Below are 57,671 nucleotides of genomic sequence, written 5' to 3' on the forward strand. Positions count from 1 at the left end.
GTAGCCCTCGGCGGGGCGCAGCAGACGGTTGCTGCCCTTCTCCAGGTAGGTCAGCCAGGCCTGCACGGACGGCCAGGCCTCCTCCAGGACCCGGCGGTCGCCGTATGCCTGGTAGAGCGCCCAGGGCACGGTGACACCGGCGTCGCCCCAGCCGGCGGCGCCGTTGCCGACGTTGCCGACCAGCGGGGCCGTGTCCGTGAACGAGCCCGCCGCGGTCTGGGAGTCCCGCATGTCGACGAGCCACTTGGAGAGGAAACGGGCCGACTCCATGGTGCGGGCGGCGGTGGGCGCGAAGACGTTGATGTCTCCGGCCCATCCGAGGCGCTCGTCGCGCGCGGGGGTGTCGGTCGGTATGGAGAGGAAGTTGCCGCGCTGCCCCCAGGTGATGTTGTGGTGCAGCTGGTTGAGCATCGGTACGTCGGTCTCGAAGTCGAGGGTGAACGGGGCGGACGTATGCATGACCCGCCCGGTGACGGCCTTCGCCGAGGGAGCGCGCGTGCCGGGGAATCCGGTTACCTCGACGTAGCGGAACCCGTGGAAGGTGAAGCGCGGCTCGTAGACCTCCTCCCCGTGCCCCTTGAGGGTGTACGTGTCCGTCGCCGCCGCGCTCCGCAGGTTCGCGGTGTAGACGGTTCCGTCGGGATTGAGCACCTCGGCGTGTCTGAGCCGGACTGTTGTCCCCGCCTTGCCCGACACCCGCAGTCGTACTGAGCCGACCATGTTCTGGCCGAGGTCGAACACGTAGACACCGGGCCTGGGCTGGGTCACCGTCTTCGGTGTCAGCTCCTGCTCCACCCGGACCGGACCGTCCACCTGCGCGACGATGAGGTCCGGGCCGACATCGCCCGCGGCGCGCACGCCGAGCCAGCTCCCGTCGTCGAAGCCGGGTGAGGTCCAGCCGGGGGTCTCCTTGCGCGCGTCGTACGTCTCGCCGTTCAGGAGGTCGGCGGCGACGATCGGCCCGGACGCGGCCCGCCAGTCGGTTCCCGAGGTGATGCGCTCGCTCGTGCCGTCCGCGTAGTCCACTTCCAACTGGGCCAGCAGCGCCGGGGTCTGACCGTACTGGCCGGGCCCGAACGGGCCCACGTTGCCCGCGTACCAGCCGGGTGCCAGATAAGCCCCGATGGCGTTGACGCCGGGCCTCAGCAGGGCGGTGACGTCGTACGTCTGGTACTGGACGCGGGTGCGGTAGTCGGTCCAGCCGGGGGCGAGCTGGTCGCGGCCCACGCGGCTGCCGTTGACGTGGGGTTCGTACAGGCCGAGCGCCGTGGCGTACAGGCGCGCCCGTGCCACCTTGCGGCGCTGGAGCCGGAATTCGTGTCGCAGCTGGGTGACGGCGTATGACACCGGGACGAGCCGTCCCCATGGGCCGCCGCCCCATGCGGCCGCCACCATCGCCGCGGGCCAGGCCGCGTCGTCGAATCCGGGCTCTCGCCAGCCGGCCGGGGGCTCCTGGTTCACCGTCTTCCAGGAGCCGTCGGTGACGATCCGCTGTTCGCCGTCGGCGGTACGGACCATGAGGACGGCGATGACTCCCGCCGGGCCCTGGGTGGCGTTGGTGGCGGAGACGGTGACAACGTTTTCCCCGGTGCGTGTCCAGTCCAGCACGTCGATCACGGCGGGTCGGCGCCAGTTCTCGTTGTCGTTGTCCAGGTCGGTGCGGGCCACCTCGACTCCGTTGACGGAGACGGTGTACACGTTGTCCACGGTGATGGCGAGCGTCGCCGCCGTGACCCCGGCGGGCAGGTCCGCGGCGCGGCGGAACCAGCGCGTGCCTGCCGGAACGCTGCTGGTCGCCTCCCCCTCGGGGAACCAGATCCAGGAACTGCCCGCGAGGGACGGTGCGTCCGTGAGGCTCGCCGGAGCCGAGATCCAGTCGGCCGCCCACTGTCCGGCGTCCATGAGGCCGGTCTCCCACCACTCGGGCGCGCTCCATCCGGAGACCCGCCCGTCGCCGTCCCACACGCGCACGGCCCAGTGGTAGCGGGTCCGGGGCCTGAGTGCGGGGCCACCGTAGGGCACGAGCACGGAGTCCCCCGAGGCCACCTTCCCGCTGTCCCAGACGTCCGGGCGGGACAGTCGCGACGGGGTCGTGGCCACCCGGACCTGGTAGGCGCTCTGCCGCACACCCGTCTGCTCGGCGAGCAACGGCCAGCTCAGCCGGGGCCGTTGCACGTCGAGCCCCAGCGGACGCCGGACGTACTCCACAGTGGGCTCCGCGACCCGCACCCCACTGCGCGCCGGTGCGGACGCCGGCGCGGCCGCCGCCGGTACGCCGTCGAGGGTCACAGCCGCTGCGGTGGCTGCTGCTCCGGCGAGAACGTTCCTCCTGCTGATCACTACGACTCCTCACTCACACGGAAGGGGTGAATCGATTCAAAAACAGAAGAGATGCGGGTAACCTAAAGCCGCGTGAGGTGAGGGTCAATCACCGTGCACCGATCCACTGTTGGGGCTGCGGGCGCTATTGAACGGATTCAATGCGGGCGAGTCCCGGAATCAGGTCCGCCGCGCCGGTGCCGGTTCATGCGGCGCGGTAGCGCGTCGCCAGCTCGGGGCTCTGCGCTTCGATGGCGGCGAGGTCGGACTGGAAGACCGCGTCGAGGAGGCCCGCGTCCTCCATGCCCGGGCGCAGACGGTCTCGCACAGTTCCAGCGCGTAGACACCTCACGGTTCTAAGCCGTCAAGTCGTCGGCTGGGGGACCTTCGAGCACCGCTTGGTCGCGGAGTCACTGATGTCCGGCACGGAACTCCTGAAGTTGGCTTCGACAACCTGCATCAAGGCGGAACGCGGTGCCCGCGTCATATCACCGGCCACATCTATGCGTCTGTCAGCTGCGCGCAGAGGGCGTCGACCGTGTTGGTGGCACGGGCGAGCCCGAGGTGATCGATGTAGTCTCGCGACTCGACGATCAGCCCGTCGCGGATCCGGAAGACGATGATGCCCGGCGCGGCCCAGCCCCCGTCGCCGCGGTAGGTGAACTCGCCGATGGCCACCTCGGGGTCAGCGGTCTGGTGGACGCGTACGTCCTCGACCCGGACGCCTGCCAGGCCGGCCAACACTGCCGTGGCGAAGTGCTGCCGGAGTGCTTCGCGGCTGAGCAGCGGGGTGTCGCCGAGCGGGGCCATCGGATGTCGCACGTAGGTTTCCTCGGCGTAGAACTCGGCCAGCTTGTCGACCTGGCTGCGGTCGCCGTTGTTCAGCCGGCAGGCGCCGTCGAGCATGGCGCGGAACGTCTCTTCGGGGGTTCGCATGATGGTCGCCCTTCTAATCGGAGTCTTCACTCCGGAATGGACGGAGTGAAGACTCCGGTTGCAAGCGGATCGCGGATCCCCACCGGAGCGAGGGGACCATCCGGGAAGGGAGAATGGCCGGATGCGAAGCGACGCGCAGGCGAATCGGGACCGGGTGCTGGCCGCAGCCGAAGAGGTCTTCGGCGAGTTCGGCAAAGCCGGCTCGACCGAGGAGGTCGCACGCCGGGCCGGCGTCGGAATCGGCACCGTGTTCCGGCACTTCCCGACCAAGCAGCTGCTGATCGAGGCCACAATCGTGCGGCACCTCACCCTGCTCACCGACACGGCGCGTGCGCGAGGCGAGGACAGCGAGGCAGGAGCTGCCTTCCGGACGACGTTCCGGGAGATGGTCTCAGGCGCACCGGCCAAGCTCGCGCTCCTCGCGCTGCTGGAGGAGTCCGCCGCTCCGGCGGGCGCCCCCGATGAGGTGCAAGCTGCAGCCTCCGCGTTGCAGGACGCCGTCGAGGTGTTGCTGTCCCGGGGCCAGAAAGCCGGCGAGGTGCGCGCGGACGCAACGGTGGACGAGATCTACGTGCTGATCAGGGCGCTGGCCAACGCCCGGGGCGACCGGGCTGTCGTAGACAGGGCGGTCGACATGGTGCTGGACGGACTGTCGCCGCGGCGTTGCGTGTAGCCACCTTTCGGGGATCGCCCTACCGACCCACCTTGACGGCCCCGACAATCCCCCGGAAGCAACCCAGCTCCGGCGTGACGCTCCTCGACGACGAGCCGCCCGCGCCCACTCTCCGCGCCTCCTGACGCGGCGAGGCCGTCGAGCCCTGCACGGCTCGACGGCCTCGAATCCCCAACGCTCCATGAAGAGAGGAACGTTGCTCCAACAGGCTACTCAACCGTGGACCCCGGTCGAGGCCCCTTCGGATGACCTCGCGTACGGCGTGCGGATGACGATGTCCCGCACGACGGACGGGTGGAAGGTGAGCGCGGTCGACGCACTCTGGGAAACGATGCCGGCATCGCGGCCATCGGCGCCACCCTTCGCATGGAGCTCGACATCCAGGCCGTGCAGGGCGAGCAGCTGCCGCCCGGCGCCTGACAGGGCGGGCCCCGCACACAGTGTCCGCCGCGCCCGGGAGATCCGGGCGCGGCGGACACTGTCATAGCCCCTGGCTCGGCGACCCGGCCACCGCCATGCCCGCCATCATCCTGATGTCGGCGTGGCAGGGCGTCGGCTTCCGAATGATCATCTGGCTGCCGTCGCACCACAGCGACCCTCGTTCAGCCGGGGTGGGAAGGGGGATCGCGTCCCCGTCCGGGAGTGGCATCTTCGCCGAGGCCGAGCTGGGTCAGGCGTGGCGTGGGCGCGGGGGTTCCCATTCCAACAGGGCGAGTCCGGCGGCCATGCCTCCGCCGAAGCCGGCCAGGAGAACGAGGTCGCCCGGGGCCAGACGGCTCGCCGTGTGGTCAAGGGTCACGGGCACCGACGCCGCTCCGGTGTTGCCGTACTCGCGTACCGTCGTATGGGCTCGTTCCGGCGGGAAGCCGAGGTCGGCCACGAGTTTCTCGAGCATGCGGCCGTTGGCCTGGTGCGGCACGAAGTGGACTCGGGGTGTGCGCTCGCCGGACGCCGGAGCACCGTGCTCGTGGAGGAAGCCGTCGATCATCGGTCCGACGTGGTCCTCGACGAAGGCACGGACGGCCCGGCCGTCCATCGTGAAGTAGTGCAGACCGTCCGCGAGGGACTCCGGCGTGGCCGGAATGCGGCTGCCGCCGGCTGGGACGCGGATCAGGTCACGGTGGTCGGGGAACGAGGCCAGGCGGGTGGCGATCACGCCCCTTCCGCGGACGGGGCCCAGGACGACGGCGCCCGCGCCGTCACCGAACAGGACCGCGGTGCGGCGGTCGGCCGGGTCGAGGATGCGGGAGTAGATGTCTGCGCCGACGACCAGGGCGTGTCCCGCGGTGCCGTGCAGCATCCGCTCAGCCGTGGTCAGGGCGAACACGAAGCCGCTGCACACGGCGTTGAGGTCGTAGGCGGGCGTGCCGGGCGGGGCGCCGAGTTCGGCGGCGACCGCGGCGGCGGTGGGGGGTTGCGGCGAGTCCGGGGTGGAGGTCGCCACGACGATCAGGGAGAGGTCACCGACGCCGATGCCGGCGTCGGTGAGTGCGCTGCGGGCGGCGGTCGCGGCGAGACCGGAGGTGACGTCGTCGGGCTTGGCCCAGCGGCGTGCCCGGATGCCGGTCCGCTCCACGATCCACTCCGGCGTCACCCCGGCCGGCGCTCCCACCTCCTCGTTGGTGACGACGTTGCCGGGCAGGCAGGAACCGGTGCCGAGCACTCCGATGGCTCCCGCGGTGGGGACAGCGGCTGAGGGACGTGTCATGTCGACTCGTTTCCGATCGGGTCCGGATGGGTGGGGGACGGGCTGTGCCGCGGCGCGTCACACGTCCGGTGCCGGTCCCGGAGCCCGCGCCGCCAGTGCCGGAGAGCCGCTGCCGTCAGGCGGCCTCGTAGATGCGCTGGTGGTCGCGGAGGGCCGCCAGCCGGAACGGGCCGCGGGTCTGGTGCGGCAGTTCGTACCAGCTGCCGTCGGTGGGCAGGCTCTGCTGGCGCAGCCCGCGGTAGGTCTCGTAGTCGATGGCCTGCCGGGCGCCGACGGCCTCCCGGTGCGCGTCGGCACGCAGATGCGACCGATAGCCGGGGCGCACCCGGGTGGCGAAGAACTCGGCGACGCTGCCGGAGCCGTAGCTGAACAGGCCCAGTGCCCGGCCCTCCAGGTCGGGGCAGTTCTCCAGGGCGGCGGTGAGGGCCAGGTACACGGAGGCGGTGTAGCTGTTGCCCACGGTCTCGTTGTAGACGGTGGTGGGGGCCACGGTGGCGTGGAGGGTCTCCTCGTCCGTGCGCGCTCCGCACGTCTCCAGCAGCGCCCGGTGCGCCTTGAAGGCCAGCCTTGTGTAGGGCTGGTGGTAGCAGAAGGCCCGGAACTCCTCCAGCGGCAGGCCGCCGCGGTCGCGGTAGTCGCGCCAGGCGCCCTCGACCGCGTCGAGGTAGGCCGTGACCGACTCCTTGCCGTTGACCAGTGCGGTGGCGCGGTAGTTGGGGCGCCAGAAGTCCATCACGTCCGCGGTGAACAGGCCTGAGGAGCCGGTAAGTTCGAGCAGGGCGGGGTCGGCCGAGACGAGCATGGCGGCGGCCGCCGCGCCCTGGGTGGCCTCGCCGGGGCTGTCGAGGTCGTAGCGGGAGATGTCACTGGCGATGACGAGGACCTGCTGATCGGGGTCCCGCTGGACCAGGCCGGCCGCGAACTGCAGTGCGGCGGTGGCGCCGTAGCAGGCCTGCTTGACCTCGACGACGCGGACGTGCGGCGGCAGGGCCAGCAGGGAGTGGACGTACACGCCCGCCGCCTTGGACTGGTCGATGGAACTCTCGGTGGCGAGGACGACGGTGCGGATGCGGTCGGGGCCGTGCCGTTGCACCAGTGGCAGCGCGGCGGCTGCGGCCATGGTGACGATGTCCTCGTCGGCGGTGGGAACGCTCATCGCGTGCTGGCCGAGTCCCTTGTGGTACTTGGCGACGTCGGTGCCGTTGGCGCGGGCCAGTTCGGTGTGGTTCAGGACGAGGCTGGTGGTGCGGAAGGACAGGTCGTGGATGCCGATGGCGGTATCAGCGGACATGGGCGTCTCCCGTGGCGCGTTCGAATCGGTTGTGGGCCTTCATCAGTTCGCCGGGGTTGGTCTGGGCGGCGAGGAGGGACAGTTCGCCGCACAGGACGGTGGCGGCGGCGAGTACGGCGAGCTGTCGCGCGTTCTCGCCGGCGGGCCGGTCCTCGCGGCAGCCGAGCCGGGTGAGGTGGGCGTCGACGAAGCCGAGGCCCTTGCCGTTGCCGACCGTGCCGAGGATCAGGTTGGGAAGGGTGCAGGAGAAGTAGAGATCCCCGTCGCGGTCCTGGGTGTAGGTGACGCCCTGAGAGCCCTCCACGATGTTCGCCGCGTCCTGACCGGTGGCCAGGTAGAAGGCGAGGAGCATGTTGGCGTAGTGGGCGTTGGCCGAGCGGATGCCGCCGGCCAGCAGGGTGCCGACGAGGTTCTTGTTGATGTTGAGGGCGGTGATCCGGTCGGCGGTGGTGTGCAGGCGCGCCTGCACGACGTGCCGGGGCACGAGGATCTCGGCGACTACGTTCTTTCCGCGGCCGAGGATGCCGTTGATGGCGGTGGCCTTCTTGTCGGTGCAGTAGTTCGCGGAGATGGAGCCGTAGCGGATGCCTGGGACGGTGGCGAGGAGATGCGCCAGCAGGGCGTCGGAGGCGAGGGTGGCCATGTTGTGGCCGGAAGCGTCGCCCGTGGCGAACTCGAAGCGGATGAACAGCAGCGGCCCGGTGATCTCATGGCGAACGTCGAGGAGCCGGGCGAAGCGGCTGCTTGAGCGGGTGATCTCCTGCAGCCGCGGAAGGTCGTCCTGGACGGCGCGGGCGGCGGCGTACGCGGCGGCCGCGTCGTCGGCCTCCACCAGGACCGACCGCGTCATCCGCTCGTCGACGAGAGTGGTGCGGATGCCGCCCTCGACCAGCCGGGAGATCTTCGCGCCACGGCCGACGGACGGCCACAGCGGCGATTCGTAGGTGGCCAGGGGCACCTCGGCCTCGGTGACGGTGACGTTGCCGGAGATGCGCAGGGGGCCGACCCAGCGCAGGGGGACGCCCGCCGCCGTGAGGTCGGTGGACGGTTCTGCCGTGAGGGTCATGAGGTGACTCCTTTCTCCGCGGTCGTCAGGCCGCGGTCGAGGCTGAAGGTGCGCAGCGATCCGGTCAGCAGCACGTCGCAGTCGGCGAGGGCGTCCGGGCTGTGCGCGCCGAGCAGGGTCATGAGGGCGGTGAGGTGGTCCAGCCAGGTGGTGATGTGCCGCACGAGGGCGTCCACACCACCGTCGAGGAGTGTGGTGAGGAAGGGACCGGAGGCACCGACCGCGCGTGCGCCCAGAGCGAGTGCCCGGGCGATGTCCAGGGGGTTGCGTACGCCTCCGGAGGCGAGCAGTGGCAGGCCACAGTCACGGGCGTCGAGGAGCGCAGCCGGGGTGCTCAGGCCCCAGCCCTCCAGATAGGCGTAGTCGGGCCGGTCCCGGCGGCCGTTCTCGATGCGGGCGAAGTCGGTTCCGCCACTGCCGGCCACGTCGGCGGCACGCACTCCGAGCGAAGCCAGTTCGCGCACGGTGCGCCCGCTCAGCCCGAAGCCGACCTCCTTGACGACGACGGGCACGTCGACGGCGGCAGCGATGCGTTGGATACCGGTGGCCCAGTGCGCGAAGGACCGGTCGCCCTCGGGCATGACGGTCTCCTGCACCGGGTTGATGTGTATCTGCAAGGCGTCGGCGTCCAGCAGGCCGACGGCCCGGCGGGCCTGCTCGGGGGTGGCCTCGGCGTTGAGGTTGGCCAGGACGAAGCCGTCGGGGTGTTCGCGACGCACGGGGGTGAAGGTGGACGCCGTGCCGGGGTCCTTGAGGTAGGGGCTCATGGAGCCGGTGGCGATGGGCAGTCCGGTCTCGCGGGCGGCGATGGCCAGATCGCGGTTGATCTCACCGGTGCGCGGGCTGCCGCCGGTCATGGCGTTGATGTACAGCGGTACCGGCCAGCCCACTCCGGCGAAGTGGGTCGCCAGTGAGACCTTCTCGCGGTCGGTGCCGGCGAGAGCGTGGTGGACGAAGCACACCTCGTCGAACTGGTTCGGCCTCGGTGGCCCGCCGGGTGGCGGCTCGCCCTCGCTGGTGTGCTGGGCGTGGGCGAGCCGTACGTGGTCATCCTTGCGGTGGTGTGCGGTCATCGGGTGTGTCCTCGTGGGGAAGGGGGGACGTCTGGGGCGGTGCGTGCTTCGCGACCGGCGTCGTCGGCGGCGTCTGCGGTCACCCGCAGCGGCAGGGGGGTGATGCCGGCCGCCGTCCAGCGCCGTCGCAGCAGTTCGGCGGAGCGGCCGGCGGGAAGCAGGGCGATGCCGCAGTCGCCGCCGCCCGCGCCGGAGGGCTTGGCGGCGGCGCCGCAGGATTCGGCCACCTCGCAGAGGCGGTGCAGGGGTGCGGTGACGATGCCGAGGGAGGTCTCCGCGTCGAGCCGGGTCAGCAGACTCCGGGCGGTGCGCACGGCGTCGAGGAGCGCTTCCGTCTCTTCGCCTCGCAGAGCCCGCTCGGCGGCCGAGACACACTGCTCGCTGTCGTCGAGGAAGCGGGTACGGGGAGCGCCGTGCCACTCCGGCCGGGTGGCGAGGTCGGCGACGAGGGCGGTGGTGGACGCCGGGCTGCCGCTCCAGCCCACGTGCAGGGCGAGTTCGGTGGGAGGCGGCAGCGGCCGGACGGCGACGTGCGCCCAGGGCCGCCCCAGGGTGTGGGTGACGCCGTGCCGGTGCAGGTCGTTCAGCAGGGCCTGCCGGTCGGGTGACCGGTAGGACACCCACCCCTGCCAGGTCGAGGCCGCGAGATCGGCGCCGGAAGGTCCCGCGTCGACCCGGACGCCGGCCAGCAGCGCGAGCCGGAAGCGGTCGTCGGTGGACAGCCGCAGGCCGTAGTGGTCCGCCAGGGCCCGGATGGACGCGACGGTGACCGCCGCGCTGGATCCCAGGCCGGTCTTGACGCCTGCGCGGTGCAGGTCGCTGCGCACCGAGAGCCGTACCGGCGCGAGGCCGAGCCCTCGTTCGGTCCGCAGTTGCTCGATCGTCTCCACGGCCGACACGACGTGGACCAGCACGCCGCGCACGGGGGCCGGATCCTGTCCCGGGAGCGCCTCGAGCCCTTGTGGGCCGCGGCGGAGCCGCACCTCGTGCTCGAGCAGGTCCGAGCCGATCACGACGTCCGCTTCCTCGGCGGCTGTCGAGGCGGTGACGGTGACGTACCGGTCCATCGCGGCGACGATGGCGGGCCGTCCCGGTTCGAGGACCGCGTATTCCCCCGCCACCATGAGCTTTCCGGGTGCGCGGCGAGTGGTCGGGGCCGCCATCAGGCCGTCACCTGCCGGAGCCGGGCACCGGGGCCGCGGTGCGCCACGACCACCCGGGCGTCGGTGACCTCGCGCATCCGGTCGGCGATCCGTTGCGCGTCGGCGGGAGCGCACAGAACTTTGACGTTGGGCCCGGCGTCCATCGTCGCCCAGGCGCCGATGCCTTCCGCGCGCAGACGGCGGACGTGGCCGAGGACCGCGTCCGTGGCGGTGGTGCGGTAGCGGACGGCGGGTCGCGCGGCCTCCATGGTGGCGTGCATGGCGAGGGCGTTGCGCTCGGTGATCGTACCGACGGCTGTCATGTCGCCGTCGTGCAGCGCCGTGTACATGCGGGCGAGGTCGGCGCGGCTGTCCGTCACCCAGTCTCGGTACAGCGGCGAGGTGGCGACCGTGCGCCGCATGGCCTCCCTGCTTGACACGGGTTTCGGGCCCTCCTCCAGGACGACGGCGACCAGCGCGGCGTCCAGGCGGGCGTCCGCGACCGGTTCCGCGTAGGAGGCACGGTCGGGATCGGGTGCGTCGGGATCGCCGGCGTGCCAGACGACGAAGCCGCCGAAGACGGATCGTGCGGCCGATCCGGATCCGCGGCGCGCCAGCCGGGACAGCTGCTCGGTGTCGCCGGGCAGGCCGTAGGCTCGTGCGGCTGCCAGGGCCAGCGCGGCGAATCCGCCGGCGGAGGAGGCGAGTCCGGCTCCCACCGGCACTGTGTTGCGGGTGTCGACGACGGCCCGTTCCCGGCGCCCGGCACGCTCGCGCACCAGGTCCAGGAAGGTGGTGGCGCGGCGCAGTACCTCGCCTTCGGCGGGCGCGCCGTCCATGACGACGTGATCCGTCGCCGCGTCCGGGGCGAGCCGGACCGCGGTCGTCGTGGGGAACACGTCCAGCGTCATCGACAGACTGTCAGTGAAGGGCAGGACCAGGCGTTCGTCACGTTTGCCCCAGTACTTGATCAGGGCGATGTTGGGATGCGCCACAGCCACCGCTGTCTCACGGGCTGTCATGTCCCTCTCCCTTCCCGATGGCGGTGGTCCACGTACGGGCGCCCGTACGGTCGGCGAGTGCGGTGGACACCGACCCGGCGTGCTCGACGGTCGTGGTCAGGGCCACGATGCAGCCGCCGAGTCCGCCGCCGCTCATCTTGGCTCCGAGCGCGCCCGCGTCGAGGGCGGCACGGACCAGCGCGTCGGTACGGCCGGTGGTCAGACCGAGGTCGGCGAGGAGCCGGTGACAGTCGGTGAGATGCCGGCCCAGCGCGGGGAGGCGACCGGCCGCCAGGTCGTCGAGCGCGGCTCGGGTGAACCCGGTCGACCGGTGGACGAACCGCGTCCGGTGGTCAGGGTTCCGCGCGAAGGCTTCCCGCAGCATCCTGACGGCTTTCCCGGTGCCTCCGCCGCTGCCGCTGTCAGCCACGACGACGTGGAATCCGGCGCCGACCGACGGGGTACGGGGCCGCCCGTCCTCGAGGAGTACGGGCCGCTCGCGGCCGGTGGCCAGCGCGTCGATGCCGCTGGCCAGACCGTGCGTCGACCGCTCGGACAGCTGCACGAGGTCGAAGGTCTCCTGTTCGTCCAGGCCGGTCCCGAAGAAGGCGTCGAGCGCGCGCACCAGCGCGCGGGCGTTCGCGGCGCTGGATCCCAGGCCGCGGGACGGCGGGACGCGGCTGTGGAGGCGTATCTCCAGCGCAGGGGGTGCGGCCAGGCCCGCCCGTTCGGCGAAGGCGTCGAGGAGCAGCCGGAGGTCCTTGGGTCCTTCCGCCTCCTGGGGGGTGCCGTGCGGGCCGGGTGCGACGAGTCGCAGGCGGGAGACACCGGTGCCGGGTCCTGGCGTACGGCGCAGGGTGGCCCGGCATGTCAGCGCCGGCAGCGGGAGTGCCAGTGCCGGGGCGCCGTAGACCACCGCGTGCTCGCCGAGCAGGATGGCCTTGCCGTGCGCCTCGCCCGTCGCGACCCGCTGAACGCCGGTCGTGGACGTGCAGTGCGTGGACATGATCCGCATTCCTTTCTTCCGGCAGGCGACTGGTCGGGGCGGCGGTCCCTCACACCGTGTGGTCGGCCGGTGTTGTCGCTTCGGCCGCCCATGGACGAGGCCTGCGACGCGCTTCTCCCGCTCGCCCGTGGTCGACGGGCGAGCCCTAAGGGCGGCCGGCGGCGACCGCGCCCCTCGTGACGACCTCGCTCACCCGCTCGGCAGCGCGTTCGCCCGTGACGAGGCTGGAGTTGGTCGCGCTGAAGGCGAGGTAGTCCCCGGCGAGCTGAATGCGCGAGCGGGAGTCGAGGCCACGGTTGAAGTCACGCAGCCGTGCGTAGTCACCGGGCTTGCGCAGGATGACCGCGTTCTTCCACCGCTGCACGTACGCCATGTCCTGGTGGTCCTCGATGTGCCGGGCCATCTCCGGCCACGCCTGCCGGTGCACCTCGTGGGTGCGCGCCTCGATCTCCTCGTCGTCGGCCTCCCAGTGCCGCATCGCCCACGGATAGCGGTAGTAGCTGGTCAGCAGCGCGTGGCCCTGCGGGGCGCGGCCGGGGGCGAAGTTGTGGTTGAAGGTGATGACCCCCAGGTCGGGGTGCTCGCGTTGCGGGAAGAGCACGCAGGTGGCCGTCTCGTCCGGGACGCGGTCGACACCGAAGTACACGTGGATGTCCGGTACGTACGGCACGTTCGCCAGGTAGTCCCGTGTCGTCGGGGCCAGTCCCGGGCACAGCCGGGCGGCGACCGGCCCCGGCAGGGCTACCACCGCGGCGGCGGCCTCCTCGGTGTGCTCGGGTTCGCCCTCCCGCTGCCAGTGCACCCGGACGCCGTCCGAGGTCTCCTCCACCTGGGTGACCTCGGCGCGGGTTTCCACGTCCAGCCGGGAGGCGAGTGTCGTGGTGAGGGTGTCCACCCGGTCGTGGAAGTTGAACCAGGTGGAGTTCACGGCGGGCATCGAGAACAGGAAGTTGACCACCGACAGGTCGGGGGGCGAGTTGAAGAACATGGCGCTCATCGGGTCCACGACCCAGTCACGGAACTGGGTGTCGAGCCGGCGTTCCGCGTAGGCGGCGGCCGTCTCGGTGTCGAGGGCGGCCGCCTCGCCCATGTCGCTGTCCCAGCGCAACCGGCTCGCGTACTTGTTGAGGTCTGACTGCAGCCGCACCATGGCGGGCAGCGAGGTCCAGGGGAGCAGGCCCGAGCGCTTGAGATCGGTGGGCCGGTTCGCCCGCAACCGGTGGACGCGGCCCTCGCGGCGGATCCCGACGACGTTGTTGGTACGCAGGGTGGTGTCCTCGATGCCGAGGTCGCGGACGAGGTCGCGCATCTGCGTGTAGTTCTCGATCAGCAGGATCGCGGCCAGGTCCATGTGGTACCCACGGCGTTCCACCGTGCGCATCCGGCCGCCGGCACGGTCCTCGGCCTCCAGGACGCGCACCGGGTGCCCGGCCTGCTGGAGGCGGAAGGCCGCGGTCATACCGGCGATGCCGGCCCCCACAACGATGATCGGTTCCTTGATGCCCGTGGCGTTCACTGTGTTCCTTTCGTCCGAGCGGAGACGGGTACGCGGAGGTGGGACGGGGCCGGCGGGGGTACTGCCTCCAGCCGCTCCCACAGCTGGCGGGACGCCCGCACCGCCGAGCAGATGCTGTGATGCGTGCTGGACTGGGTGAAGAAGTCACCGCCGGCCAGCCGCACCCGGGAGGTGGCCGGCCATGCCGAGCTGAGGCGTGCGATCTCCCGGTAGTCGCCTGGCCGGCGGAAGACCACGCAGTGACCGGGACGCATGACGTGCGTCATGACGGTGTGGTTCTCGGTCTCGGGCGTCAGCCCCACGGTCCGCAGAGCCGACCGCGCGTGATCGACGAGCTGCTCCTCGGACTGGTCGCGATGGCGGTCCGACCAGGAGCCTCGGAAGTGCGCCATCACCAGCCCCCGTCCCTCCGGCACCCGGCCGGGAGCGGTGTTGTGCGGCAGGATCACGCCCACCAGCGCGGGGTGCTCGGACCGCGGGACGTTGACCATCACGGCCTGTTCAGCGGTGGGCCGGTCCAGGCCGAAGGCCACGTGGACGCTGCCGGTGTACTCGACGCGCCGGAAGAACTCGCTGAACGGCCCCTGCATCTGGCCGTAGAGATCCGGTGCCCGGGACGCGGGCACGGCCAGCACGCAGCCGTCGGCCCGCTCGGTGTGCTCTCCCGTGCCGTCCTGTGCCTGCCAGGTGACCGCGACCCCGCCGGCGCTCTCCTCTACCTGGCGCACCGTGGCGTGGTAGGTGACGGGCAGTTGGGCGGCGAGGAGCCGGGGCAGCACCCCGACCCCGTCACGGAAGGTGAACAGGCCGCCGCCGCCCAGCAGGGAGTTGAGCAGCATGAACGGTGCGACGGACGAGGTGCGTTCGACGTCCTGGAGTGAGGCGAGCATGCACAGGGGGTCCAGCAGGTGGTCGACCGTGCCCGGCCTCAGTCCGCGGCGGACCGCGTAGCCGGCGACGGACTCGCCGTCGTGGCGGGCCGCCGCGGACATGTCGTACCAGTCCAGCGAGCGCCGGACGCGCAGGTGGTCCAGCATCAGCTTGGGCAGGTCGGACGGGAACGGCGCGAACCGCAGCAGCCCGGCCGCCATACGCGGCAGGGAGCCGACCCGTACGTGGTGCACCCGGCGCTCGCGCATGAGTCCGATGACGTCGGAGGACGGCAGCAGCCGGTCGCCGACGCCGGCCAGCTCCGCGAGCCGCAGCATCGCGTGGTAGCGCCGCGACAGCAGGGAGGCACCGGTGTCGATGAAGAACCCGCCGCGCCGCACCGAACCCATCCGGCCGCCGACGTACTCGGGTCCGGAGCTTTCCAGCACGGTGACCCGGCAGCCGCGCCGCTGCAGGAGGAATGCGCTGGTGAGTCCGGCGATGCCCGCGCCGACCACGACGACGTGGGGGCGTCCGGGGAGCTGGGGCCCGGCCTTTGGGGACGCCGCGGAGGACGGACTGTTCGGTGCGGGCCGGCCGCCGGTCACGCGGGGACCTCCGAGCGGGGCTCGTCCCGGTCGTAGCGGCTGTGCCGCAGATACCACTCGACGTGGTTCTGGAAGCTGAGCAGTCCGTCGGCCCAGGTCTCCAGTGCCACCTTCTCGCCGGCGGTGTAGGGGCCACCTGTTCCGGCGGGGCCGCCGGCCTGCTTGAGCGCCCGTTTCAGTGACCTCACCCGCTGCTTGATGCGGTCCAGGGTCTCGGCGGCGGCGTCCTGCAGCGACATGTTCTCCAGGCGGTGCAGCAGGACCACGAGGTTGTAGGCATCCGGCCGGTCCAGTTCCTTCGACACCGAGCACAGGTCGTTGATCCAGGAGGCGATGTCGGCCGCGCAGCCGATCATCTCGGTGTACTCGGGGGTGCCGTAGAAGCGCGCCGGCAGCCGTACCGACTCTGCCTGCTCCACGAAGTCCAGCAAGGGCAGCACCGGTCCGGTGTCACGGCGCAGGGCGATGTAGGAGTCGACACCGGGCAGGACACCGCGTGCCCGGTAGTCGGACTCCACGACGAGGGAGGTGAAGTAGTCGTCCAGGTGCGCGAGGAGTTCCCCGAACTGCACCGGCGCCATGTGCTGCGCGGTCCGCTCCAGCAGGTCCGCCAGCGCGCGCTGGAGGGCGTCCTCGGGGACGGGCAGCGGCTCGCGGCGCCTGGCGGCGTCCACCAGGCGCCTGAGCGGGGCCGCCGCCCGGTCGGCTGCGGCGGCGCCGGCGCCGGCGGCTCCGTCCTCGAAGTGGTCGTCGAGGTTGAAGTACCACATCGTCCACTGGGTGATCAGTACGCGGATACCGGTGTCCGCCCGCGGATAGCCGTGGCTGACCAGCTCACCCGCGCACAGGCGGCGCAGCGGATGCCGGGGGTCGCCGGAGTCGATCAGCCCCAGGCGCCTGGCCCATTCCGCGCCGCCGGTCTCGACGGCGGCGATGTCGCCGGGTTCGCGGGTGGGTGCGGCAGGGAAGGGCCAGCGGGGCAGGACGGTGTCGAGGACCGGATCGGAGACCGGGCTGTGCACGATGTCTCTCCTTTCCCGGCCGTCGGCCGGGCGGGGCGCCGGCCCGCGAGCGGGCGCGGCAGGGGACTGGGAGAACGGTCGGGATGTCGACCAGACCGTGGTGGACGACCGGGGCCGGTCCTGTCGGGCGGAGGGACGCACGGCGCACCGCCGAGTGGCCGTGCGGTGATACGCGTCCGCGTGTGCCCAGCTGAGGTGGTGCGGTGCAAAGGTCCGCCGAAGCGGCCAGGCACCCGGGCATCCGTGTCAGTGATCTCGGAGGGCCAGCCACGCGGCGAGCGTGCGCAGCGGCCGGGTGTCGCCGGCGGGCAAGCGGATGGCGTCGAGATGGTCCAGCGCTTCGGTCAGGTGTCGGTGCGCGAGGCCGCTGGTCCGCTGCCGTCCTCCCGCGCGCTCGACGAGAGAAGCGGCACGCCGGAGGGTGTCGGCGTCGTCCAGGGCGGGGTCGCGGGCGTAGAGCTCGGCCAGCTCGGCGGTCTCGGGAGCGTCCGAGCCGAGGGCGGCCACCACGGGCAGGCTCTTCTTGCGTGCGTGGAGGTCGGCGCCGGCCGGTTTGCCCGTCGCGCGGGGGTCGCCCCAGATGCCGAGCAGGTCGTCCACGTGCTGGAAGGCCACGCCGAGGGAGCGGCCGAAGGCGTCCAGTTCCGCCGCCTGCCCCTCGTCCGCCCCGCCGGCCAGGGCGCCCAGACGGCACGCGGCGCCCATGAGCGCGCCGGTCTTCCGCGTTGCCATGGTGGTGCACTCGGCGAGGGAGACGTCGGCCCGTTCCTCGAACCCGATGTCCTCGAACTGTCCGCCGATGAACTGCTGCACGGCCTCGTTCAGCGCCGTGGTGGCCGATGCGCCCCGGCCGTCGTGCTGGACCAGGGAGATCGCCAGGGCGAGCATGGCGTCCCCGGCCAGCAGTGCGCCGGCGACGCCGAAGGCACGCCAGGCGGCGGGCCGGTGCCGGCGCGTGTCGTCTCCGTCGATGATGTCGTCGTGCACCAGCGAGGAGTCGTGGGCGAGTTGCACGGCCGCGGCGCAGTGCGCGCCGGTTCCGGGAAGGGCGCCGAGGGCCCGTGCGGAGAGCAGGGCGAGAGCGGGGCGTACCGCCTTGCCCCAGCCGTCGGTGACGGGCCGGCCGTGCGCGTCCCACCATCCCAGGTGGTAGCCGACGACGATCCGTGCCTGCGGGTGCAGGGAGTCGACCGCTTCGCGCAGCAGCGGGTCGGTCACCTCCCTGGCGTGGTGGAGCCATGCCTCGGGACCGGCATCCCCGACGGGGGCGGTGCGGGTGCTCGTGTCTGTGGCCTCAGCCGCGTTCACAGGGCTGCTCCCTTCGGGGCGGGGGCGGTCGGGACCCGGGTGGTCCACTGTTCGTGGCGGGCCAGCACGTGACGGAACAGGGCGGACAGGGTGTCGACAGGGCCGGCTTCTCCTCCCGCCCGGCTCAGCGTGTGCAGGGCCTGGTCGAGGTAGCGGCGGGCGGTCCGCTCGGCCGCCGCGCGCCCACCCGCCTCCTCGACGAGGCGGGCCAGAGCGGCCAGTTCGGCCTCCGCGGGGGTCTCGGTGGCGCTCAGCCGAGCGGCAAGCCGGGATCCGGCTGCGGTTTCGGAGCGCAGCGCAGCAATGACGGGGTAGGTCCTCTTGCCCCTGCGCAGGTCGCCGTAGGCGTCCTTGCCGCTGGCGGCGGGATCACCCCACAGACTCTCGATGTCGTCGGCGATCTGCCACGCCACGCCCAGGTCCCAGGCGGCGGAGCGGAGCATGCGGGCCGCCGTCGCGGGGGCGTGGGCGAGAACCGCTCCTACTTCGAGGCAGCCGCTGAGGAGACCGCTGGTCTTGGCGCACGCGGCCAGATAGTCATCGGTGTCCACTGCGTCCACCGGGCCGCCGTCCAGTTCCAGGTCGGCGGCCTGTCCCTGGATGATGGCGTCCACCGCCGACGTCATCACCCCGGTCGCCGGCTGCCCTGCGGTCCCCCGGACTTCGGTGACGACCCGCAGCGCCTGGCCCAGCAGCGCGTCGCCGGCCAGTACGGCGGGCCCCCGCCCGAAGACCACCCAGGCGGTGGGGCGGCCCCGCCGTAGTTCGTCGGCGTCCATCAGGTCGTCGTGCAACAGGGAGAAGTTGTGCACCAGTTCGGCGGCGACCGCGCCGGGCACCGCGGAAGCGGTGCTCCCGCCGAACGCCCGCGCCGCGAGCACGGCCAGGGCGGCGCGCAGCATCTTGCCCGTGTGGCCGTCGGTGGGTGTGCCGTCGGGACGGCACCATCCCAGGTGATAGGCGCTGATGCGAGCCAGCTGGGGATGCAGGCCCCCCACGACGGTGCGCAGGGCGGGAAGCGTGGCAGCCCTGCATTCGGCCAGCGTCTTCCCGACGGTGTCCGCAGCCGGGGCGCTGAGGACCTCTGTCTGGTTCATGGACGTCGTCTCCACTCCCACTGGTCAGGTCATGACGGTGCGCCGCGAGGCCCGCGGACTCGCCGGGCCGATCGAGGGGGCGCGTCGTGCGATGACCGCAGGCGCCGACGCGCTCAGGACCGGCTCGCGCGGTCGCACGGCGCGCTCGGCCCGGCTCCGGTGCCGGCGGCGCACCCGGTCCTCGCGGGCGCCGCGTTCTTCTCTGTGCTTGTCTGTGCCGGTGGTCCGAGAGGCGCACCGCGCGATCCTGACCGAGAAACGGCGCGCAATTCGGGAACCGAATTCACTGATCTGCCGACACCTGAAGTCAAGCAGCGGCTCCTGCCCAATTCCAAGGGATTCCCGACATGCCGGTGTCCCACGGGTCGCCTACTTGTGAAGTTGTGAACTCGTGATCGAACGTATTGTCCGCCACCGCTCCGGCGGCCGCCGTCACCCACGGGAAGTGGCCAGAAACACCCGTTACACATTCGGTTGACGCGGTCAACCGATAAAGGTGTTCTGATCGCGAGACGGGACCAGCGGGCAGTCACAGCGTGACGGCAGCCACCGGCACGGCGGGTTTCCGTTTCTGTCACAGAAATACGCTCAAGGAGTTTTCGTGGCACGCAGCCATCCGAATCAGCAGCTGAAGCGGCTCATAGGGGAGGCGGGATTGTCGGGCGAGGCTCTTGCCCGGGCCGTCAATCTCGCCGCCGCTGAGAACAAGCGGGTGCTTCAGTACAACCGCAAGGCGGTGGCCGGCTGGCTGGCCGGCTCCCGCCCCCCTGCCCCGGTACCCGTACTGGTGGCCGAGATCCTGACCCGGCGGCTCGGCCGGCACATCAGCGTCCAGGAGACCGGACTGGCGCGGGTGCCGGACGAACCGACGGACGCATTACGCGCGACCGGCGGCAGCGGCCGGGAAGCACTGGCGATGCTGACCACGGCCGACACGGGTTCGGAAACCCGGGCGACGTTTCGCGCCCTTCCCTTTCGGCTGGGCAGCACTCCGCCGGCCTGGACCGAGACCGAGCCACGTCCCACCGTGGGCGACTGGCGATTGGGGCCGGGCGACCTGGCAGCCTTGACGCACACCATCACGCACTACGCGGAGACCATCGACACCTACGGCGGCGCCCACGGCCGCACCGCGCTGGCCACCTATCTGGCCACGGACGGTGCCGCCTTCCTCGCTGCCCGAACCGACCGGCGGACCCACTCGCTGCTCCTCGGAAAGCTGTCCCGGCTGACCCACCTGCTGGCCCGTATGTGCGCGGACTGCCGTCAGAGCGGGGTGGCCCAGCAGTATTTCCACGTGGCCGCGCAGCTGGCGATCGAGGCCGGGGACCGCACCCAGTACGCCGTGACCCTGCGGGCGATAAGTGCGCTGTCGAGTCAGCTCGGGCATCGGGACACGGTGCTCGCCGGCTCGGCGTGGTCGGCCGCGCCCGAGGACGCCCCGCCGCCCATCCGGGCGTACCTGATGAGTCATCTCGCCGTGGTGCACGCGACGGCGGGGGAAGAACACCGGTCGCTTTCGGAGCTCTCGGACGCGATGACGCTGCACGGCGGGCAGGACGACCCCTCCTCCCCCTTCAGCGGCTATCCCGTGGCCGCCCTGCACTACCAGCGGGGCCATGTGCACCAGAGCCTCGGCGACTACGGCCGGGCCGCTCAGGCGCTCGCCGCGTCCCTGCGGCACCGGCCGCCGCGCGCACACCGCGCCCGCGCGCTGACGCTCGCCAGGCTCGGAGAGATCCATCTGCTGGAGGGACGGCTGGACCAGGCCTGCGCCGTCACCGACCAGCTGCTCGACCACTACGGGCGGATCCGCTGCCCGCGCACCGCCGACCGGCTCGAGGATCTGCGCGCACGGTTGCTGCCCTACGCACGGCGGCCGTCGGTACGGTCGATCCTCGGCCGCTTGAGCGACTACACCACCTACCAGAGCTCCCCTGAGCGCCTCGCGGCATGAACGGCGCCCCGACGACCCAGTGACGGACGGGCACGTGCGGCACCGTCGCCATCTGTCCCGACCGCGTCACGGCACACAAGGTCACAAGCGTGAGCCGCGGAGGACACCTACGAGCCGGGCACCCCTGCCGGACGACGAGCGGTCCGCATGCAATGGAAGGAGAGGTCGGCGGGCCGACGCCCCGCGGGGCCAGGCCGGTCGCCGCCTGCCACGCCGAATCACGGAAAGGGATGCCAGGGATGGAGACGAACCCGGCCGAGGTGCCCACTGTCGGCGGACTGCCCCTTCTGGGCTCTCTGCTGGACCTGCGGCGAGACCCGTTGGGCACGTACGAGCGGGCCCGCGGGGAGCACGGTGACGTGGTGCGGATCGTGTCCGGGCCACCCGGGCTGCGTACGACGATCCACTTCGTCTTCTCTGCCGCCGGCGCCCAGCAGGTGCTGGCGGGCCAGTCGGCCAACTTCCGCAAGGACGACCGCTTCTCGCAGGAGATGCGGCAGACCTTCGGGAACGGCCTGCTCAGCAGCCTCGACGACGACCACATCAGGCAACGCCGACTTCTCTCCCCACTGTTCACCAAGAAGCGGGTGGCGGACTACGCCACGGCCGTGTGCGACGAGGCCGACATCCTGTGCGCGGAGTGGGAGGCCGATCACAGCGGGCGTCCCGATCTGAACGAGGACATGAGCCGACTCACCGTAAGGATGATCACCCGCATCCTGTTCGGCTCGGATGCCGAGCAGGCGGCGGAGGTGGTGCGGCGCTGCATGCCCGTCCTCAGCACGTACACCCTCCGGCGCGGCCTCATGCCCGTGAACCTGCCCCGGTCCTGCCCCACACCCGCCAACCGCCGGGCACGTGCGGCTCAGGGGGATCTGCACGCACTGTGTGACCGCCTGATCGAACAACGTCGGCGCAGCGGAACCTCGGGCAACGCGGCGGGGACCGATCTGCTGACCCTGCTCATCAACGCGCGCAGCGCGGAGGACACTCCGCTCACCGACGAGGAGCTGCGCGACCAGGTGCTGGTCTTCCTGCTGGCAGGTTCGGACACGACGGCCACGTCACTCACGTTCACCATGTACCTGCTGGCGCAGCACCAGGACGTCCAGGACTCCGTCCGCAACGAGGTGCGTTCCGTCCTCGGCGGGCGTCGGCCCGCCCCGGCCGACCTGGACGCCCTGCCCTCCGTGGAGCGGGTAGTCAAGGAGGCCATGCGTCTCTATCCGGCGGCACCGGTCCTCATCCGCCGGGCGGTGCGGTCGACGGTCATCGACGGGTACGCGATACCGGCCGGCGCCTACGTGTACGTGTCGCCCTGGGTGACGCACCGCCATCCCTCTTACTGGCCGGACCCCGAGCGTTTCGCCCCCGACCGCTTCCACCCGGAGGAGGAGAGCAGCAGGCCGCGCTACGCGTGGTTCCCGCTCGGCGGCGGCCCGCGCTCCTGCATCGGCAACCACTTCGCCATGCTGCAGATGAAACTCGCCGTGGCGACGCTGCTTCAGCGGTACCGCTTCACCGAGGCACCGCCGCACGTCCCCCTGGAGGTGGGTGTCACCATCCGGGCGGCGCGGGCCGTGAACTGCAGTCTGTCCCCGGTCGGCCGCGTTACGGCGGACACGCCTTCCCGGTCCCGCTGAGTCCGGCCAGGCCCGCCGTGGCCCGTGGCCGCCGGAGCCGGCGAGCGGTGCGGATGTCCACTGTGCGGGCACCGCCCGCGGCTCCTGCGCTGCACCCCGACACCAGGCGGAGTGGATATCGCCGTCGGTGACCCGCCAGGAGCCGAAACGGACCTGAACCGGTCCGCCACATCACCCCAAACGGGCACCCCGGTACCCCAGGGAGGAGTGACCGTCCGAACAGACAGCACCACAAACCGGCGAATACCCTGCGTCTTCAACCTGCGGGCAATGCACGGAAAGATGCCCGGCAGCGGTCACTGGAACTCGACCGATTCTGGTCAATCATTCCTCTCCTGCAGCTGTCACTTGTCTCGACCTAGAGGCTGCCTTAACCTGTTCATTACTGCTAAATGATTTATCGAGCCGAATCCGGCACGGCGAGGTGGCGCGAAGTCAGCCCACTGAAATGCGTGGCGCATACCTTCGTTCGGACCCTCGATGGGAGACAGGAATGGGCGGTGAATCGCCTTTGTTCAAGAGATCCGAACAGGGCGCGCAGAAAATCAACGATGCCTTGGCGATGCCGCAGGCAATCGTCACTACCTCACGCCGCATCACGTCCGGACGTGACCTGTCCGGACCGCTCGCCACCGACGATCCCTTTACCTGGCTGCCGTGGCGGCCTGACGAGGACACGGGCGAGGGCGAGGAGAATGAGCCTTCCCCTCAGGAATTCCAGCAATCAGCACCCTCGGCGAGCCGTGTGCCCGAGGACGTTGCGATCGCCGTGGAGGTGGCCGGCCCGAGGCGTATGGGGATGCGCTGGATGACCGGTGGTTCTGCGAGACGACCGGCCCGGTCGGCACGCCGGATGAACAACGACTCGTGCAACAAGGACGCCGACGTCACCGACGAGGCCGCCGTGCTGTCGAACCTCGGCGCCAGGACCCCCGCCAACCACCTCGTGCGGCTCATCACCGATCAGGGTGCACATGGACTACGTCATCGCGCTGGAATCCCTGATGGCCAGCCCCGACGACAAGCACGAGGGCGTCACTGAAAGGCTCCGGTCCCGCGCATCCGCCCTGTTCCTCACCCCGTCCCCGCGCGCGAGCGTCGGGACAATCGTGCTCCGGTGGTGACCGAGGCTCCCACGTCACCGCTCTGGTAGGTGGCCACCACCAGCGCGCCGGGCAAGAGTCTGGTGTGAGGGGTGAGCGGGACACTCATGCCGGTCGTCGGCGGGTGTCCACGGTGAAGGTCGTCTCGACCGGGGCCGACGGCTCTGGGTCTTGGCGGCCCGGCCCCGGACGCACCTCGGAGATCACTGGCTGCCGCTCGCGGTCTGAGCGATGACCAGCGCCGCAGACCTTGGCCTGCCATTACGGCCACACAGGCTCCGCCCTGACGCCGAGGGCGGAGCCTCTGCGTGCGGGAAGGGGAATCCGCTGCGGACAGGTTCGAGACCCGCTCGTGAGCTGGAGCGACCGCCCGCCCTTGCCCTCGCTCCGGGCGACAGGGGCCTCATTGAGGCCGCGTTGAGGCCACAAGGACAGGAACAGACTGGCAAGGGCTGCGAAGCATCAGCAGAGGTTCACAACGCTGACCTGCCAAAACGTCAAGAACGAGCGAAGAAGCGCAAGGACCGCCAAGATCCCCAACAGACTCATGATCCGTCGGCCGTGGGTTCAAGTCCCACCCGCCCCACTTCAGCAGGTCTCTGACCTGCGGAAACGTTCATTTTGTCCTGTCGGATCGTCAACTTTGCCTGAACGAGGACTGAATTCGCTGCGCGTGAGTTCGGCTCCGCTGCGGTCGGTGTTGGTTCACATCGCTTTGACCTGCGCAGATGTTGTGTTCCGGTGCTGGTGCAGGTTTCTGCGGGTGGCGTGTACGAGGCCTTGGCGCCGGATTCTGGACGCTGGCTGGACACGAGGATTCGGACGTGCTGCCCGGGGACCTTCGGGTTGGCGGCTCTGCCGGGCCCGGCGGGTGGGCACGGAGGCAGCCCGAACGGGGTGCGGTCCGAGTTGGGACGCGAAAACGGCCCGTACTGGAAACGGCCCGGAAACGACCGACAGACATGGCGGGGCGGGCCGGACCGGGCGGGTCCCGCCCCACTTCAGCCGCACCGGTGTTCCTGCTCATCCCGGCCATCGAGAGGCATCGATGGCCACTGCTCAAGCGTGACGTGACCCGGTGTGCAGGCGCGGGCGGGCTTGGTTCTTACCGACGGGACCTGGCACCCGAACCGGCAGGGCTCGGCGGCGGCCGCACACCCCTCAACAGAGGTATGCCCGCCCGCCGCCGGGCCCTGCCCTTTCAGGGTTGTGATCTTGAGCAGCAGTCACTTCCGGTGTACGGACTTTCCGGGGTGCCCGCCCGAGGCTCAGCGGACGCGGTTCGCCAGTTTGGTGGTGGTGTTGAGGAGGTACTCCAGCGGTCCGCGGTGGAAGAAGCGGGACCAGATCGCCGCGAACAGGGTCGCTGCGACGACGAAGCAGAGCAGCAGCTCGAAGGAGGCGGACTGCGGTGGGGTCACCGCTTCGCCGGGCAGGGCGAGGATCACCAGGATGTGGCTCACGTACAGGGTCAGGGACATGGTTCCGACGGCGATGACTGGCGCTGCCAGTCGGCGCAGCACCGGCAGCCGGTCCACGGCCACCGTCAGGCACAGGATCACGGTGATCGCGACACCCAGGCAGCCGACGAGGTCGAACGTGGAACCGCTGTGCGGCTCCGCCGCCAGCAGCCCCCAAGCGTCGGGGCCCCACAGCCCACTGCCGACCGGCAGGTCGAAGCCTCCCTCCGCCATGCCGGGATCCTGCATGGCACTGCGGTCCTTGAGGACGTCGAAGTCCTTCATGCCAGGCATCCCGGCCATGATCTCCTTGGCGCCGCCGGTCAACCGGAGCGCCAACCACGAGACGCCGTATCCGAACGCGATCAGCGCGGGCCCTACCACGGCCAGCCGCCGCCGCACCGCGCCTGAGGACAGATCAAGCCGGCCCAGCGCCATGCCGGTGACCACGAACGTCATCCAGGTGATCGCCGGGTAGAAGCCGGTGAGCAGGAAGTCGAGCACGCCCACGCCGGAGAGGCGCGCGATCGGGTCGTAGGAGTCGATGGTGTTCACGATCGATTCGCTGAGCAGCGCCCGCAGGCAGTACGCCACCTGCGGCGCGATGACCGCGAGTGCCACAGCGATGGTCGCGAGCGTCCTGGCCCGCAGCCGCAGCAGGGGCAGGGCCAGCAGGAAGTACACCGCGTAGAAGTTGATGATGACGCCGCCGCCGAAGTCGGTCATCGCCAGCGCGGTGCCCACCACGAGCAGGATCACGGCCCGGATCACGATCCTGGCCTTCGCCTGCCGGCCGGCCAGTCCGGTCTTCGGCTCCATGCGGCCGGCGATCAGCACCAGCGAGAATCCGGCGAGGGTGGCGAACAGAGCCGAGGCCCGGCCGCTCGCCAGCCAGACGAACCAGGTGCCCGCGCCGTCGCCGGAGGTGGGGAAGGGATTGAAGGGGCCGACGTGCACGGCGAACATTCCGAACACGGCCACGGCACGGGCGAGGTCCACTCCGACCAGCCGTGCGGTCGACGAAGGGCGTTTCGTCGCCGTGGCGGACTCGGGTGCGGGTAAGGGCTGGGCAGGCGCCTTCTTGGCGCTTTCGATCTCGGTCACCGGGACAACCTTGCCGAGGCGGGGGCGGTCGACCATCCGCCGGGCTTCAGGAGGCCCCCCGCCGGTCGGCCGGCCGGGCCCCCTCCGATCGGCGGGGTCCCGGTCTCGGTCGTACAGGCACGCCTGTGGTGATCAAGCTGGTCGCCGCGATGCCGCGGGTCGGCAGGCTCACCACGAGGCGGCAGTTCTTCCGCTCCGCCTGAAGGCCGAGCGGCGTCACTTCTCATCGATATTGATCACGGAGGCGAGGCGGGGTGACGTCCGAACTCGCGTCGGAACGGCATCCGTGGGAGGTGACCCACCCCGATGCGTCTCATCGGATGCGGTGGGCCAGTCCGGTCGCCCTGCCCATCAGCCATTCGAGCGGCCCTCGCTGGAAGAAGCGGGACCAGAGGGTGGCGAGGACGGTGACGGAGGCGATGAAGCCGAGCAGGATGTGCAGCGGCCGGACTGCCGATGTCTCGGTGTCCAGGAGCCAGATGGCGACGATGTGGTAGACGTACGCCGTCAGTGACATCGAGCCGACCGCGATGACGGGCTTGGCCAGGCGGCGCAGTCTGGGGAAAGCGTCCATGGCGGCCAGGCACGCGATGATCACCAGGATTGCCACACCCGTGGCGGCCATGATGGACAGGGTCGCCTCGCTGTGCGGGGCTGAGGCCAGCATCCCGGCGGGGGTGTCGCCGAAGATGCCGATGCTGTCGGGTGATACGGACGACACCGACGACATGCCCGGCCCCTGTTCGGCTTTCCGGACGGCTTCGGCGGCACCGGGTACGAGACGCACCGCCAGCCAGGAGCCGCCGTACCCGGTGACGGCGAGGCCGACGCCGGTGAGGGCGAGGCGTACACGGGCGGCCGTGGCAGTCAGGTCGCAGCGGGCGACAGCCATACCGGCGATCACGAACGGAACCCAGGTCACGGCCGGATAACCGCCGGTGAAGAACAGCGAGACGGGCCCGTCCGCCTGGCCGTAGGAGAGGAACACGCGGCCGCCGACCACCGGCTTCAGCAGGTACAGCAGCTGCGGGCCCACCAGGGCCCATCCTGCGGCGATCAATGCCAGTGGCTTGGCGCCCAGCCGGTACAGCGGCAGCACGAGCAGGAAGAACAGTCCGTAGAAGGCGAGGATCGGCACGACCGGGGTGCCGGTCATGGTCAGGGCGGTGCCGAGCGCCAGCAGGATCACGGCTCGTATGACGACCTTGGCGACGGCCTGGCGGCCGGCCAGGCCGGTCTTCGGTGTGCGGCGCCCGGTGATGAGGACGACCGCGAAGCCGGCCAGGACGGCGAACAGGGCGGAGGAGCGGCCTTGCGCCAGCTCCATCAGGAAGCCGATGACACCGCCTTGGCTCGGGGCGGGGCCCACGTGGACCGCGTACATGCCGAAGACGGCCAGGCCGCGGGCCAGGTCCAGCCCTAACAGTCGGCCCACGCCCGGCGCGCCCGTCGAGGGCTCACCGCGCTCGCGTGCGGGGGACGGTGCGTCGGCCGGGAACGGTGGGGAGTCCGGGTGATGGGTCATGCCCCTCAGGCTGGAGACCGGGCCGATCACGGACTATCCGGCAGGCGGCAGTGATGTCCCTGCCGACTGGTGGGTGCCACCCCGCCGGGTGGCTGGAGCTGCCGCCCGCCGGGCCGCAAGGGCTCCGCGTGGCTTCAGGGTCGAGTCGGCATGGGCCGGACGGCATGAATGAAGGTGAGGCGGGGCGTGTGATCCGGGTGGTGGTGGTGGTGGTGGACGACGAGGCACTGGTCCGCTCGGGCTTCGAACTCATTCTGGGCGCGTCCGAGGACATCGAGGTCGTCGCGACCGCGAGCGGGGGCGACGCCGCCGAGGCCGTCCGGCGGGAGCGGCCCGACGTGGTGCTGCTGGACATCCGGATGCCGGACGTCGACGGGCTCACCGTCCTGCGCGAGCTGCGGACGATGCCGGACGCTCCGGTGGTGGCGATGCTGACGACGTTCGACGCCGACGAGTACATCCTGACCGCCCTGCACTCCGGCGCGGCCGGTTTCCTCCTCAAGGACACCGAGCCGGAGCAGCTCGCCCACCTGGTGCGGACCCTGGTCGCGGGCGGTGTGGTGTTGTCCCCCAAGGCGTCGCGGACGCTGCTGCACAGTCACCCCGGCACCGAGGCGGCTGTCGACGCAGAGGCAGCCCGGGTCCGGCTGCTCACCGCGCGGGAGCGTGACGTCCTCGTCCTGGTGGCGGAGGGGCTGTCGAACGCCGACATCGGGGCGCGCGTCCACTTGGGGGCGGGCACGGTCAAGGACCACGTCAGCGCGATCCTGGCGAAGCTACGGGTGACGAGCCGGGTGCAGGCCGCGCTGCTGGCGCAGCGGGCCGGATCGTGGCCAGCAACCTCCCTCTCTCAGGCTTCGATTCGATCATGCCCAAGACACTCGCCACCGCCGCTGTTGACCGGCTCCTGCCCCACGCTCACTTCATGCGCCGGCCCGCACAGCGCCGGCCATGTCGCCTACCTGGAGCGTCATCACACAGCTGGGACGTTCCCGTGCTCGGCTTCTGTTCGCGCTGGGGCATGAGGACGATGCGGCCCCTTCTGGGCGCCGACGGCATAGATGCTCCGCTGGTGCCGCCACCCGGTACAGCCCGACTGAGCTATCCCGCGTACTTGGGGGCGATCCACCTGCCCTTGAGTCGCTGCGCGTTGGAAAGGTAATCCGCTGCGCATGGCTTCGAGACCCTCTCCTCAGCTGGGGAGAGGGTCCGTGAACCGGGTGCGCGTGCACATCTGGGACGCGTTCTGGACGCCGGCTGGACACGAGGATCCGGAAACCGGGAGACGGCCCGGGTCGCTCGGAGTGACCGCCAGGGGTCGGGTCGGTCAGAAGCTCGGTGCTCGTCGGTGCCGCGCGAGTTCTGCTGCTTGAGGTCGATCGTGCGGACCGGCTGGCCTGTCGTGCGGGCGATGGTTTCGAAGCCGCGGCCGTAGTGGAGGAGGATGGTTCCCGCTTCTTCCGCGGCTGCGGCCACCAGGAGGTCGACGGGGCCAGCACTACGGTGTTCTCCTCTTGGTGGTCAGTTGTTCTTGGATGATGCGGGAACGGCGGTAGACGCCGTCGGGCATGGGGCGCCAGGCGTAGTGGGCGTCGAAGGCCGCCTTCAAGCGGGTACGGTCGTGTGACGGAGCGGGCCGAGTATCGGAAAAGACCGACTCCCGGATGAGGTCCGGGGCAATGACCTGTGGGTGGCTGGTCGAGCCCCTGATCCGGCTCCCCGCCCGATGACCGTGCGGTTATGCGCCCCGCGTGTACGTGAGCCCGAGCTGCGCGCAGGCCAGGAGCGCCACCTCGATGTCCAGACGGTGTTCGGTGAGAGGGTGGCCGAGTATCTCCTCGGCCTTGCGCACGCGGTAGTGGACGGTGTTCTTGTGGACGTGCATCCTTGCGGCGGCGTCGGTGAAGCTGCCTCGTGCGTCGAGGAAGACCTGCACGGTTTCGCGCAGGCGGACTGTGGCCTCGTCGTCGCGCATGAGGTCACCGAGCACGCGTCCGGCCCAGGCTCTGACATCGGTGAGATGGTCGACGAGGAGGCCGGCCAGCCCGACCTGGGCATGAAGGAAGAGCGCACGACCGGGGGCGGCCCCGGTGGCGGCGACGTCACGGGCACGCTGCGCGTCACGGAACGTCTGCCGGAATCCGTCGAGTCCGGGAGACGGGTCACCGACGGCGACGCGCAGGACCGGGTGCCTGCCCAGTTCCTCTTCGAGCCGGTGGACGTCGAGGACCGGCTTTCCGGCGGAGGAGATCCACGCCCAGCATGTCTGTTCGTCCGTGGAGATCGTCAGTGGGGCCTTGCCGGTTGCCGCGCCCAGTATCGCCGCGCTTGCCCGCAGCCCGGCCGCGGCCGGGGCGGGTGTACCGGGCTCGGCCCAGATGATGGCGGCCAGATGCCATCCGCGCAGCGACGTCGAGAGCATCTTCTCGGCCGAGACGAGGTCGAGCCCTTCCGTGTCGAGCACGGCGCGGACCTGGGCGGCGCGGGCGGCGTCGGAGCGGGTGTCCCACCGTCTGCGTTCGTTCTCGTAGATGTCGATCAGGCCTTCGATGACCTGGTCGATGTAGCTGTTGACCAGGAGCGCCATCCGGCTGGTCGTGGCCAGCGCCTCGTCGGTGGAAAGCTCCAGGCGGCGCAGATAGGTCATGACCCACTGCACGAACATGTGTTCGCCGAGGCGGTAGGCGCGCAGCAGTGCCTCCAGCGACAGGTCGTGCTGGGCGAAACGGCGTGCGTACTCCGCGGCGGCCGGCGGCACGGTGATGTCGTCGAACGAGATGCTCAGCCTCAGCATGTCGAGGATGGCCGCCAGGTTCGACGCGGTGCTGGCGACCATGAGCCGCCGTACCGCGTCGTCGTGCCGGAACTCGGGGATGACGTGGACGAACATTGAAGTCATCTCGGTGGTGAGGCTCTCCAGATCGGCCTGGATGTACTTGGCGACATCCCGCACGGTCCCGTCCATGTCGGTGCTCATGGCTGACGGTAACCGGATGCCCGGTGTCCGCGACAGGACTCGTCTCCATGTTCCCCTTCGTTTCGTTCCCGCCCGCCCGGTACCCAGCACCCTGTGCCTTTGTGACGGCGGCACAAAGCCGCCCTTCCGAGCTGGGACGACGGTCCATGGTCGGCCGGGTGCGCCGTTCCTACCTTTTCCTCACTACCTCCGTCACGGGCGACTCAATGGTGAGGAAACGTGCAGCACATCGCCGAACTGCCGGAGCGCGTTGACGATCTCCCGCATCTCGTACCGGCCCTGGTGGCCGCCGATCGAGGGGTGTGCGGCCTTCCATGCGCTGATCACCGACTTGATCAGCGCCCACTGCCCGTCGGAGAGGTCGGTCTTTTAGGGCTTGCGCTCACTCAGGTGTCCAGCCCAGCACGCCCGAGCCCGCCGACCGGCTGAGATGCCGCAGTCCCACACGTTCAGGCGACGACACATCACCTACCGGATCTCATACCGCCCTCTTAGGTATCCGTAGGAGCGCGGCCCCCAGCGACGCTCTAATCCTGGCCTCAGGTTGATCGGGGACAATGAGCGGCAAAAACACCGACTGGAAGGGGGCGGGCCGGCGTGCGGATCATGATCGCGGATGATGAAGCGGCCATCCGTGAGTCGCTGGAGCGGGTGCTCCAGGTCGAGGGTTACGACACCAGCACCGTCGCCAACGGTCTCGCCGTGCTCGACGGGGTCGGTGGGGCCGACGGTGACACGCTGGATCTGCTGATCCTCGACGTGATGATGCCCCGCCTCGGCGGGTTGGAGACCTGCCGGCGGTTGCGGGCCGCGGGTCGGGATCTGCCCGTGCTGATGCTGACCGCCCGTGACCAGGTCTCCGACCGGGTCACGGGGCTGGACGCGGGCGCCGACGACTACCTGCCCAAGCCGTTCGCCACCGAGGAGTTACTGGCCCGGGTGCGGGCCCTGCTGCGCCGGCGCACGCCGACCGACGGGGAGTCGCAGATCCTGTCGTTCGCAGACGTCCGGCTCGATCCCGACAGGTTCGAGGCGTGGCGGGGCGGGCGGCCACTGCGCCTGACCCGGACCGAGTTCTCCCTCCTGCAGGTCCTCATGAGCAACGCGACCCGGGTCCTGACCCGCGACGCGCTGTTCGAGGCGATCTGGGGCTTCGACATGAGCGCCACCGCCAACAACCTCCAGGTGTACGTGAGCTACCTGCGCCGCAAGATGGAGGCCGAGGATGAGCCGCGATTGATCTACACGCTGCGCGGCCTGGGTTACGTGCTGCGGGAGACTCCTCCGTGAGCAGGCCCGCCGGCCGGGAACCGCGCCGGCTGACCCGATGGTGGCGCAGGCGGTCCCTGCGGGCCAGGCTGACGGTGATCGCGGCGACGGCCATCGCGGTCAGCGTGTTCGTGGCCTTCCAGGTGGCCAGCGAACTACTGGGCTGGGAGCTGCGGGACACCGCCGAGAATCAGCTGCGCGCCGACTCCCGCGTCCTGGCGACGAACGCGCAGCGCGCCGGTCTGGCGCGGGTCCAGCTACCGCCGTATCCCGGATCCGGTCGGCTGGTGCGGGTCATCCTGCCCGACGGCTCGACCCGGACGCCGGCCGGCCAACCCGCGCTGCCACCCGTCAGCGAGTACGCCGGGCGCGTGGCGCGGGGCGCGTCGGCCGACCTGATGGAGTCCAACGACAGCGACGAGGACGGCTACCTCATCTACACGCTGCGGGCAGGCGACGGCGCGGTCCAGGTGGCCCAGGTCACCGACGACAGCCCGATCAACCAGTTCGGGTTCGGCATGCTGCTGATCGGGCTGCTCTGCGTGGTCGGCGGCACCCTTGTCGGGCGGACCGTGGCGCGGACCGGGCTGGCACCGATCGACCGGCTCACCGCCGCCGCGGTACGTGTCGCGCACACCCGGGATCTCGACGCCGACATCCCGGATGAGGGCGGCGGGGAGATCCGGCGGCTGATCCAGTCGATCAACGACATGCTCGCCGCGCTCCGGGACTCCCGGCGGGCCCAGCGACTGCTCGCCGAGGACGCCGCCCACGAGCTCAAGACCCCGCTCACCAGCCTGCGCCTCAACGTCGAGCTGCTGATCCGGCTCGATCGGCGCGGCACCCTGGACAGCGCACTGCCGGCGGAGAGCCGGACCCGGCTGCTCAACGATCTCGGCGCCCAGGTGGCCGAGTTGAGTACCCTTGCCGCCGAGCTGACCGACCTGGCGCGCGGTGACGTCAGTGACGAGAACACCGAGGTGCTCGACCTCGCCGACGTGGTGGTGGCCGCCGCGACCCGGGCACGTTCCCGCGTGCCCGACATCGAGGTCGCGCTCGACGTGACCTCCGTGTGGGTGAGCGGGCGTCCCGCTGCGCTCCAGCGGGCGGTGCTCAACCTCATCGACAACGCCGGCAAGTGGTCCCCCGCGGACCAGCCGGTCCAGGTCCGGCTCCGTGCCGAGAGCGCGTCGGCGGTGCTCGAGGTCGACGACGCCGGGCCGGGCATCGACGCCGCCGACGTACCGCGGGTGTTCGACCGGTTCTACCGTGCCGACAGCGCCCGGGCGTTGCCGGGATCCGGTCTGGGGCTGTCGATCGTGCAGCGGGTCGTCGACGCCCACGGCGGCCGGGCCACCGTCGCCCGCTCCGCACGCGGTGGCGCGCTGCTTCGGGTCGACCTTCCGGCCGCGGCCCCGCCCGCCCCGATCGCGCGGCGCACCGCCGGTGAGGACACCGCGGTGCCCTGACCCCAGCCCCGGCCGCACGGCGCAGGACCAAAGGGCGGCGGCCGTCGGGCATGGCCCCGCGCGGCTCACCGTCGGGGCAGGACACCGCGATGCGCCGACCCCAGCCCCGGCGTGTGGCGCAGGACCAGAGGGCGGCGACCGCCGGGCCCATGAAAAAGATCCGGGACGGGCCTGGGGCCCGTCCCGGATCTCGTCCGTGCCGCCGCGCTCACCGTTGCAGCGCGGGCTCCTCGTCGTCGGCGAGCGGCTGTTGACCGTCCGGCAGCTCCGCCGCCGGCCGGGACAGCCGGCTCGGCCACCACATCCGCCGGCCGATCAGCAAGGTGAGGGCGGGCACCAGGACCGACCGCACCAGCAGGGCGTCGAGCAGCACGCCGAAGGCCACCAGGAACCCGACCTCGATCAGCATCACCAGCGGAAGTGTGGCGAGGACCGCGAACGTGGCCGCCAGGACCAGGCCTGCCGAGGTGATGACGCCGCCGGTGGCCGAGAGGGCTTTGAGCATGCCCTCTCTGGTGCCGAGACGCACGGTCTCCTCCCGGGCCCGGCTGGCCAGGAAGATGTTGTAGTCGACGCCGAGCGCCACCAGGAACAGGAATGCCAGCAGCGGCACCGAATAGTCGACACCCTCGAACCCGAGGATCGTGTCGAAGACGAACACGCTGCCGCCGAAGGCTGCGGCGAACGAGACGATCACGGTGGCCATCAGGACCAGCGGGGCCAGGATCGCGCGCAGCAGCAGCCCGAGGACGATCAGGACGACGGCGAGCACCAGCGGGATCACCAGCTTCTCGTCGCGGCTGGTGGTCACCTCGGTGTCGAGGTTCTCCGCACTCGGCCCGCCGACGATCGCCTCCGCCCCGCTCACCGCGTGCACGGCGGTGCGCACCCGCTTGATCGTGTCGTACTCTGCGACGGTGTCCGGCGCGTCCTTCGGGAACACGGAGATGTTGGCCCAGCCACCGCTGGTCTGCTCCGGGACGGCCAGGGCCACACCGCGAGTGTCCTTGACGATGTCGAGCACCCGCTCCTGGTGCGCCGGCCGCGTGAAGATCGTCATCGGCTGGCCGCCGAGCTCCGGGAAGTGCTGGCGCAGAACGGTGAAGCCGGTGACCGACTCCGGCGCGGACAGGAACTGGTCCTGCTCCCGCAGGGCGCCGGTGTTGCCCGCAAGCCCGATGGCGAGCACGCCGAGGACTCCGAGCGAGCCGAGCGTCGCCACCCACCGGCGGCGGCTGATGGCGGTGCCGAGCCGTCCCCACAGCCCCGGCTTCTCCTCCACGGCCGTGCTGAACCTCGGGATGGCCGGCCAGAAGATCCGCCTGCCGAGTACCACGAGCACCGCCGGGAACAGCGTCAGCATGGCCACCAGCGCGCACAGGATGCCGGCCGCACCGATCGGGCCCAACCCGCTGGTGCTGTTCAGGTCCGCGACGAGCAGGCAGAGCAGGCCGGCGACCACGGTGGCCGCGGACGCGACGATGGCCGGCGCCGCGCCACGTAGCGCGTGGACCATCGCGACCCGGACGTTCTCATGGTGGTGCAGTGCCTCCCGATATCGAGCGATGAGCAACAGCGCGTAGTCCGTGCCGACGCCGAACACCAGGATCGTCAGCAGCGCCGAGTTCTGGTCGTTGACCACGATGCCGAAGCCCTTGACGAGCAGGTAGACGGTCCCCATCGCGGTCAGTGCGGCCGCGCCGACGGCCACCAGCGGGATGATCCACAACACCGGGCTGCGGTAGGTGAGGATGAGCAGGAGCGTGACGACGGCGATGGTGGTGAGGAGGACCTTCACGTCGATGCCGTCGAAGACGGCGTCCATGTCGCCGTCGATCGCGCCCGGGCCGGTCACGTCGAGTTCCAGGCCAGCGGGGCGGTCCTTCGCGGCGTCACGCAACGGGCCGACGATGTCCTCCGGTGCGCCGTAGGTCGTGCTCACATCGAGGGTGAACATCATCGCCTTGCGGTCGGTGGAGGGTCTCGTCGGTGAGCCCTCGTCGTCCTCGCCGGCCGCAGCCGTCGCCTTCGGCGGGTAGCGCTTGGCAAGGGTGTTGTAGTGGCGCTCGACCGTCGCGCGGTCGGCGTCGGTCATGCCGCCGGCGCGGTGGTACACGAAGACGAACGTGTTGTCGTCACCATCGGGGAGACTGTCCTCCAGCACCGCCACCTTGGTGGACTCGGCACCGGCCGGCAGGGTGTCTACGGCGCTGTCGGTGGTGACCGAGCTCAGCTTTCCGCTCAGCGGCACCATGGCCGCCGCCAGCACCAGCCACAAGCCGATCACCAACCACGGCACCCACCGGCCTGCCAACCGACCGGCCGGCGCTTCCCCGGACGGCGCTGCGTTGACTGCCATCACTAGCCTCCTACATACGGGTTGCATCGCTTGTCTGGACGCCTACTTCGTACCGAGCGAACCTTGGACGACTGTTAAAGCGGTGCTCAGGCCGGTTGGCCGAACCATGTGCCAGCGCACGCACCAGCGTGGTGGCGTCGAGGTCCCGCCCGGTAGGCAAGGCCCAGGCGACACAGCCGTCGGGCCGGATGAGCAACGTGTCGACGTCCACCCGGTCCGTGCGGGCGGTGACGGTGTTGACCCGTCCGGTTCACGTGGCCGCGGCGTCGCGGACCTCCGCGCGGTCGGACGAGGTCGAGCAGGAGCCCACGACCCTCACGCAGCAGGTCCGCCGACCGGGTCAGCGCGGTGACCCACCGCGACGGTGCGCGGGTCTTCGCCGGTTCGCACTCAACCGGGTCCAACACCCCCGGCTTCGCCGACGTGTTCATGGGCACCCTGCGCGACGCACGACGACGATGCGGCGACGGCGCTCTTCGCCGTGGCCAACTTCACCGTGGGCCCCACCTTGGAGGAACAGGCCGTCCTCCAGCGGGGAAGCGGGGTACCGGCGGATCCGGGAGTCCTACGCGACGCCGTGACGGCGGGCACGTACCCTCACCTCAGCGCCACCCTGCCTACGCTCACCAGCACGGACTTCACCCGCCCCTTCGAGTTCGGGCTCGGCCTGCTCATCGAGGGCCTGAGGGCGGGCTCGCCGGGGGCAGCAGGTGAAGCGGTGCTTCCTGCACCGATGCCCCCATACCCGGACCTTGCGGAGCTTGCGTTTGGCCATCTCCGCGAGTGCCTGCGGGTCGCGTTCGCCGCGGATGAGGGCCTCCAGCATGGCCCGGCCCGAGACGCCCATGATGTCGGAGGCGACCGCGGCCAGCTTGATCCCGGTGTCCTCCAGCAGCTTCTCCAGCCGCTGCAACATCTGCCCGCGCTCACGGGTCATCTGGGTGCGGGCCCGGGTCAGATCCCGCAGTTCGCGCACCGGTGCCGGTGGCACGAACGAGGGGCGGACCAGGCTGTGCGCGCCGAGCTGGGCCAGCAAAGGGGCGTCGGAGACGTCCGTCTTGCGGCCGGGCAGGTTCTTGACCTGCCGGGCGTTGACCAGGATCACGTTCAGGTCTTCGGCCAGCAGGTAGTAGAAGGGCTTCCAGAGTCCGAGGTCGCCTCGATCACGACGAGCGTGACCTCGGCGGCGAGCAGGTGGTCCCGCAAGGCGAGCACCGCGTTCGTCGTCGAGCCCCAGGTCGTGGTCTCGTTGGTGAACAAGCCACGGCGCTTCGTACTCGGAGTGCGGACGCATACCTTGGCGTCCTTCTTGCTGATATCCAGACCGGCGCAGCGTTCGTGCAGCACGTCCACGGCCCTCTTCCCTCCCTTGGACAAGCGGTACGCCGTTCCGGGAGGGCCAGGGCGAATCAGGAATTCTGACGCACGTGCTTCGCAGCAACACTCCACGGTTCCCGTGGACGGCTCCCAGTGCGACGCTGACCTGCGAGCTCACCGGCATCACAGAGGCATCGGCCGGAACGAACTCCACCAGCGTCCCGGACCGCCACCAGCCCACATCAGGGCACACAAGAAGCACCTCGGCGCACGCCAGGGCATTTACCACGCCCCCGGCGCGCACCACAGGTGCGCTGGATCGCTGACCTGCGGAAACGTCTCTTCCGGCGTGTGGATTCAGGACTTTGCGTGAACGGACTGAATCCGCTGGTCGCGACTTCAACGACGGTTCTCTGCGCGATGGTTGACACCCTTCTGACCCGCACCGATGGATGAGTCCATGGGTTCGTGCATAAGTGGCGGACTGTTTGTCCGGCTGGTGAGCTCCCGAGTTGGGACGCTGATGGGACACAGGGATCAGGAACGGACAGCGGAAGGTCGATCACTCCAGGGCTGCTGCGGGAGCTAGCGACACGTCGTCGTTCGCACACGGCACCACGACTTCCCCACGGGCCGCTCAACGCTTCGCGACAGCCGGCGCTGGGCACAGTGACGAATACGCTTGCTCGGGGGATCTGAACCGCGAGACCGGCCTCGCTGGTCATGGCGATGGGAGCCCCGACACAAGCGATCGCCATCGGGCCACCGGGGCCCTCGACGACATCGTTCGACTCACCTCGCGCAGGGCTGCAGACGACCTTCAAGGGGCTCCGCCGATGTGCCGGTGGACATCGCCGGACTCTTTGAGCGGGCGGCAGGCAGACCAGGGAAGGCGCGACCGCCTGTTCTTCGCCTGTGGCGTCAGCGAGGCGAGCGGCAGCGCCGAAAGCCCGCGCCGGGATGCGCCGGCGGAACACCACCGCGGATTCCCCTGGCTGACTCACGGAACCCTGTCGAGAAGGCGCGTGGCATGGCGGACGGCGGCGATGGCGTGGCGGTCGTCGGTTGCGCGGGTGGCGACGGCGATCTCCACGGGCGGTCCGTCGAGCGGGACGAACCGGACGTCCGGGTGAGGGTAGAAGCGGCCGGCGGCCTCGGCGTGCAGGGCTATGCGGCCGGTTGTCGCCACGGCTCCCGGTATGGCGGCGGGGTGGCGCAGGGCGCCGCGGCTGTGGGACCCGTCGGAGGCGGGGCCGGACCATGCTTCGAGCGCGGGATGGGCGAGGGCGGTAGGCAGCCACGGGCTGTCACTGAGGTCGGCCTCGGTCAGACGGTCGGCGTCGGCGAGAGGGGAGCGCGCGGGGACGACCACGACCCGGGGCATGGTCAGGGCGTGCTCGAAGACGAGCCCGTCGACGGGGCCGACGTACTGGACGATGCCCACGTCGACCCGGTGGCTGCGGACCGCTTCGTACTGGTCGGCCAGGTCCAGTTCGGCGTAGGAGAAGGCGATCCCGGGATCGTGTCCGTGCACCGCCGCAGTCAGGTCCGTCCAGCGTTCGGCGAGTCCGAATCCCAGGACGCCCAGCGTGAGGAGCTTTTCGTCGGCGGCGCGGCGGCGGTGGTGGTGTTCGGTGAGGGAGTCCACGGTGTCGAGCAGAGTCCGGGCCTCGGTGATCAGCCGCTCGCCCTCAGGGGTGAGGGTCACCCGGCGGCTGGTGCGTTCGAAGAGCTGGGTGCCCAGTTCCCGTTCCAGCCGCTGGATGTGGCGGCCGAAGGGCTGGGGGCTGATGTAGTGCCGCTGCGCGGCCCTGCCGAAGTGCAGTTCCTCCGCCAGTGTCACCGCGTAGCGGAGCGCCCGGATGTCCATCCTCGTGCCTCCCGCTCGCTACCGCCCGTACAGCCGGTGCTTCCGTTTACGTCAGAGGACGTCGAGCCGTCAATCCCTCGGTCACGGCCGGTTCACAACCATTTCGGCTGATGATCCCCGGCTTCCTCCTCTGGTGAGGTGAGTCCACGGGAGGCACTGCCTCTGTGACTCGGATGACGAAGGAGTCATCATCATGGCTCGGCATCGCGTTGTGCTGCGCGGCGGCACCGTCCTCACCATGGATCCGCGTCTGGGGAACCTGCCCCGCGGAGACGTGCTGATCGAGGACGGTGTGATCGCCGCGGTGGCACCGGACCTCTCCGTCGACGAGGCGGAGACGGTGGACGTCACGGGGCACATCGTGGCGCCCGGCATGATCGACACACACCGGCACACCTGGCAGACGCAGCTGCGCGCCCTGTGCGCCGACTGGACCCTGGCGGACTACCTGTTCGGCATCCGGCTCGGCGTCTCGCCGGCCTACCTCGCCGAAGACGTCCACCTGGGCAATCACCTCGGCGCCCTGGACGCCCTGAACTCCGGCGTCACCACGATCCTGGACTTCTCGCACTGCAACAACACGCCCGAGCACGCCGACGCCGCGATCACCGGGCTGCGGGACGCGGGGATCCGCGCGGTGTTCGGCTACGGCTTCTTCGAGTCGAACCCGCTCCAGCCGCCGCACTTCACCGATCACGCCTTGCGCCTGGCGGACTTCCGGCGCGTCGCCGACGCACACTTTTCCAGCCGGGACGCGCTGCTGACCCTCGGCGTGGCGCTCACCGAGTACGGCACGCGGCCGTTCGACACCACCCGCGCCGAGATCGCCGCCGCCCGCGAACACGACGCGCTGATCGTCACACACACCGGCTGCGTGTGGTCACTGCCGAGCGGCGTGCGCGATTTCGCCGCGGCGGGCCTGCTCGGACCGGACCAGGTCCACGTGCACTGCAACACCCTCACCGACGAGGAGTGGCGTCTGCTGGCCGACCACGGCGCCAAGCTGTCGATCTCGGTGGAGACCGAACTCAACATGGGCATGGGCCGCCCCGCCTTCGCAGCCGCCCGCCGACACGGCATCAAACCGACTCTGTCCTGCGACGTCGTCTCCCTCAACACCGGCGACCTGTTCACCCAGACCCGCATGGGCCTGGCCTTCCAACGCTGGGCCGACACCGAGGACCTCAACCTCGCCGGCGGGGACCCCACCGCGGTGACCGTCACCGCGCAGGAGGCGCTGGCCTGGACCACCGTCAACGCGGCCGAGGCGATCGGACTCGATCACCGCATCGGCAGCCTCACCCCCGGCAAGCAGGCCGACATCATCGTGACCGGCGGGCCCGGCATGTCCCAGCACCCGCATCTCGACCCGGCCGGCACCCTCGTCTTCCAGAGCACCCCCGCCGACGTCCGCCACGTCCTGGTCGCCGGTCGCTTCGCCAAGCGCGACGGCCACCTCACCGGCACTGATCTTCCGGCCCTGCTCGCACGGGCGGACGCCTCGGCCGAAACCGTCCTCGCCCGGCTCGCCGGCGCCGGGCGCCCCCTGCCCGGCACCCCGCTGGAAGCATGGGGCTTCATCGCCAGCATGTCGCCGGAACTCCAGGCGGCTCCGGAACACCAGCAGCCCGGAAAGTAGTCATGCGCTTCGTCACCTACACCGAAAACGACGGCGACGACCGCGTCGGCGTGCTCGACGCCGACGACCTCGTCCACGCGCTGCCACCCGGTATCCGTCTCATCGACCTGCTCGACGACGCGCAGCGGTTGCGCGACGCCGCGGACAACGCGCTGCGCGATCCCCGTGCCGTGCACCCCTACGCCTCGCTCAGGCTGCGGGCGCCGATTCCCCAGCCGCCGACCGTGCGCGACTTCATGACCTTCGAGAGCCACGTCGAGGGCGTGGCCAGACTGGGCGGACCGCAGACAGGCCCGCCCGAGCAGTGGTACGAGGCGCCGGCCTTCTACTTCACCAATCCCTACGCCGTCCAGGGCCCGCAGGACGACGTGCGCATCCCGCCGGGCTGCACGCGCTTCGACTTCGAACTGGAGGTCGCCGCCGTGATCGGGCGAGGCGGCCGGAACCTGAGCGTCGACGAGGCCGAGTCCCACATCGCCGGATACGTGCTGATGAACGACTGGTCCGCGCGCGACCTGCAGTTCACGGAGATGCAGGTCCGCCTCGGCCCCGCCAAGGGCAAGGACAGCGCCACCACGCTCGGCCCGGTGTTCGTCACCCCGACGAACTGGAGCCCTACCGAGCGGGCAACGCCTACGGTCTGCGGATGACGGCGGCCGTCAACGGCACCGTCGTCGGCCAGGACATGTGGAGCAACATGGCCTTCAGCTACGCCCAGATGATCGCCTACGCATCGCGGGGCACCGAGGTCCGCACCGGTGACATCCTCGGTTCCGGGACCTGCGGCGGCGGCTGCCTGGCCGAACTGTGGGGACGACGTGGGCTCGACGCCCACCCTTCCCTGGCCCCGGGGGACACCGTCACCCTCAGCGTCGAGCACCTGGGCACGCAGACCTGCCGCGTGACCGAGCGTGCCGAGCGTCCCGTCGGCGATCTGCGGGCCACCTCGCACCCGCACGCCCTCGCACCCCACGGAGGCCACTGATGATCTCCGCCCAGAGCCCGGCACCGGACGCGGCAGGCACCGCCCGCGCCGTGGCTCCCGGCGTGTACGCCTGGATCCAGCAGGACGGCTCCTGGTGGATCAACAACGCCGGGTTCGTCACCACCGACGACCACATCGTCCTCATCGACACCTGCGCCACCGAGAACCGCACCCGGGACCTGCTGGGCGCCGTCGGCCGGGCGGCGCCGGGCACACCGATCCGCTACCTGGTCAACACCCACCTGCACGGCGACCACACCCACGGCAACAGCCTGCTGCCCCGCACGACGGTGGTCATCGCGCACGAAGCCACCCGCGAAGGCATCCTGACCGACACCGTCATCGACGGCTGCCCGCCGATCTGGCAGCCCGTGCCCGACTGGGGCGCGGTCACCCGGCGCGCCCCGGACCTCACCATCCGCACAGCACTCACCCTGCACAGCGACAGTCATCCCATCGAACTCCACCACCCCGGCCACCCCGCGCACACCAGCGGCGACCTGATCGCCTGGCTCCCCGAACAACGCGTGCTGTTCGCCGGAGACCTGCTCTTCCACCGCGTCACCCCACTGGTGTTCATGGGCTCCCTGGACGGTGCTCTCCGCTCCCTGGACTGGATCGCCTCCTTCGCACCCGAACACGTGGTACCGGGCCACGGCCCCGTCATCGACGCACACACCCTGCCGGCGGTCCTCGACCAGCACCGCGCGTACTACCGACTCGTACACACCACCGCCCAGGCCGGCCTGCGCGACGGCCTCACACCCCTGCAAGCGGCACGCGCCTGCCACCTCGGCCCATTCGCCGACCTGCCCGACGCGGAACGCATCGTCCTCAACCTGCACCGCGCCTACGCCGACACCACCGGCCAGCCCTTCGACCTGCCCCAGGCATTCACCGACGCGATCACCTACAACTCCGGCCCCCTGCACACCCAGGTCTGAACGGCATCGGCCTACCTCACGAAGCGCGCGTTGCCCCACCACCACCTGAAATGGCTGCAGGTGAACAAAGCCCGCGACACCGCCGCCGAAGCTGTCGCCGACATCCCCGACGATGCCGGTCCACAGGCAGTGGCCGGGGCCGCTGGCGAGGGCGTTGCTTGCGGGCGTCCCGGGACACCGCGTGTCAGTCCTGATCCGGAAGCCGGTAGTGCGCGCCGCACCGCCGGCACAGTTCTGCGGCTGTTTCGGCAAGTGCGGGAGTGGTCTCGTCGCCGAAGACGCACGGTTCTCCTGGAAGGAGTGAAATGGGGCCATCTCGGTGGGGTAGCGGGATGGGATCAGTGTGCGGGCGTGCGGCCCGTCAGTGGTGCGGGGCGGCGATGGCGGCGAGATGCGTGCCGGGGCGGACGGAGAGTCCGTTCATGTTGTAGATGATCTTTCCGGTGGCGATGGCGGTGATCTTGTGCTCGGTGCCGTCGGCCGGGTCGATGATGCGGCCGATGGTCTGCCCCTCGGTGACCTCGTCGCCGGTGACCGCGTCCGGGTACCAGAGGCCTGCGGCCGGAGACTCGACGTCGCCCGTCCAGATCCAGTCGCGTGGTTGCACGGTCGGCTGCTTGATGTGCTCCGACGCCTCGATGGCACCGAGGTGGTGCAGGATCCGGTACAGGGCGTCGAGCAGCCTGCGCACGGTGGCGGGGTCGCGGTCGCCGAGTTGGCCGGTCTCGACGAGGATCGCGGGGATGCCCTGCCGGTTCGCCGCGGCGTGGCTGTTGCCGCCGTCGGCGCTGGTGCCGAAGATGACCAGCTCGTATCCGACGGCGTGGGCCATTCCCCTGTTCTTCGCGTCCAGTTCGTCGTCGCCGGTCAGTCGGTAGCCGACGAAGTCGAGCAGGTGCTGGTCGATGCCGCCGCTGTGCAGGTCGATGTAGGCGTCGGCGCCGTCGATCAGGTTCTCGAACAGCCAGGCCGCCATGCGGTCGGTGGGGCCGCCGTCCTTGTCGCCGGGGAAGACGCGGTTGATGTTGACGCCGTCCAGCGGGGAGATGTTGAGCCGTCCGCCGTAGACGGCCGGGGGGTTGGCCACGGGGCAGATCACCAGCTGGCCGGCGATCTCGTCCGGTTCCAGCAGCCCGGCCAGGCGGGTGGTGGCGTCGACGGGGATGAACTCGCCGCCGTGGACACCGCCGGTGATCACGACCCTGGGGCCCGGGCGGGAGCCGTTGACGAGGATCAGGGGAACGTCCACCGTCGTGGTGCCCAGGTCGGCGGGCAGGCTCCCGCGGGTCTTCCGGCCGGGCTCAGCCCTCAGCGCGCCGATGGTCAGAGTCATGTGTTTCCTCATTCTGACTCAGGCCGTGGAACGGCCGTTTGTGGTGATGAAGTCGATCGACTGGGAGGCGCGGCGCTCCGGGGCGAGGCCCGCGGCTATGTCACCCATGGCGGGCGAGACCTTGAAGTCCGGGCCGGAGAAGCCGGCCCGCGGGGCACTTCTCGCTCTCGCGGGCCACTCTCGTTCACTGCCCCAGCAGGCGGTTGCCCGTCTCAGGACTGAACGGCCGAGCGCAGCTCGGGCAGGGAGAGGACCTCGTCCAGCACGTCGACGTAGAGATCCACGTGCTCGCGTCGGAAGGTCATGGGCGGTTTGATCTTCAGTACGTTGTCGTGCACGCCATTGGGGAAGACGATGACACCTCGCTCCTTCATGAATTCGGTGACCATGAAGGCCTGCTCAGTGGCCGGCGTCTTGGTGGTGCGGTTACGGACCAGTTCGACGCCGAGGTAGAGCCCTTCCGCCCGCACGTCACCGATGAGCGGTTGGCGCTGCTGGAGCTCGCGCAGCGACTGGGCGAAGTACCCGCCCACGCTCACGGCGTTCTCCCTCAGCCCGTCCTGTTCGACGATGTCGAGCACGGCCTCGCCGATCGCGCAGGAGACCGGGTTGCCGCCGAAGGTGTTGAAGTACTTCATGCCCGTGTCGAACGCGTCGGCGATCTCCCGAGTCGTGACCACCGCCGCGAGGGGATGCCCGTTCCCGAGCGGCTTGCCCATCGTGACGATGTCCGGGACCACCCCCTGGAGCTCGAAACCCCACCAGGGCCCGAGTCGTCCGACGCCGACCTGGACCTCGTCGGAGATGCACAGGGCGCCCGCCCGCCTGGCAGCGGTGAACACGCCGTCGAGGTAACCGTCGGGGAACACGATGTTCCCACCCGATCCCATCAGGGACTCGGCGATGAAGGCGGCCGGGGGTCGGCCGTCGGCCGTGATCCGCTCGATGACAGCCGCGGCGTCGCGCGCGTACTTGACTCCGGCGTCCGCGTCGTCGTACCCGTAGGTACTGCGGTAGCGGTCCGGGATGACGACCTCGTGGGTGGTCGCTGGTGCACCGGCGCCGCCGGGGCCCTTGTAACGGTTCGGGCTGATCCCGGTCACCACGCCGGTGTTTCCGTGGTACGCGCCGTCGATGTTGACGATGTGCTGACGGCCTGTCACCTGGCGGGCGATCCGCAGCGCCAGGTCGTTCGCCTCGCTGCCCGTGCACACGAGGAAGACGACCTCGAGCGGGTCGGGCAGGGTGGCTACCAGCTTCTGCACGTAACTGGCGATCTGCGGGTAGACGAAACGGCTGTTGGTGTTGAGCTTGCGCATCTGTCGGGTGGCGGCGGCCGTCACGCGTGGCTCGGCATGGCCGACGTGGGTGACGTTGTTCAGCGAGTCCAGATAGGCCAGGCCGTCCTCGTCGTGGAACCACACGCCCCGCCCACGCACAAGGTTCATCGGGGTGCGGTAGTAGTTGCGCTGGGAGCGAGCGATGTGGCGACGGCGCACTGAGACGACGTCGTCGATGGTGGGGACCGCGGCGGGGGATTCGGTGAACCCGAGGAGCCGGGCGGGGTCGGGTGACAGGTGGCTCCACACCTCCCGTGCAGAAGGCGGCACGACACGAGGCGGCGGCCACGTGGCCATCCGCGCGGTGCGGTGGACCTGCACCTGGACGCAGGGCCCGAGCGGGTCCTTCTCCTCGCTCGCGGCGGCGCGTCCCAACAGCGCCCCGGCCGGGACCGTCGCCGCGACGGGCGGCGTGTCGTCGAGTCCCCACCAGCACGTCCAGAACTCCAGCCCCTCGACCGCGTGTCGCAGCACCAACGGCATACCGGCGCCACCGCGGGCTTCGACGACGCCGGACAACGGGCTGGCAACCTCCTCGGCGTCGGCCACGATCAGCGAGCCGCCGACCTGAACCGTCGCGGGCTCGTCGGCTCCCGGGCGGCGCCGGCCCCCCAGGAGCAGCGATGCGCTGAGGTGGGGCACGTAGCCCCGTCGCCGTCGTCCGTCGAGGACGTCATCGATGCTCGCGCGCACCGCCCTCGCGTCGTGCCAGGCGACTTCGTCGTAGAGATCACTTGCGGGTCGCAGGTCGAGCAGCTGCGGGGCCGGTGCGTACGGGGCACCGTCTCGGGCCGCCTCTGCCAGGACCTCTTCCAGACCCCGCTGCTCCCGCGTCGGGGGGAGCCCGCACGCGACCCGGAACGTCGCCTCGGCGACGTCGGGGCAGACTTCGGCCACCTGCGCGATCGCCGGCCAGGTGTGTCGCATGCGGGTCCGCCCGTACGGTGTGTCGCTCTCGGCGACCCGGCGCGTCCACGTCACGGCGTTCATGCACAGCCGGGCGGCCGCCAACGGATAGACAGCCGCCAGTTCCTCAGCCGTGAGGGGGAGCACCGAGTGGAAGCCGGCCACGACTTCGGCCGCAGCGGCGAGCGGGTCGGCCTTGCGGACCATGGCGTAGCCCGCCGCGATCGCCACCTCCGCCGCGCGCACACTGTGGAGCGAGTCGCCCAGGTCGACGATGCCCGAGATCCGCAGCACCCCGTCCTCGTCGGCGTCGGCGAGGACGTTGGCGTCATTGAGATCCTGGTGTACGACGCTCCGCGGCAGTCGGTCCCAGGCCGGCAGGAGATCGTTGTACCAGCCCATGATCGTGCGCACCGAGTCCCGCCGGTCCGCGTCCTGAACAGCGTGCAGCGACGCCTCGACGATCTCAGCGGCCCGGCGCATGTCCCAGTCGTGCGGTTCCAAGCCCACCGGTGGCTCCACGCTGGAGAGTCCGAGGCTCAACCGCCCGGCGGCTTCTCCCAGCTGACGCAGAAGCGCCGCGGGGTGGTCGTCGAGATCCGCCAGGACCCGGCCCTCGAGCCAGCTCATCACGCGAACCACGTGCGTTCGGCCCTCATGGACGACGGCGGCGAGGAACTTCCCCTCGCGTGTCGGGACCAGCCGTGGCACCGGAAGGTCGGGAACGGTGGCGGCCAGATGCTGGAAGAGCGAGTTCTGCCAGAGAACGTCGGCCGAGTCCGGCTCCGCGCGGGTGACCCGTACGAAGTAGCGCATGCCGTCGTCGCCGGTGATCCGGACGTTCTGGTCGATCTCCCCGCCCAGTGGGTGCTGGACGTATCCCTCGAGTCCGAAGGACTGCCGCAGCACGTGATCGAGGAGCGGGCCCGGCAGTGGGCCGGTGTGACGGGAGATGGCCGTTCCGTCCTGGCCGGTGGTGGTCGCTGAGGTCATCGGTGCGTTCTCTCTCTCGTCGTCGGGTCGCTCACATTGCGGTCCCGGGGGCGGCGGGCGGGCTGCCGCGGCTGTGTCTCGATCGCTTCACGGACTGCGCAGACCTCGACCGAGTCGACGAGCGACAGGTCCAGGGCGAACCTCGTTTGGCACTTCTCTCGATGCCCCACTCCGACGGCGAGGGACCCGGGTCAGGACGCTCTCCGACACCTGGTCGGCGATCAGGTCCGAGGCGGGTCGTCCGTCAAGGGCGGAGCGCTCACGAGACCGGTCATCAGCTCACGCGGCGGCGGTCATGGCATCCCGGGTTACGTTGGCGGCGAGCAACCCGCGCAGCGCCTCGGCGGGGTCCACCGGTGTCCTCATGGTCCTCGACCCTCGCCTTGAGCTCGGCGTAGTCTCTGGGGGGCCTGGGTGACCTCGACTCCGCTCTGCCTGGCGAACCGCTGACACCGACCCGAGGAACGCGGCGCCCTCAGCAGCGCCTGCTCAAGGTGACGGACTGGGGATCAGGCGCCTAACGGAAGCGACATAGCTGCTCCAAACGCGTGGTCATGTCACGAGCTCTCTCCAGCCCGAGGTGATGCGTCAGATGAAACACCGCGGAGAAACGGGCAACAAGGGACGCGAGGCCGCGACATCGACCCCGTATTTTGTGCCTGTGCACAATTTCTGTCAGGGAGCCCCAGCGGCATGTCAGCGGCATCGCCCGGAGACGGCCCCGGATCCGTCCGGTGACGGCTGTCGTCGGGAGAGGCGGTCCTCATGAGCGGCCCGGGACGCCGTCAGGGCGGGGCCCGCCACGACGCCGTGCAGGCGATCGCGCGCCGGCTCCTCGAGGAACGGCTCGACGAACTGACCTCTCGTGCTCTCGAACAACTGGAAGCCGAGGAGGCCGCCTACGCGTCGGCGGACTGGGACCCGGTCCAGAAACGGCAGGGGATGCGACGAACCCTCGAACTCGCACTGACCCGGCTGGCCGGCGGTCCCGTGCCCCCGGAGGTCTCGCGCGCCACCGAGGACGTGGGACGCGAGCGAGCGGAGCAGGCGTTCCCCCTGACCGCTCTGATGCACTCCTTCCAGCTGGACCTCAGGACCCTGTGGGAGGCCGTGCTCGCAGAGGGGCGAGCACGCGGCATCAGCGCCGATCCCGACTTCCTCGACGGGTTGATCCGCGTCTGGGAGGCGACGGACGCCAACAGCGTCGAGGTCGTCGACGCCTACCGCCGCACCGAGCGCGACCTGGCGAGCCGTCGTACGGAGGTGCGCAACCGCGCCTTCAGCCGCCTGGTCCTGGAAGGGGAGCAGGACCCCTCCACCGTCGCCGAGGCCTCGACGTTGCTGGGCTTCTCCGAGAACGTCGCCCTGACCGTGGTCGTGGTCGAATCCGTTCCTACCGGCGACCCGGCTGTGTCCCAGGTCGACGACGCGCTGCGTCGGGGTGGCCTGGTACGTCACTTCGGATGGATGGGCGACGAACTCCTCGGCATCATCGGTCACGGACGGCGCGATGAAGAGGCCATGCTTGCCATGCTCCGGCCGTTCGCCCCGTGGCGCTGCGGCGTCGCGGAAGTCCCCGGCCTGGCGCTGACGGCGCGGGGCATCCGGTTCGCACGCGCCGCGATCCGCAGCTCCGCGCAGCCCGGAGTGCGGCACGTGGAGGGCCACTGGATCGGGGCGATCATGTCGGCGCAGGAGGAGCTCACCGGTGCGATGGCCACCGGCGTGCTGCGCCCACTGCTCGAGCTGCGCGACAGCGACAGCATCGTCGAGACCCTGCGCTGGTACTTCGACCTGGGCTCGGTCGCCGAGGTGGCCGCACGCACCTACCGTCACCGGAACACGGTGGGCAATCGCCTGCAGGCCGCGGAAGAGGCGACCGGGCTGAAGCTGTCCCGACCGAACGACGCCGCCCGGCTGGTCCTCGCCCTGGCTTGGCTGGAGACGGACGCGGGCGCCCGCTTCCGGGCGACGATGTCCTGATCCACCGATCGCTGGACGCGGTGAGGCAACCGGCCGGGGCCGCGACCGGGAGAGCTGGAGCCAAAGCGCGGCGGTCAGAGGCCGCATGCCCTTCATGAGGACGGCAGCCTTGGCGGCCGACAGCCCGGTCACGCCGGCCGGGCAGCGGCGCCGAGCGGCCGCAGTTCGCGCCGGAGCCACTCGCGGTGCCTGTCAGAAATTGTGCACAGGCACAAAATACGCGGTCGATCTCGCGGCCTCACGTCCCTTGTTGCCGGATTCTCCACAGTGCTTCACTGACGCATCACCTCGAGCCGGAGAGAGGCTCATCGCATCGGCGCAGTAACGATGCTGCCGCCGACTACCTGATCAGCATTCGTCGTCCCCTGCCCTGCCCGGGGGCTCGTCCTCCAGCGGCGGCCCCTCGGGCACCCCTCAGCCCCCATCCCCCTGAACAGGTCGCTGCCCCAACGCCTCGGCAGCCTCCTGAACCCGGTGTCCCATATGCCAGGAAAGAGGTTGAACACATGCGTCAGATCGTCACCTTCGATGCCTACGGCACCCTGGTCGACTTCCAGCTCGGCCCCACCACCCTGAAGGTCCTGGCCGACCGGCTGGACCTGGACCGTCTGAACGTCGACGAGTTCCTCGACGACTTCCGCATCATGCGGTTCCACGCCGTCCTGGAGGCGTACCGCCCCTTCCGCGAGCTGCTGCCCGCCAGCCTGGAGATAGCGATGCGTCTGCACGGCCTGGAGTACCGGCAGTCCGACGGCGAGGCCCTGGTCGCGGCCGTGCCCACCTTCGGCCCCCACCCCGAGGTCCCGGCCGCCCTGCGGGCGCTGAAGTCCCGGTACGAGATCGCCATCATCTCCAACACGGACGACGACCTCATCGCCCAGAACCTGGCCAACATGGGCGTCGAGTTCGACCACGTCATCACCGCCCAGCAGGCCAAGGCGTACAAGCCGTCCCGGCAGACCTTCGAGTACGCCTTCCAGGCCATGGACATCGACCCCGCCCAGGTCATCCACGTCGCCCAGGGCTGGGAGTACGACCTCATCCCCACCCGCGACCTCGGCCTTGCTCGCCGCGTGTGGATCAACCGCTACGGCCACAACGGCTCCATCGGCGCCCGCGGCAGCGCCGACTACCAGCCCTTCGACGAACTGCCCGACCTGTCCGGCCTGCCGGCCCTGCTCGGCTGCTGAAGCCGGGACCCGGACAACACACTCCTGGACTACCCAGGAAGACCCGAGGGCGTACGTCATGAAGCAGATCCCCTGCTCAAGGGCGCCCACGTCGTCCTCGTGGAGAAGGACAAGGTCGGCTCCGGCGCCTCCGGGCGCAACGGCAGCATGTGCACCCAGGGCATCACCATCAGCCCCGCCGAGGCGCGCAAGCGCTACGGGCAGCCGCGGGTCCGGGAACTGTACGACGCCTTCCGCGAGGCGGTGGACCTGGTGGAGGAGCTGACGGTCAAGGAGCAGATCGACTGCGACTTCCACCGCGTAGGGCGTCTGGGCGTCGCGTTCAAGCCGCAGCACTTCGAGAGCGTGCGGGCCAAGCAGCGCGACCTGGCCGACAACTTCGGCCACGACACCACGCTGCTGAGCAAGAGCGATCTACGTGCCGAGCTGGGCTCCGACTACTACCACGGAGCCCTGCTCGACCCGCTCAGCGCGCACCTTCACGTCGGCAAGTGCGTCCATGGCCTCGCCGAGGCCGCCGAACGCGCCGGGGCTGAGACCCACGAACGCAACGCCGCCATGCGCTGCACCGCCTCCCGGAGGGCGGTTTCCTCGTCGAGACCCTGCACGGCACCATCCGTGCCAAGCAGGTGATGGCGGCCACCGACGCCTACACCGACAAGGCCATGCCCTGGTTCCGCAAGCGGCTGATCAACGTCGGCAGCTTCGTCATCGTCACCGAGCCACTGGGCGAGGAGCGGGCCCGGTGAGGTCGGCGGGGCCGTCTCTTCCCGCCTGTCCCAGCCGTGGGCTCGGCTTCAGCGCTTCGGAGACCGCAGCCTGGGTGTCCGTCAGTCCGCGTGGTCCTCAGGGTCAGGGTGCAGTGGTCGTGGTGGGTCTTGGGCGGGGAGTTCTTCAGGGTCCAGTCGCCGGTGACGAGGGTCTGGGTTGGAGATGGTCAGGCGTGGGCGTTGAGGTGGGTCTCGGACCAGGCCGCAGACCTCGCCGATACGGGGATCCGGCCAGGCGGTGGTCTTGCGACTGAACCCGCACGGGCCGGGTAAGAGCACACCTCGCCTGTGATCTGTGGGATGTGTGCCGAGGTGGACTCCAGCCGCGTCCCGTGCCTGGGCTGCCGATGCCGCATGGCGTGGATCCAAACGCGTGCACGTGCTGCTCAACGGTTATGCGATGGAGTCGCTGGCGGTGGGCTCGGCGCCGGTCTTGGCTTGGAGTGTGCGGTCGTACAGCAGTTGCAGTGCCCTTTCGACACGTTCGTTGGTGGCGGTCTGCTCCGAGCCCATGACGAATACCCACAACACGGTGGTGCCTGAGCGGACCTTCGTGGACAGCACCGTCGCCTCACCGACTTTCTCGCGTGTGGCGAGGCGTTCATCGCCCAAAGAGCCCGCGAGCGCGAGCTTGGTGCCGCCCAGGTTCAGTGACGCATAGAGGGCGTGCGCTGCTCGCTCGCTGCTGCCGGAGTAGAGGCTGAAACTGAGCCTGGCCCACTCTTGCGGTGTCTTGCGTCCGCGGGTGAAATCTGATGTGCCCAGCGCCACGGTGCCGCGGCAGCCGTTGGAGAACACGCCTTGGCACTTCTTTCACGTGGCGTGAACGCAGCACGGGCACGGTGTAGGCCGTAGCTGTCGCAGTCGGTGCCGCGCCGCGGAAACCACCTGCCGATGCGGAAGACCGCTGCGCAGTGGCGCCGTCCTCTGATCCACACCCGGCAAGGAGCATGCCTACCGCCATGGCTCCCGCCAAGGTCCGTGGCCATCGCTTGTCGGCCTGTTCCCCCACGTGCCTCAACCCCCTCTTGGTGCGGCGTGATCATACGCACCTGGTCGGCGTGCGCATCACTGTGTCGAAGCGTCAGCCGGTGCTACTGGCGCGCAAACGTCGCTGGATCGGCGGCCTCGGTCTCCATCAACCCGTGCGCATGCCGTGATCGCCCCTGATCGGGGTCACATGTGGCTGATCCGACGAATGCGCACCGCGGTCCGTGTGGCAGATGACTCTGAGCTTCCCCATTTCCACTGTGGAGACCGTGACTGGAGGGATGGTTGGGGGGCATGGCCACCCCGGGGACCGGGCCCAGGATGATCCGCTCACCACCAGTCGCATAGGCTGGTCTCATTGTCGCCGGTCAAGAGGCGCAGGCTGCGGCAAGCGTGCGCTCGCCGTCCGTCCGAGGGAGGCGTTCGAGTGGCAGCGGCTGGGGGCCGGTCGACGAAGCGGCTCCAACGGGGAACTCTTTCCCAGGGGCTGATCGTGGGGACCGCGCTGCGGATCCTCGACGAAGACGGGCCGGACGCGCTGACCTTCCAGCGACTCGGCAAGGAGCTGTCCGCCTCCGCGACCGCGATGTACCGGCACTTCGCGAGTCGCGACCACATCATGATCGCCGTCGCGGAGGAGCTCGACAGGATCTCCCTCGAGGGGTACGAGCCGCACGAGTCGTGGGCCGAGTCGCTGCGGGACCTGGCGATCCGTGCCTGGAACACCGCGCTGGACCACCCGGCGGCCGCCGCGCTCTGCATGGGGAGAGTCACCCGAGGCGTCCACGAGTTGCGCGCCGTCGACGCCGTCCTGGAAGCGTTCCACCGCGGCGGCTGGCGCGGCCGGGAGGCCGTCCTGCACTACCAGGCGTTCTCGAACTTCATCCTCGCCATGGCGAGCAACAACGCCTGGCGGCTCGTCAACCAGCGGTTCGGCGCCGAGGTGAACTGGGTGCAGGAGTACCAGCCGGCGGATCCTGACGCGTACCCCTACGCCGAGGCGGCGAAGGAGCACCTGCGCAGCCTCGACATGACCGACGTCTTCCGCCGGCAGACGGACATCCTCCTCGCGGCCCTCGAGGCGGAGGCGGAGACGCTCCCGCACGACTGACGCGCGACCTGCGTCAGGCTTCACGGCCACCGCCCAGCAACGTCCCACGGCCGAAAACGGAGGCGTGCGAGGCGCGCGGAAAGTTAGTTAACGCTATTGACTACGTCATTCACTTGGCTGCATCCTCTCCACACCGAGTGCTCCACGGCTCGCTTCTACGCGGCGCCCACCGAGGGCCGCGCGCACCGCCTCCGCACCGAACTGCTCGCGCTCGTCCCGCCCGACCCCGTGCGACCTGCGCAGAGCCCGACATCCTTCTGCAGGAGCACCCATGCGCCAGACCCGTACCCGCGCGGTCCCTGTGACCGCAGCCGTCGCCATGACGGCCGTACTCGCCGGCTGTACCACCACGGGATCGACGTCCGGAGACCCGAACAGCGGCGGTTCCGCAACCGCGACGAAGATCCGGACGACGATCGACGTGCCGGCCGGCTTCGACCCGGCCAAGGCTCTGTCCCTGCCGGACTACCAGCTCGCCCGGATCAGTTACGACACCCTCGTGCGCAAGGACGACGGCGGGCTCGTCGGCGGGCTCGCCACCAAGTGGAAGAACACGCCGACCTCGGCCACGTTCACCCTGCGCACCGACGCGACCTGCGCCGACGGGACGCCGATCACGCCGAAGGTCGTCAAGGCGTCCCTCGACCGCTACGTCGACCCGAAGACGGCGGCGCCCGATCTCCCCACGGTCTTCGGCCCCGGCAACAAGGTGAAAGTGAGCGCCGACGACGCGGCGCGGACGGTGAAGATCACACTCGCCAGGCCGTGGGGCGACATGGTCACCGGCCTGTCGGTCGCGAGCACGGGCATCGTCTGCCCGGCGGGACTCAAGGACCTCAAGGCCCTCGCCGCCGGTAAGGCCATGGGCTCGCAGTCCGGCCCGTACCTTCTCAAGAAGTCCCAGTCCGGCGTCTCGTACACGTACACGCTCCGACCGGGCTACAAGGCATGGCCGGCCTGGCGCACGAAGATCCCCGGCAAGGTCGCCAAGACGATGGAGTACCTGGTCTCGCCCGACCCGACCGCGACCGGCAATCTCGTCACGAGCGGCCAGCTCGACATCGGCAAGATCGACGCCTCCGGCATCCCGCGCTTCGACGGCGTGGACGGCCGCAGCGTGAGCATCAGCCGGTTCTCCGACTTCTACCTGCTCTTCAACGAACGACCCGGCACGGTCTTCGCGGACGTCGCCACCCGCCGGGCCGTCGCCCAGGCCGTCGACCGCGCCGCCTTCACCAAGGTCGTCTCGAAGGACACCGGTGAGCCGTCGACGATGTTCGTGCAGAAGGGCATCCCCTGCAACGACCCGGGCACCTCCTTCCTCGTACCGAAGGAAAAGGCCGCGGCGGCGTCCGTGCTCAAGGGCAAGAAGATCCGTCTCGTCGGCCCCCAGGTCGTCGGGCCGGCCGGCGCCGGAAACCAGTACGTCCAGGAGGCGCTGCGGGCCGCGGGCGCGGACGTCACCCTCTCCAACGTCGACGTCGGGGCCTGGGTCGGGACCGTGTTCGGCAAGCCCGACGCCTGGGACCTCACGGTCTTCGCCGACCTCAATTTCCTCGGCAGCCTCGCCAACCCGCTCTCCCACTTCGTGGGCCCGACCGTCCCCGAAGGCGGCGGCAACCTCGGCGCGGTGAAGAACCCCGTGGTGAACAAGGCCTTCGCCCAGGGCGCCGAGGCGACGACCGAAGAGGCCCGCTGCGCCGCATACCAGAAGGCCGCCAAGGCCCTGATCTCGCAGGTGGACGCGGTGCCGCTGGTCAACGACCCGTTCATCTACGCACTGCGCAAGGGGTTCAGCGCGCAGATGCTCGGCGGCTCGCTCGACGACCCGATCCTGCGCATCACCGGCTGACGGACAGGCCGTCCGCACGCGGCGGAGACCCACGCGGCCGGACCCGACGGTCCGGCACGGAGATTCCCCGCGCGGTTCCGGCACCCCGCACCCGAGACCCTCGCACCTTTCCGACAGGAGCCCCCTGGTGATCGACCCCTTCAGCACCGCCCAGCAGATCGCCGACCTCGTGCGCACGAAAGAGGTCAGCCCCGTGGAGGTGGCCGAGACCTATCTCGACCGCATCGAGCGGATCAACCCCGTGGTCAACGCCGTCGTCTGGCTCGACACCGAAACCGTGCGCGCGGCGGCCGTCGAGGCCGAGCGGGCGGTGCTCCGCGGCGAACCGCTCGGCCCGCTGCACGGCGTCCCCGTCCCCATCAAGGACCTCAGCTCCCTCGCGGGGCAACCCAACACGATGTCCTCACTGGCCATCCGGGACACCCCGCAGACCACCACGGACCCCGACGTCCAGCTCCTCCTCGACGCCGGCGCGATCCCCCTCGGCCGGACCAACTCGCCGGAGTTCGGTGCTCTGACCGTCTCCGAGAACGCCCGGCACGGCAAGACGCGCAACCCGTGGAACCCGGCGCACACCTCCGGCGGGTCGAGCGGCGGCGCGTCGGCGGCCGTCGCGGCCGGGCTCGCCCCGGTGGCACACGCCGGCGACGGCGGCGGATCGATCCGGGTCCCGGCGTCCGTCACCGGACTCGTGGGCCTCAAACCGAGCCGGGGACGCGTGCCCGCGTTCGTCCGGGCCTGGGAACACTCGACCACCGAAGGCGCGATCACCCGCACCGTGCACGACGCGGCCCTCATGCTCGACGTCATGGGCCGTGCCGACCGGCTCGCCTGGTACAGCGCGCCCGAGCCGGAGCGCCCGTACATCGAGGAGGTCGGTGCCGATCCCGGGCGGCTGCGGATCGGCCTGCTCCTCGAGCCGCCGACCGGGCTGCCGGTCGACGAGGAGTGCCGCACGGCGGCGCTGACGGCCGCGCAGGCACTGCGCGACCTGGGGCACGACGTCGTCGAGGCCCGTCCGAAGATGTTCTCGTACGAGGCGATCATGGGCTTCACCTGGACGATCATCAGTGCCTCCACCTACGCCATCGAGGTCGACGATCCCGACGCGGTGGACCCCTACATCCGGCGCCGCCGGGAAACCGCCCTCGAGATCACCGCGGGCGACTACGCCCGGACGGCGGCACGCCTGCAGGCCGAGTCACGCGAGGTGGTCGCCCAGTGGGGCCGGGACTTCGACGTCCTCCTCACCCCGACCACGGCGGTCGTGGCGCCACCGGTCGGCCCCGTGTACGACGAGGCGAACTCCGACCCGGACGGCCCGCGGGAAACCGAGACCCGGATGGTCTCGTTCACCGCGTTCGTCAACATCGCCGGGCTGCCCGCCATCTCGCTGCCCGTCCACACGACCGCGGACGGCCTGCCGGTCGGTGCGCAACTCGTCGGCGCTCCCTACGACGAGGCGACGCTGCTGCGGCTCTCGGCCCAGCTCGAACCGCGGTTCCGCTGGCACGAGCGGCGCCCCGACGACGCGGCGCTCGTGGCGGCGGCGCTGTGAGCGCCGGGGCCGCGGTCCCGACCGGGCCGCTGCCGGCCGCACCCGTCCGGCGCGCTCCCCGGCTGCGGCTGGGCGGTGGCTGGGCCGGGTTCGCCGTCCGCCGGGCGGGCGGGCTGCTGATGTCCATGCTGCTGCTCGTTCTCGTGACGTTCCTCATCGTGCCCCTGCTGCCCGGGGACCCGGCCCGCGCGATCGCGGGCACCAACTCGTCCCCGGCCACGCTCGCGGCGATACGCGAACGACTGGGCCTCGACGAGCCCCTGGCGACGCGCTTCGTGCACTACCTCGGCGACATCGCGTCCGGACGGCTCGGCACCTCGTTCCGGTTCGACACCCCGGTCGCGGACATCGTCGCGACCCGGCTGCCGTACACCGTCCAGCTCGTCATCCCGGCCGTCCTGCTCTCCCTGGTCATCGCCGTCCCGCTGGGCATGACCGTCGGCGTCCTCACCCGTGACGGACGCCGGCGCCGGCTCGGCGTCGGCTTCGGCACGGTCGCCGGGCTCCTCGCCTCGGCGCCGGTCTACGTCGTCGCGACCCTCCTCATCGTCCTGTTCTCGATCAGCCTCGGGCTGCTGCCGTCCGGCGGCGCCACGACACCGAGCGCGCTCGTCCTGCCGATCGCCGCGCTCTGCATCGGCCCGGCCTTCGCCATCGCCCGGGTCGTCCGGCAGGAGACGGCCTCGGTGCTCGCCCAGGACTACATGAGGACCGCTCGCGGCCACCGCCTGGGATCGGTGCGTCTCCACCTCCGCCACGCGCTGCCCAACCTCGTGACGAGTGTCCTCACCCTGACCGGTCTGGTCCTCACGTCCCTGCTCGGCGGGACGATCATCCTGGAGAACGTCTTCACCTACCCAGGGCTCGGCACCGAGGTCGTCCAGGCGATCATCTACAAGGACTATCCGGTGATCCAGGGCATCATCCTCGTCGTCGGCATGCTCGCCCTGCTCGTCAACCTCCTCGTCGACGTCGTCCTCGGGATCGTCGACCCGCGCACGCTCGAGGGAGGTCGTCGTGGCCACTGAAGCGACCGTGCGTCGATGGCGCCGCAACCCCTCGCTGCTGTCCGGCGCCGTGATCCTCGGACTGCTCCTCGTGGTGGCCCTCGTGGCCCCGCCGCTGCTGAGCGGCTCCGCCGAGACCCTCACCGACGACGCCCGGCTGGGGCCCGGCGCCGGGCATCTCCTCGGCACCGACGCGTTCGGCCGTGACGTCCTCGCCCGGGCGCTCGTCGCGACCCGGCTCACCCTGCTCATGGCCGTCGCCGCCACCGCCGCCTCGTTCGTCGTCGGCGTCGCGATCGGCGCGCTGGTCCACCTGGCACCCGGGTGGCTGCGCGAGACCTGTCTGCGGCTCATCGACTCGGCGGTGGCCTTCCCCTCGCT

General features: G+C 70.5%; 41 protein-coding genes and 7 pseudogenes (2 of these 48 cut by a window edge). 21 read left to right on the forward strand and 27 right to left on the reverse strand.

What is annotated here, in order from left to right; translation table 11 throughout:
- The 3 genes from ACZ49J_RS02650 to ACZ49J_RS02660 all read right to left on the reverse strand — a co-directional run.
- A protein-coding gene (locus ACZ49J_RS02650) for an alpha-L-rhamnosidase (protein WP_467447419.1) crosses the window boundary here: on the reverse strand, positions 1-2,340 show its 5' portion. 861 nt of this gene lie to the left of the window's left edge; 2,340 of the gene's 3,201 nt are visible here — the first part of the coding sequence; the start codon lies at positions 2,338-2,340; its stop codon lies beyond the left edge, outside the window.
- Between the two features lie 184 nt (positions 2,341-2,524).
- Entirely contained in the window at positions 2,525-2,647 is a 123-nt protein-coding gene (locus ACZ49J_RS02655; protein ID WP_467447420.1) for a hypothetical protein, read from the reverse strand.
- Positions 2,648-2,820: 173 nt separating this feature from the next.
- Positions 2,821-3,255 carry a nuclear transport factor 2 family protein gene (locus tag ACZ49J_RS02660; protein ID WP_467447421.1) on the reverse strand — a complete coding sequence of 145 codons (435 nt, stop codon included), beginning with the start codon at positions 3,253-3,255 and terminating at the stop codon, positions 2,821-2,823.
- A gap of 121 nt (positions 3,256-3,376) precedes the next feature.
- On the opposite strand from ACZ49J_RS02660, the gene ACZ49J_RS02665 reads away from it, so the two are divergent.
- Positions 3,377-3,928 carry a TetR/AcrR family transcriptional regulator gene (locus ACZ49J_RS02665; RefSeq protein ID WP_467447422.1) on the forward strand — a complete coding sequence of 184 codons (552 nt, stop codon included), beginning with the start codon at positions 3,377-3,379 and terminating at the stop codon, positions 3,926-3,928.
- Between the two features lie 333 nt (positions 3,929-4,261).
- Positions 4,262-4,348 (forward strand): annotated as a pseudogene (locus tag ACZ49J_RS02670) (YceI family protein); the annotation flags it as partial.
- Positions 4,349-4,598: 250 nt separating this feature from the next.
- Here the strand turns inward: ACZ49J_RS02670 and ACZ49J_RS02675 are convergent.
- The 12 genes from ACZ49J_RS02675 to ACZ49J_RS02730 form a co-directional block, all read right to left on the reverse strand.
- Complete coding sequence (locus tag ACZ49J_RS02675) at positions 4,599-5,636, reverse strand: 3-oxoacyl-ACP synthase III family protein (RefSeq protein ID WP_467447424.1); 1,038 nt, start codon at positions 5,634-5,636, stop codon at positions 4,599-4,601.
- Positions 5,637-5,751: 115 nt separating this feature from the next.
- Positions 5,752-6,927, reverse strand: coding sequence for a hydroxymethylglutaryl-CoA synthase (locus ACZ49J_RS02680; protein ID WP_467447425.1), 1,176 nt, complete (start codon positions 6,925-6,927; stop codon positions 5,752-5,754).
- Positions 6,917-7,993, reverse strand: coding sequence for a hydroxymethylglutaryl-CoA reductase (locus ACZ49J_RS02685; protein WP_467447427.1), 1,077 nt, complete (start codon positions 7,991-7,993; stop codon positions 6,917-6,919). The genes ACZ49J_RS02680 and ACZ49J_RS02685 overlap by 11 nt, the downstream gene beginning before the upstream one ends.
- Positions 7,990-9,066, reverse strand: a complete 1,077-nt coding sequence (fni, locus tag ACZ49J_RS02690; RefSeq protein ID WP_467447428.1) for a type 2 isopentenyl-diphosphate Delta-isomerase — start codon at positions 9,064-9,066, stop codon at positions 7,990-7,992. Before fni ends, ACZ49J_RS02685 begins: the two co-directional genes overlap by 4 nt.
- Positions 9,063-10,229, reverse strand: coding sequence for a phosphomevalonate kinase (locus ACZ49J_RS02695; RefSeq protein ID WP_467447429.1), 1,167 nt, complete (start codon positions 10,227-10,229; stop codon positions 9,063-9,065). Before ACZ49J_RS02695 ends, fni begins: the two co-directional genes overlap by 4 nt.
- The gene (gene mvaD, locus ACZ49J_RS02700) at positions 10,229-11,230 is read right to left on the reverse strand and encodes a diphosphomevalonate decarboxylase (RefSeq protein ID WP_467447430.1); all 1,002 of its coding nucleotides are present in this window, start codon (positions 11,228-11,230) and stop codon (positions 10,229-10,231) included. Before mvaD ends, ACZ49J_RS02695 begins: the two co-directional genes overlap by 1 nt.
- Positions 11,217-12,215, reverse strand: coding sequence for a mevalonate kinase (mvk, locus tag ACZ49J_RS02705; RefSeq protein ID WP_467447431.1), 999 nt, complete (start codon positions 12,213-12,215; stop codon positions 11,217-11,219). Before mvk ends, mvaD begins: the two co-directional genes overlap by 14 nt.
- 145 nt (positions 12,216-12,360) lie before the next feature.
- The gene (locus tag ACZ49J_RS02710) at positions 12,361-13,731 is read right to left on the reverse strand and encodes a protoporphyrinogen/coproporphyrinogen oxidase (RefSeq protein WP_467447432.1); all 1,371 of its coding nucleotides are present in this window, start codon (positions 13,729-13,731) and stop codon (positions 12,361-12,363) included.
- On the reverse strand, positions 13,728-15,209 hold the full coding sequence (locus ACZ49J_RS02715) for a protoporphyrinogen/coproporphyrinogen oxidase (protein ID WP_467447433.1): 1,482 nt from the start codon (positions 15,207-15,209) through the stop codon (positions 13,728-13,730). The genes ACZ49J_RS02710 and ACZ49J_RS02715 overlap by 4 nt, the downstream gene beginning before the upstream one ends.
- Complete coding sequence (locus ACZ49J_RS02720; protein WP_467447435.1) at positions 15,206-16,231, reverse strand: terpene synthase family protein; 1,026 nt, start codon at positions 16,229-16,231, stop codon at positions 15,206-15,208. The genes ACZ49J_RS02715 and ACZ49J_RS02720 overlap by 4 nt, the downstream gene beginning before the upstream one ends.
- A gap of 246 nt (positions 16,232-16,477) precedes the next feature.
- Positions 16,478-17,539, reverse strand: a complete 1,062-nt coding sequence (locus ACZ49J_RS02725; protein WP_467447437.1) for a polyprenyl synthetase family protein — start codon at positions 17,537-17,539, stop codon at positions 16,478-16,480.
- Positions 17,536-18,636, reverse strand: a complete 1,101-nt coding sequence (locus tag ACZ49J_RS02730) for a polyprenyl synthetase family protein (RefSeq protein WP_467447438.1) — start codon at positions 18,634-18,636, stop codon at positions 17,536-17,538. Before ACZ49J_RS02730 ends, ACZ49J_RS02725 begins: the two co-directional genes overlap by 4 nt.
- Positions 18,637-19,237: 601 nt before the next feature.
- On the opposite strand from ACZ49J_RS02730, the gene ACZ49J_RS02735 reads away from it, so the two are divergent.
- The 3 genes from ACZ49J_RS02735 to ACZ49J_RS02745 all read left to right on the forward strand — a co-directional run bounded on the left by ACZ49J_RS02735 (position 19,238) and on the right by ACZ49J_RS02745 (position 23,278).
- Positions 19,238-20,593 (forward strand): tetratricopeptide repeat protein, encoded by a 1,356-nt coding sequence (locus tag ACZ49J_RS02735; RefSeq protein WP_467447439.1) that lies wholly within the window; start codon positions 19,238-19,240, stop codon positions 20,591-20,593.
- A gap of 239 nt (positions 20,594-20,832) precedes the next feature.
- Positions 20,833-22,236, forward strand: coding sequence for a cytochrome P450 (locus tag ACZ49J_RS02740; protein ID WP_467447440.1), 1,404 nt, complete (start codon positions 20,833-20,835; stop codon positions 22,234-22,236).
- 493 nt (positions 22,237-22,729) lie between these two features.
- A complete protein-coding gene (locus ACZ49J_RS02745) occupies positions 22,730-23,278 on the forward strand; it encodes a hypothetical protein (RefSeq protein ID WP_467447441.1) in 549 nt (182 codons plus the stop codon).
- 1,329 nt (positions 23,279-24,607) lie between these two features.
- Here the strand turns inward: ACZ49J_RS02745 and ACZ49J_RS02750 are convergent.
- Together ACZ49J_RS02750 and ACZ49J_RS02755 are read right to left on the reverse strand one after the other, a co-directional pair.
- Positions 24,608-25,903: a DUF418 domain-containing protein gene (locus tag ACZ49J_RS02750; protein ID WP_467447442.1), complete on the reverse strand. Its 1,296-nt coding sequence runs from the start codon at positions 25,901-25,903 to the stop codon at positions 24,608-24,610.
- A gap of 313 nt (positions 25,904-26,216) precedes the next feature.
- On the reverse strand, positions 26,217-27,428 hold the full coding sequence (locus ACZ49J_RS02755) for a DUF418 domain-containing protein (RefSeq protein ID WP_467447444.1): 1,212 nt from the start codon (positions 27,426-27,428) through the stop codon (positions 26,217-26,219).
- A gap of 164 nt (positions 27,429-27,592) precedes the next feature.
- On the opposite strand from ACZ49J_RS02755, the pseudogene ACZ49J_RS02760 reads away from it, so the two are divergent.
- Positions 27,593-28,255: pseudogene (locus ACZ49J_RS02760) on the forward strand (response regulator); the annotation flags it as partial.
- Between the two features lie 538 nt (positions 28,256-28,793).
- Here the strand turns inward: ACZ49J_RS02760 and ACZ49J_RS02765 are convergent.
- From ACZ49J_RS02765 to ACZ49J_RS02775, 3 genes and pseudogenes are all read right to left on the reverse strand, one after another.
- A pseudogene (locus ACZ49J_RS02765) lies at positions 28,794-29,049 on the reverse strand (PIN domain-containing protein); the annotation flags it as partial.
- A 117-nt stretch (positions 29,050-29,166) separates the two neighbouring features.
- Entirely contained in the window at positions 29,167-30,405 is a 1,239-nt protein-coding gene (locus tag ACZ49J_RS02770; protein ID WP_467447445.1) for an RsbRD N-terminal domain-containing protein, read from the reverse strand.
- Between the two features lie 243 nt (positions 30,406-30,648).
- A pseudogene (locus ACZ49J_RS02775) lies at positions 30,649-30,795 on the reverse strand (IS5/IS1182 family transposase); the annotation flags it as partial.
- A gap of 207 nt (positions 30,796-31,002) precedes the next feature.
- Between ACZ49J_RS02775 and ACZ49J_RS02780 the strand changes: the two are divergent.
- Together ACZ49J_RS02780 and ACZ49J_RS02785 are read left to right on the forward strand one after the other, a co-directional pair.
- On the forward strand, positions 31,003-31,695 hold the full coding sequence (locus ACZ49J_RS02780) for a response regulator transcription factor (protein WP_467447446.1): 693 nt from the start codon (positions 31,003-31,005) through the stop codon (positions 31,693-31,695).
- Entirely contained in the window at positions 31,692-33,143 is a 1,452-nt protein-coding gene (locus ACZ49J_RS02785) for a HAMP domain-containing sensor histidine kinase (protein ID WP_467447447.1), read from the forward strand. Before ACZ49J_RS02780 ends, ACZ49J_RS02785 begins: the two co-directional genes overlap by 4 nt.
- 208 nt (positions 33,144-33,351) lie before the next feature.
- Here the strand turns inward: ACZ49J_RS02785 and ACZ49J_RS02790 are convergent, their stop codons facing one another.
- Complete coding sequence (locus tag ACZ49J_RS02790; protein WP_467447448.1) at positions 33,352-35,502, reverse strand: MMPL family transporter; 2,151 nt, start codon at positions 35,500-35,502, stop codon at positions 33,352-33,354.
- Positions 35,503-35,512: 10 nt separating this feature from the next.
- A pseudogene (locus ACZ49J_RS02795) lies at positions 35,513-35,737 on the reverse strand (aromatic-ring hydroxylase C-terminal domain-containing protein); the annotation flags it as partial.
- 261 nt (positions 35,738-35,998) lie between these two features.
- Here ACZ49J_RS02795 and ACZ49J_RS02800 point away from each other — a divergent pair.
- Positions 35,999-36,133, forward strand: a pseudogene (locus tag ACZ49J_RS02800) (TetR family transcriptional regulator); the annotation flags it as partial.
- 123 nt (positions 36,134-36,256) lie between these two features.
- On the opposite strand, the pseudogene ACZ49J_RS02805 reads toward ACZ49J_RS02800, so the two are convergent.
- Both ACZ49J_RS02805 and ACZ49J_RS02810 read right to left on the reverse strand, forming a co-directional pair.
- Positions 36,257-36,855, reverse strand: a pseudogene (locus ACZ49J_RS02805) (IS110 family transposase); the annotation flags it as partial.
- Positions 36,856-37,819: 964 nt separating this feature from the next.
- On the reverse strand, positions 37,820-38,689 hold the full coding sequence (locus ACZ49J_RS02810; protein ID WP_467447449.1) for a LysR family transcriptional regulator: 870 nt from the start codon (positions 38,687-38,689) through the stop codon (positions 37,820-37,822).
- Between the two features lie 193 nt (positions 38,690-38,882).
- Here ACZ49J_RS02810 and ACZ49J_RS02815 point away from each other — a divergent pair, with 193 nt between their 5' ends.
- Genes ACZ49J_RS02815 through ACZ49J_RS02830 form a run of 4 tightly spaced genes read left to right on the forward strand, consistent with a single transcriptional unit; the run spans position 38,883 to position 42,257 of the window.
- Positions 38,883-40,328, forward strand: a complete 1,446-nt coding sequence (locus ACZ49J_RS02815) for an amidohydrolase family protein (RefSeq protein ID WP_467447450.1) — start codon at positions 38,883-38,885, stop codon at positions 40,326-40,328.
- Between the two features lie 2 nt (positions 40,329-40,330).
- The gene (locus tag ACZ49J_RS02820; protein ID WP_467447452.1) at positions 40,331-40,978 is read left to right on the forward strand and encodes a fumarylacetoacetate hydrolase family protein; all 648 of its coding nucleotides are present in this window, start codon (positions 40,331-40,333) and stop codon (positions 40,976-40,978) included.
- On the forward strand, positions 40,975-41,313 hold the full coding sequence (locus tag ACZ49J_RS02825) for a fumarylacetoacetate hydrolase family protein (protein WP_467447453.1): 339 nt from the start codon (positions 40,975-40,977) through the stop codon (positions 41,311-41,313). Before ACZ49J_RS02820 ends, ACZ49J_RS02825 begins: the two co-directional genes overlap by 4 nt.
- Positions 41,313-42,257: an MBL fold metallo-hydrolase gene (locus ACZ49J_RS02830; protein WP_467447454.1), complete on the forward strand. Its 945-nt coding sequence runs from the start codon at positions 41,313-41,315 to the stop codon at positions 42,255-42,257. Before ACZ49J_RS02825 ends, ACZ49J_RS02830 begins: the two co-directional genes overlap by 1 nt.
- Positions 42,258-42,618: 361 nt before the next feature.
- On the opposite strand, the gene ACZ49J_RS02835 is transcribed toward ACZ49J_RS02830, so the two are convergent.
- Positions 42,619-43,590 (reverse strand): succinylglutamate desuccinylase/aspartoacylase family protein, encoded by a 972-nt coding sequence (locus ACZ49J_RS02835; RefSeq protein ID WP_467447456.1) that lies wholly within the window; start codon positions 43,588-43,590, stop codon positions 42,619-42,621.
- A 212-nt stretch (positions 43,591-43,802) separates the two neighbouring features.
- The gene (locus tag ACZ49J_RS02840; RefSeq protein WP_467447458.1) at positions 43,803-46,829 is read right to left on the reverse strand and encodes an aminotransferase class III-fold pyridoxal phosphate-dependent enzyme; all 3,027 of its coding nucleotides are present in this window, start codon (positions 46,827-46,829) and stop codon (positions 43,803-43,805) included.
- A gap of 765 nt (positions 46,830-47,594) precedes the next feature.
- Here ACZ49J_RS02840 and ACZ49J_RS02845 point away from each other — a divergent pair.
- The 3 genes from ACZ49J_RS02845 (at position 47,595) to ACZ49J_RS02855 (ending at position 50,635) form a co-directional block, all read left to right on the forward strand.
- Entirely contained in the window at positions 47,595-48,812 is a 1,218-nt protein-coding gene (locus ACZ49J_RS02845) for a PucR family transcriptional regulator (RefSeq protein WP_467447459.1), read from the forward strand.
- 506 nt (positions 48,813-49,318) lie between these two features.
- A complete protein-coding gene (locus tag ACZ49J_RS02850) occupies positions 49,319-50,002 on the forward strand; it encodes a haloacid dehalogenase type II (protein ID WP_030896307.1) in 684 nt (227 codons plus the stop codon).
- A gap of 99 nt (positions 50,003-50,101) precedes the next feature.
- On the forward strand, positions 50,102-50,635 hold the full coding sequence (locus tag ACZ49J_RS02855) for an NAD(P)/FAD-dependent oxidoreductase (protein WP_467447461.1): 534 nt from the start codon (positions 50,102-50,104) through the stop codon (positions 50,633-50,635).
- 530 nt (positions 50,636-51,165) lie between these two features.
- Here the strand turns inward: ACZ49J_RS02855 and ACZ49J_RS02860 are convergent.
- The gene (locus ACZ49J_RS02860) at positions 51,166-51,570 is read right to left on the reverse strand and encodes a hypothetical protein (protein WP_467447463.1); all 405 of its coding nucleotides are present in this window, start codon (positions 51,568-51,570) and stop codon (positions 51,166-51,168) included.
- Between the two features lie 685 nt (positions 51,571-52,255).
- Here ACZ49J_RS02860 and ACZ49J_RS02865 point away from each other — a divergent pair.
- The 5 genes from ACZ49J_RS02865 to ACZ49J_RS02885 all read left to right on the forward strand — a co-directional run.
- Positions 52,256-52,873, forward strand: a complete 618-nt coding sequence (locus ACZ49J_RS02865) for a TetR/AcrR family transcriptional regulator (protein WP_467447465.1) — start codon at positions 52,256-52,258, stop codon at positions 52,871-52,873.
- Positions 52,874-53,144: 271 nt separating this feature from the next.
- Positions 53,145-54,725 (forward strand): ABC transporter substrate-binding protein, encoded by a 1,581-nt coding sequence (locus ACZ49J_RS02870; protein ID WP_467447467.1) that lies wholly within the window; start codon positions 53,145-53,147, stop codon positions 54,723-54,725.
- Positions 54,726-54,852: 127 nt separating this feature from the next.
- Positions 54,853-56,283, forward strand: coding sequence for an amidase (locus ACZ49J_RS02875; protein WP_467447469.1), 1,431 nt, complete (start codon positions 54,853-54,855; stop codon positions 56,281-56,283).
- A complete protein-coding gene (locus tag ACZ49J_RS02880; protein WP_467447470.1) occupies positions 56,280-57,311 on the forward strand; it encodes an ABC transporter permease in 1,032 nt (343 codons plus the stop codon). The genes ACZ49J_RS02875 and ACZ49J_RS02880 overlap by 4 nt, the downstream gene beginning before the upstream one ends.
- Positions 57,301-57,671: the beginning of a dipeptide/oligopeptide/nickel ABC transporter permease/ATP-binding protein gene (locus tag ACZ49J_RS02885; protein ID WP_467447471.1), read on the forward strand. It continues 1,531 nt past the right edge of the window; the window shows 371 of its 1,902 coding nt (coding positions 1-371); the start codon lies at positions 57,301-57,303; its stop codon lies off the right edge, out of view. The genes ACZ49J_RS02880 and ACZ49J_RS02885 overlap by 11 nt, the downstream gene beginning before the upstream one ends.

The organism is Streptomyces sp. NPDC030840 (genome assembly GCF_055572015.1).

Bases quoted from the DNA above. Each gene is read 5' to 3' on its own strand.
- ACZ49J_RS02770 (WP_467447445.1), bottom strand. From the start codon at position 30,405: ATGAGCACCGACATGGACGGGACCGTGCGGGATGTCGCCAAGTACATC.
- ACZ49J_RS02790 (WP_467447448.1), bottom strand. From the start codon at position 35,502: ATGGCAGTCAACGCAGCGCCGTCCGGGGAAGCGCCGGCCGGTCGGTTG.
- ACZ49J_RS02665 (WP_467447422.1), top strand. From the start codon at position 3,377: ATGCGAAGCGACGCGCAGGCGAATCGGGACCGGGTGCTGGCCGCAGCC.
- ACZ49J_RS02845 (WP_467447459.1), top strand. From the start codon at position 47,595: ATGAGCGGCCCGGGACGCCGTCAGGGCGGGGCCCGCCACGACGCCGTG.
- ACZ49J_RS02840 (WP_467447458.1), bottom strand. From the start codon at position 46,829: ATGACCTCAGCGACCACCACCGGCCAGGACGGAACGGCCATCTCCCGT.
- ACZ49J_RS02695 (WP_467447429.1), bottom strand. From the start codon at position 10,229: ATGGCGGCCCCGACCACTCGCCGCGCACCCGGAAAGCTCATGGTGGCG.
- mvaD (WP_467447430.1), bottom strand. From the start codon at position 11,230: ATGACAGCCCGTGAGACAGCGGTGGCTGTGGCGCATCCCAACATCGCC.
- ACZ49J_RS02675 (WP_467447424.1), bottom strand. From the start codon at position 5,636: ATGACACGTCCCTCAGCCGCTGTCCCCACCGCGGGAGCCATCGGAGTG.
- ACZ49J_RS02660 (WP_467447421.1), bottom strand. From the start codon at position 3,255: ATGCGAACCCCCGAAGAGACGTTCCGCGCCATGCTCGACGGCGCCTGC.
- ACZ49J_RS02810 (WP_467447449.1), bottom strand. From the start codon at position 38,689: ATGGACATCCGGGCGCTCCGCTACGCGGTGACACTGGCGGAGGAACTG.
- mvk (WP_467447431.1), bottom strand. From the start codon at position 12,215: ATGTCCACGCACTGCACGTCCACGACCGGCGTTCAGCGGGTCGCGACG.
- ACZ49J_RS02745 (WP_467447441.1), top strand. From the start codon at position 22,730: ATGGGCGGTGAATCGCCTTTGTTCAAGAGATCCGAACAGGGCGCGCAG.
- ACZ49J_RS02755 (WP_467447444.1), bottom strand. From the start codon at position 27,428: ATGACCCATCACCCGGACTCCCCACCGTTCCCGGCCGACGCACCGTCC.
- ACZ49J_RS02870 (WP_467447467.1), top strand. From the start codon at position 53,145: ATGCGCCAGACCCGTACCCGCGCGGTCCCTGTGACCGCAGCCGTCGCC.
- ACZ49J_RS02830 (WP_467447454.1), top strand. From the start codon at position 41,313: ATGATCTCCGCCCAGAGCCCGGCACCGGACGCGGCAGGCACCGCCCGC.
- ACZ49J_RS02730 (WP_467447438.1), bottom strand. From the start codon at position 18,636: ATGAACCAGACAGAGGTCCTCAGCGCCCCGGCTGCGGACACCGTCGGG.
- ACZ49J_RS02815 (WP_467447450.1), top strand. From the start codon at position 38,883: ATGGCTCGGCATCGCGTTGTGCTGCGCGGCGGCACCGTCCTCACCATG.
- ACZ49J_RS02835 (WP_467447456.1), bottom strand. From the start codon at position 43,590: ATGACTCTGACCATCGGCGCGCTGAGGGCTGAGCCCGGCCGGAAGACC.
- ACZ49J_RS02850 (WP_030896307.1), top strand. From the start codon at position 49,319: ATGCGTCAGATCGTCACCTTCGATGCCTACGGCACCCTGGTCGACTTC.
- ACZ49J_RS02825 (WP_467447453.1), top strand. From the start codon at position 40,975: ATGACGGCGGCCGTCAACGGCACCGTCGTCGGCCAGGACATGTGGAGC.
- fni (WP_467447428.1), bottom strand. From the start codon at position 9,066: ATGACCGCACACCACCGCAAGGATGACCACGTACGGCTCGCCCACGCC.
- ACZ49J_RS02740 (WP_467447440.1), top strand. From the start codon at position 20,833: ATGGAGACGAACCCGGCCGAGGTGCCCACTGTCGGCGGACTGCCCCTT.
- ACZ49J_RS02685 (WP_467447427.1), bottom strand. From the start codon at position 7,993: ATGACCCTCACGGCAGAACCGTCCACCGACCTCACGGCGGCGGGCGTC.
- ACZ49J_RS02680 (WP_467447425.1), bottom strand. From the start codon at position 6,927: ATGTCCGCTGATACCGCCATCGGCATCCACGACCTGTCCTTCCGCACC.
- ACZ49J_RS02820 (WP_467447452.1), top strand. From the start codon at position 40,331: ATGCGCTTCGTCACCTACACCGAAAACGACGGCGACGACCGCGTCGGC.